This window comes from Undibacterium sp. Tian12W, from assembly GCF_049339405.1.
Classification (GTDB): Bacteria; Pseudomonadota; Gammaproteobacteria; order Burkholderiales; family Burkholderiaceae_D; genus Undibacterium.
Map to the genome: position 1 here is coordinate 230,687 of NZ_JBMPPK010000007.1, position 48,309 is coordinate 278,995.

The window sequence follows — 48,309 nt, forward strand, 5'->3', positions numbered from 1 at the left end:
GTCCAGCAGACGGTTGGCCATTGCCTGCCTGGTGTCTGCCCGTCCCACAGCTAGTAACGGCGCTTCCTGCACCAGATTGATCAGGGCAGGAAGAGGGAACTTGCTGGTCGCTGCTAAATGCAGCTCGCCACAGCTATCATGCCCTATCAGCCAGGGTGGTTCGGTGGGCAGGATATATGGCGGGGCAGGTGCATCCTCTTCGTTGCTATCCAGTTGCCAGCGCAGGCGCAGGTAGTCATTTTCTTCTTGCCAGACCAGGTGTGCCTGTTGCAAAGGGTGGTAAGCCAGCCTGGATAAATGATTTTGCTTATTTTCGGTATTGAGCCAATACAGTTTGCCAGCCTTGGCAACACGCTCCAGCAAGACCGCACCCATCCTGCCCTTGGGAGAATAATGCGAGTAATAAAACGAATTCATGGTGCACATATTGAAGAGCGCCAGCAATTCGTAATCTGTTTCCTGCAAGAAGTTGGCTGACTTCATCATGTCGCGCACCGCCAACGACAGCTTGGTATATTTCAAGTCGCCTTTGGCATTTTGCTTGGCCTTGCCCGGTATCAGGCGCACTTCTTTGCTGCCAGATACGGTGGACAGGCTAAAAATCAGCATGCCATCTTCCAGCTCGTCTTTGGCAAATTCTGTGTCGGTCGCTGGAGTTGGGGATTCATGCGTGGCAAATTCCAGCTCACGCAGCCATTTCTGTTCATTGAAACCCAGCGCAGCATCATTGCCGTCGGCATGGCCGGGCAGGGCATGGGCTTTGTTGTGATGATCGAGGATATTCAGCAAAACTGCCGCCACATGTTTGCAATTGTATTCAACCGGGCAACTGCAAGAACCATTCACTGCTTCCAGTTTGCCGTTTTCAAATACCAGCTCTATCTCTTGAGCATAAATATTGCGGCCACTGCCCTGGACTTCACTCTCGACAAAGTCATTGTCGAAACTCCAACCCCTGACCTTGTTTTCTGTTGCATAGTTGATACCGCGTATGAACACCTCATGAGGAAATTGCCGGGCAAGATCGTCGAGGGAGAAGTGACGTTTTTTTGATGACATGCGTAAGCTTTATATGTAAACCCAGTGATTTTACAGTTTAAAAGCGCCTGATTGCGCTTCTGAAGCGTCGCAATTGTAGTATGGACCCCATGCTCTGGTAAAATATCGGGTTTTCGCGGGGATAGTTTCATGTTCCCAGCTCGCAACACTGACCAGTTTTCTCAAGACTACTTTCTGACACCATGATTTCATCTCTTCAGCCAGCAACACTTACCAAGATGGCCAATGCAATTCGTGCCTTGTCCATGGATGCCGTACAAAAAGCCAATTCTGGCCACCCAGGCGCGCCTATGGGCATGGCAGATATCGCTGTTGCTTTGTGGAAAGGCTTTTATCGTCACAATCCTGCCAATCCTAAATGGATCAACCGCGACCGCTTTGTGTTGTCAAATGGCCACGGCTCAATGTTGCATTATTCGCTGTTGCACCTGACAGGCTATGACCTGCCTATCGAAGAGATCAAGAATTTCCGTCAACTGCATTCCAAAACTGCCGGTCACCCTGAAGTGCACGTGACACCAGGTGTGGAAACCACCACTGGCCCACTCGGTCAGGGTATTACCAATGCCGTTGGTATGGCACTTGCTGAAAAGCTGCTGGCAGCCGAATTCAATCAGGGCGACTTGAAAGTCGTTGATCATTACACCTATGCTTTCATGGGCGATGGCTGCCTGATGGAAGGCATTTCGCATGAAGCCTGTTCACTGGCGGGTACGCTGCAACTGAATAAATTGATCGCTTTCTGGGATGACAATGGCATCTCCATTGACGGTCATGTCGAAGGCTGGTTCACTGACAACACGCCAAAACGCTTTGAAGCCTATGGCTGGAATGTGATCCCGGCAATTGATGGCCACAATGCTGAAGCCGTGGCCAATGCTATTGCTGCTGCCAAAACATCTGATAAGCCTACCCTGATCTGCTGCAAAACCGTCATCGGCAAAGGTTCACCGAATATGGAAGGCACACACAATGTGCACGGTGCCGCTTTGGGTGACAAGGAAATTGCAGCAGTACGTGCGCACATAGGCTGGGAATATCCACCATTTGAAGTACCGGCTGATGTCTATGAAGCCTGGGATGCCAAAGCAGGTGGTGCCAAAGCCGAAGCCGAATGGAATGCACAATTTGCAGCCTACACAGCCCAGTTCCCGCAAAAAGCGGCTGAACTGACACGCCGCATGAATGGCGACTTGCCAGCCAACTTCGATGAGGTGGTGGCGAATGCGATTGCATCCTGCGTAGAGAAAAAAGAAAACATCGCTACCCGCAAGGCCAGCCAGAATGCGATCCAGGCATTTGCCCCATCGCTGCCAGAGTTCCTCGGCGGTTCTGCCGATTTGACAGGTTCCAACCTGACCAACTGGAAAGAAAGCATCGCGGTACGTGGCAACCAGGCTGGTAACCATATCAATTATGGCGTGCGTGAATTTGGTATGAGCGCGATGATGAATGGTATCGCCCTGCATGGCGGTTATATCCCGTTTGGCGCAACCTTCCTGACTTTCTCTGATTACAGCCGCAATGCCATACGCATGGCTGCGCTGATGAAAATCCGTACTCTGTTTGTATTCACCCATGACTCTATCGGCCTGGGTGAAGATGGTCCTACCCATCAATCAGTAGAACACGTATCGAGCATGCGCCTGATTCCTAACCTGGATAACTGGCGTCCATGCGACACGGTGGAATCTGCTGCTGCCTGGGCGCATGCTGTCAAACGCAATGATGGTCCATCGACCCTGATTTTCTCGCGCCAGAACCTGCCGTATCAAGAGCGCACTTCTCAGCAAATCGCTGATATCCAGCGCGGTGGCTATGTCTTGCAAGACGTGGCTGATGCCAAGGCGGTATTGATCGCTACTGGTTCTGAAATTGAACTGGCTGTCAAATCTGCTGCAGAACTGGCACAGCAAGGTATTGCCGTGCGCGTAGTATCCATGCCTTGTACTGACGTATTTGATCGTCAGGATGCCGCCTATAAAGCAGCAGTATTGGGCAAGGGCTTGCCACGTATTGCCATCGAAGCCGGTGTTACCGACTTCTGGTATAAGTACGTAGGTTTGGAAGGTGCAGTGGTTGGTATCGATACGTTTGGTGAATCAGCACCGGCTGGCGTCCTGTTCAAATACTTTGGCTTCACTGTTGACAATGTCGTTGCCAAAGTAAAAGCGACACTGGCGTAAATAAGCAGGAAGACGGAATTGACAGACATTACTGTGAGCAGCATCAAAGAGGTCAGCTTGCGTCGTGCTACTGTAGACGACGCAGAGGCGATTGCTGCTGTGCGTGTGGAAAGCTGGCAAGCTACTTACCGTGGCATGATCCCGGATAATTATCTGGATGAAATGCGCGTAGAAGATAGCATGCTGCAATGGCGCCAAATCCTGCAAGCCATGTCGCAGGCAGAAGACCGCATTTGCGTGTATGTGGCTGAGAGTGAAGGTCATATCATCGGCTTCGCATCCGGTATGATGCTGCCTGAACCCAAGTTGGGCATGCAGGCCGAGCTGACCGCTGTATATCTGCGACCAGCCTGGCAGCGTTCTGGCATAGGTCGCCGCATGCTGCACAAAGTAGCTCGTACCTTGCAGGCGCAAGGTGCAGAGAGTTTGCTGGTATGGGTCATCTCCGGCAATGATATTGCCCGCAATTTTTATGAAGAGCTGGGTGGTGCGCTGTTGATAGAAAAGGCATTTAGCTGGGATGGCATGGATTTGATGGAAGTGGGTTACGGCTGGCGCGATTTGTCGGTGCTGATGGCATTGGTGAATGCCATGCGTACTCCTTCGTCCTTGCATTAGACGTATTTTTAAAGACCAAAAAACTCACCACAGAGACACTGAGACACAGAGAAGGGCAGGAGAGAGCAAGATATTAATGGTCGAGGGCTTGGATTTCCATTTGCTTTTCTCATGTTTTTCTCTGTGTCTCTGTGCCTCTGTGTTGAGAGGTCTTAGGTTTTTTAATTTGTATTTTTAGTCCCTTGGAGATAAAACCATGACGATTCGCGTCGCAATCAACGGCTATGGCCGTATCGGCCGCAACATCCTTCGCGCTCATTACGAAGGTGGCAAGTTCAAGAACGAGATCCAGATCGTTGCGATCAATGACCTCGGCAATGCAGAATCCAATGCCCACCTGACCCGTTATGACACAGCCCACGGCAAGTTCCCAGGCACAGTCACGGTTGAAGGCGACACCATGATCGTCAATGGTGACAAGATCAAGGTATTTGCAGAACGCAATCCAGCCAATATCCCTTGGGGTGAATTGAATGTCGATGTCGTGCTGGAATGCACAGGCTTCTTCACGACAAAAGAAAAAGCTTCAGCTCATTTGGCTGGCGGCGCGAAAAAAGTCATCATCTCTGCCCCAGGTGGTAAAGACGTTGATGCAACCATCGTCTACGGCGTCAATCACAATGTATTGAAATCCACTGACACAGTGATTTCCAATGCATCCTGCACAACCAATTGCCTGGCGCCTCTGGCTAAACCACTGAATGATGCCATCGGTATCGTCAACGGTTTGATGACGACTATCCATGCCTACACCAATGACCAGGTATTGACCGACGTCATGCATGAAGACCTGCGTCGCGCCCGTTCTGCCACCATGAGCATGATCCCGACCAAAACTGGTGCAGCTGCTGCCGTTGGCCTGGTATTGCCAGAATTGAATGGCAAACTGGACGGCTACGCCATGCGCGTGCCAACCATCAATGTATCCGTGGTCGATCTGACTTTCGTTGCTGCTCGTGATACGACAGTGGCAGAAATCAACCAGGTATTGAAAGACGCATCCGAAGGTGCCCTGAAAGGTATCCTGGATTACAACACTGCTCCTCTGGTTTCTGTGGATTTCAACCACAATCCAGCTTCCAGTACTTATGATGAAACACTGACAAAAGTTTCTGGCCGTCTGGTTAAAGTATCGAGCTGGTATGACAATGAGTGGGGCTTCTCCAACCGTATGCTGGACACCACTGTTGCACTGATGCACGCAAAATAATCTGCTTAATCTGTTGTTCAGATAGTTTTTGCAACATGCTTAAAAATACCCCGAACTTTCGGGGTATTTTTTTGTCTATTGAAGGTAAGCTTGGTTCATTGAAAGATATTTTTGTTTTGGGAGATTGCTGTGAAGCTCAAGAAACTGTTAGCTGACAATAAAGGTTTTATCGTACTCATGCTGGGCATGGTTTTTGTGCGCAGTGCACTGGCAGATTATTATCTCGTGCCGACCAGTTCCATGTATCCGACACTGCTGGAAGGCGATCGCGTCATCTGTGACCGTCTGGCCTACGACGTCAAATTGCCGTTTACTGATGTCGTTCTGAAGCATGTATCTGATCCTCAGCGTGGCGACGTGGTGACCTTTACCTCGCCAGCAGATGGTGTGCGCCTGATCAAGCGCCTGGTTGCCGTGCCTGGTGACGTGGTCGAAATGCGCGAAGAAAAGCTGTTCATTAATGGTGTTGCCGCCAGCTATGAAGCGCTGGAACCACGCAGTGACGACCATCTGACACCAAAACGTGAATACAAGGGCCAGCAACTGGTTTACAAAGAACGCCTGGGCAGCCTGCAACATGACATGATCGTCATGCCAGAACGCGAAGCGCTGCGTTCTTTTGGTCCAGTCAAAGTGCCGGAAGGCGAATACATGATGCTGGGTGATAACCGCGACAATAGCCAGGATTCCCGCTACATAGGCCTGGTCAAGCGTGAGCTGATCACCGGACAAGTCAAGCGCCTGATGTACTCACTGAATGGGGATCAGTATTATTCGCCACGTTTCGATCGCTTTGGGGCGAAAATCTAGTAAAGCATTGTTTGAATCAAAAAGCGAGAAAGCCAGTACCAGCAGGTGCTGGCTTTTTTTATGAGTCAAGCATGTTGTTTGAAATATGGTTAATATGTAAATTTTTGTTTGCGCAATTCTGCAGCGCTTTAGCTTATAGGGATTTACATGTCGCTAAAAGAATTTACCTGCTATCTGTTTTTTGCGTCAGTGCTTGTTGCTGGTGCTGGCACCGCAAATGCACAAGAGCCGCGCAGCAATTACTTCAACGACCCCTTCCTCAAGGTGACTCATGCCATCAGCGATTGTGCAGTGCCTGAAGGCCCTTTGCTGACTGCGGTACAGGCCAGGTCCGAGGCGCATTCCAGAATAGAGCGTGGCACCAGTTGTTATCACTCAGGGCAGTGTCGCCTGCCAAATTCCTATCTGTATGACCAGGAAATCATTCCCCGTGTAAAACGCGCCATAGAAGCAGATGGGCGTTTTGCCGAAACCAGTATCTGGATAGAGGGACAGCGGCGCTTTGTCACTTTGAAGGGTTGCGTACAAACATCTGGTCAGGCAAAAGAGCTGGAAAAGCTGGTGCGGCGTCTGGATGATGTGGAAGGTGTTGTTAATTTGCTTAACTACAAATAAGTTAAAGCACTATGCTGTAGATGAACTAATTGCAAAGAAAGGCAAATTTATTGCACTGCACAGTGACTATTACTGGACTGTAAAGCGCAAGTCATGAATGATTGGTTCTGCAAAGCAATAATCACCAGGCCCCGGCTATATGGCCGACCACACCAAGGAGGAAGTCATGAAATTAATGAGCAAACTATTTTTGTTGGCAGTAATGGGTTTCTTTATGTCATCGTCAGCGATGGCAAGGGAAGAGCGCGGCACGACTGCCCAAGCTCAGGCCATGGTTAAAAAAGGAATCGCCCACATCAAGAAAAATGGCAAGGAAAAAGCCTTTGCCGATTTTAACGATGCATCCAACAAGGATTTTCATGACCGTGATCTGTACTTGTTTGTGTATGACATGAATGGCATGAGTTTGTCGCATGGCGCAAATCCAAAAATGATAGGCAAGAATTTGATCGACTTGAAAGTCGAAGGTAAGCCCATCATCAAGGACATGATTACCGTGCTTAAAACCAAGAACGATGGCTGGATAGATTATCAATGGCCAAACCCTGTGACCAAGGCTTTGGAAACCAAATCTAGTTATTTTGAAAAAATTGATGACTACTTTGTTGGTGCAGGTGCTTATAAATAAGCCTTGCCAACATTAGTACCCAAGAAGAAATGCCCTTGTTTCAAGGGCATTTTTTTTGCGGCAAGCGCATGCATTGCGCATGTTTAAGTTTTTATATTCCAAATCTGCTTGCCCGAAATCATTCTTGCATCGATCTCGCATCCATCTCGCACTCGTCTCGCACCCATCCATCAAGAGCGCGCCAGGGCAGTACAAATCCCGTAACACACTTTAACTATTGACCCTGGGTTTGTATCGGATTCACGACAAGTGTGCTTATTTTGTGGCGTAGAATAATTTATCCCCCTTGTTATCCGCTTCGCTGTTTGTGCTGTTGTGTCAAGTCAATTTTCCTGATATTTCACTTGAAATCTTACTTATTGAAGAGGTGAAGTCATGCCAGACAAGACCGTTATTGCCAAGCCGTTTTCGGGCGACTACAGGATAGATGTACTGATTGATGATATCAATTACCGCTGGAACGCGGGCAAGGCTTTGGGTACGCCGGTAGAAATCAGTTACAGCTTCATCAAGGCACCAGCTTCTTATGCTTCTGACTCAGATAAAAACGGGTTCAAAGCGTTTACGGCAGAGCAAATGGCTGCAGCCAGGGCGATCTTTGCAGAAATTTCCCAGGTATTGAATGTGACATTCAAGGAAGTGGCTGACACCGATATTCAGTCCGGCATCCGGTTGGCAAACAATATCCAGGAAAAAAGCGCAGGTTACGCCAAACTACCTGTACCAACGGCAGACGGTACTGCATTTTCTGCGGGTAGTGGCGATTTGTTCATGGCAACCACGTATATGAGTGTGAGCTATGAAAAGGGGAGCGAGGCCTACAAGATACTGATACATGAGATAGGACACGCGCTGGGGCTTAATCATCCCGGCAACTACAATGCAGGCGAACCCCCAAGTGCAGAGGCAGGCAATTATCTGGCGACTTCAGAGGACAGCAGCTGGATTTCTGTCATGTCTTATAACGCCATTGCGCAAAACCAGCAGGGCGAATTTTTTGCCACTTACGACATGCTGGCTTTGAAGTATTTGTATGGCAGCAAGGCCTATCACACGGGTGACGACATCTATGCCTATAGCGATGTCGATGGCCGTACACTCAAAATCATCAACGATACCGGCGGTGTTGATACCATAGACGTATCCAAGGTCAGCGCTGGTGTCACTATCAACCTGACGCCGGGTTCTTTGAATTCTGTAGGCCGCATTGCCAATGGCGACGCAGCCATCAATAATTTGTCCATCGCCTTTGATGCAACGATAGAAAACATCATAGGCACAGCCTTTAATGACAAGCTGACAGGCAATGCTGCAAGTAATCTGTTCCGGGGTGGTGGCGGTGATGACGTGATTGATGGCGGCGCGGGTATGGACACTGCTCAATATTCAGGCCTGAGGTCGGCTTTTACAGTCACGGGTAGCGGTAGCGGTTTCAGTGTAGCCAAGCCCAATTCACAGGGCATGGACACACTCAGCAATGTGGAGCGACTCAAATTTGCAGACCTGTCTGTCTCGCTGGACATCGACGGCATCGCGGGACAGGCATACCGCATCTACCAGGCCGCATTTGGCCGCACACCTGATCTGGCGGGCCTTGGTTACTGGATCAAGGATATGGACAAGGGCTCCAGCCTGACAACGGTGGCAGCAGGATTCATGCAGTCAAAAGAATTCCAGACCCTGTACGGTGCCAATCCTTCGGTTGATACTTTCCTGACGACCTTGTACAAGAATATTTTAGGGCGCATCCCTGATCAGGCTGGCTATGACTATTGGAAAAATGAATTAACGACCAATAAGATCAGTTTTGCCGGGACCCTGGCCAGCTTTACCGAAGGGCAGGAAAACAAGGTCAAGGTCATCGGCGTCATTCAGAATGGGATCGACTATATCGAATATCTTGGCTAAGGCAAAACGCATGCAGAGCCAGCTGGCTGTATAGACTTGATATGCCAGGCTGGCTCACCTGCCTGCTACATAGCCCAGTGTCAGTGAAATCTGTCTCGCTGTTTCGGTAAGATTGCTTAGCCACTCTTCCTGCAGGCGGTCTGCAGGTGCAGAGATAGACAGCCCAGCAATCATTTTGCCGCTGTCGTCATGGATGCCTGCCGCCATGCAGCGCACGCCGAGTTCCAGTTCTTCATTGTCCCTGGCATAGCCGTTTTCACGCACAGCCGACAATTCTTTTTCCAGTTTGGCCAGATCAGTAATCGAATTTTTATTATGACCAGCGAGGCCGGTGCGGGTCGCATAAGCGCGTATGGCCTTCGGTTCATCCAGGGACAGGAAGAGTTTGCCTGTTGAAGTCAGATGCAGCGGGGCACGGCCACCGATAGCCCGCACCACCTGCATGCCTGAGCGCTCGGAGAAAGCCCGGTCTATATAGACAATTTCATCACCCTGGCGCACAGACAGGTTGATGGTCTGGTTGGTCTGGCGGTGCAGGGCACGCATGAATTCCAGTGCAGCCTCACGTACATTCAGACGGCTCTTGACGATATTGCCCAATTCCAGCAGGCGCATCCCCAGGCGATAAGAACCAGTATCCGCTCTGTCTACAAAACGGGTAAGCACCATATCATTGAGAATGCGGTGGGCAGTGGATGGGTGCAAGCCTGTGACGATAGCCAGTTCCTTGAGGCTGACCGGGTCCTGGTAACGCGACAGGGCGTCCAGCAAGGACACCATGCGTTCTATGACCTGTATGGACGTTTTATCAGAGGCGGGCGTGTCGTTTTTCATATTATGGTTGGTGCGCTGCAATATATAAGTTATACCACAATGTGAAATGCACGTCACGGCTTCGTCGTCAAAATACAAAATATGCAGCAAGATGGTGTGTAAGGCACGCTTCGGGTAGACAAAAAATTGATTTGCAATAAGTAAATCTGCTTGTTACAGACTTAGAGTCCTGTAAAATTCGCCACCTAAGTGGAGGCTAGCTGCCTGGTCTTCATCTGCAATACCATTCAAGTGTGGGTTTAAGGAATAAAAATGTCTGAAAAAGAACAAGCTGTCAGTGAATTCAAAAGCAAAAGTGGCCTGCGCCGTATATTTTCGGCCATCCTGTACTCCATCGATGGCTTGCGCTCTGCCTGGAAAAACGAACATGCCTTCCGTCAGGAGCTGGTGATGGTCGTTAGCGGCGCTGTCATCGCCCTGTTTTTGCCAGTGTCTGCTTTTGAAAAGTTGATGATGATAGCCGTGCTGGTGTTGATACTGGTGGTCGAGCTCATCAATTCAGCGATTGAAGCCGTGGTAGATCGCGTCTCGCTGGAACGCCATACCTTGTCCAAGAACGCCAAGGACTTTGGCAGTGCCGCTGTCTTGCTGACAGTGTTGATAGCGCTGGCAACTTGGGTAGTCATTTTGCTTGACCGTTTTTATTATTGATTATGTCGCAACTGTCAATGCTATTACTGCTATTGATTGCGATCAGGGTAGTGCTGGATTTGTTTTATTTTTTGAATAAAAAAGCTGTTGCATACTTGCATCTCGCGTACTTTTTCCTATATCTGATCGCCGCCGCATTCATGTTGTTGATTGATGGCTTGAACATGTGGGTGATTTTGTCTCTGGCAATTTCTGCTTTTAGCTTGATGCAGTTTGTATGGATGCGAAATAAGAAAATCGATGGAATAGCTAGCCATTAATAAATGATCGTTTAGCACGGTTATTGGAAAAGTGCGTCATTACTTCGAATGCTGTATATGAATAAAAAAATATCTGCGACAAACCATCCTGCACTGGAAGCACAGCTCGCTGCTGCCATCAACAACAAGACCAAGCCTCTGGGCAGTCTTGGCCGTCTTGAGCATCTGGCGGCGCAAATAGGTTTGATACAGCAAAGCACACAGCCGGAATTGCGTGAGCCTGCCATCATCGTGTTTGCTGGTGACCATGGCGTTGTGGCTGAGGGTATTTCTGCTTTTCCTCAGGACGTGACCTGGCAGATGGTTGAGAATTTCCTGGCGAATGGTGCAGCGATCAATGTCTTTGCAAGGCAGAATGGCATCGCTCTGCATGTGGTGGATGCCGGCGTCAATCATGAATTTGGCCCGCGTGAAAAACTCTTAAGCATGAAAGTGGCCGATGGCACACGCAATTTTGCCAAAGAACCGGCAATGACTGCTATTCAATGCCAGGCTGCCATGCAAAATGGTGCTGAGCTAGTCGCTGGCTTGTCCGGCAATGTACTGGGGTTTGGCGAGATGGGTATAGGCAACACCACGGCTGCGGCTGCACTCATGCACAAGCTGACGGGTGTTCCTGTTGCGGATTGCGTAGGTGCAGGCACAGGTTTGTCTGCAGAAGGCATACGCCATAAACAGGCTGTCATTGAAGCTGCGGTGGCCTTGCATGTAAATGTAGAAGAACCTGCAGATGTGCTGGCTACCTTTGGCGGTTTTGAAATTGCGACCATGGTCGGTGCCATGTTGGCGGCGGCAGAGCGCCGCATGGTCTTGCTGATAGATGGCTTCATCGTGACCAGCGCCTTGCTGGTGGCAGCCAGGATGCAGCCAGCAATACTCGATTACTGTGTGTTTTCACATCAGTCTGACGAGAGTGGTCATGCCCGCATGTTGCAGGCCTTGCAGGTCAAACCTGTGCTGCAGCTTGACCTGCGTCTGGGGGAGGGCACTGGGGCCGCGCTGGTTTATCCTATGCTACTGGCTGCGGTCAATTTTCTGAACCAGATGGCGACTTTTGCGTCTGCGCAGGTGAGTGAAAAAAGCAGCGATTGAAATAATTTTTCTCATAGCAGGAGCTGGTTTGCATCAACTACGTTTATTCTTCATCGCCCTGCAGTTCTTTACCCGCATCCCTATACCAGCGTGGGTAGGGTTTGAGCCCGACTGGTTGCGCCAGTCTTCACGCTATTTCCCGGCAACAGGCTGGATCGTGGGGGCAGTGTGTGCAAGTGTCTATGCAACCGCTGCGCAATTGTGGTCACATGCGGTGGCAGCGGTGTTATCTACTATTGCCGGCATCTTGCTGACTGGCGCTTTTCATGAAGATGGTTTTGCTGATGTTTGCGATGGCTTTGGCGGTGGCATGACGCCAGAGCGCGTCTTGGAAATCATGAAGGATTCGCGCGTCGGTGCCTATGGTGCCATAGGTATTTTACTGATGCTGGCCCTGAAGCTGACTTTGCTCATCAGTTTGCCTGCCTCGACAGTAGTACCTGCCTTGCTGCTCGCACACCCCCTCTCGCGGCTGGCTTCATGCAGCCTGATCTGGCTCATGCAATATGCGCGGCATGAAGGCAAGGCCAAACCGCTGGCACAGGAGATGAGTAATGGCGAATTTTTCGTCGCCTGCCTGACGGTGCTTTTGCCGGGCGCAGCGCTGCTGTACTTCTTTCCCTTCCCATTGTATTCGTTGCTGTTGGCCCTTTGCCTGGTGTTATTGCTGACCTGGCGTATGGCGCGTATGTTCCAGCGCAGGATAGGCGGCTTTACCGGTGATTGTCTGGGTGCTACCCAGCAAGTGGCCGAAGTGGCTATCTACCTGGGTTTGCTGGCTTTTCAGGCGGCCTGATATGCGCCTGCATATTCTCCGGCACACCAAACCGCGAATAGCGGAAGGTTTGTGCTATGGACAGACAGATGTTGATGTCTTTGATGCCGACTGTGTTTCACTAGTGCAGAAATTGTCCAGCCAGTTGCAAACAGTTTTGCCAGTATTTTCCAGCCCCTTGCAGCGTTGTGCCAGGCTGGCCAGTTTGTTGAACACAGAACCTGTATTTGATGAACGCTTGCAAGAACTCAATTTCGGTGCATGGGAAATGCAAGCCTGGGATGCGATTCCAAGAACCGACATAGATGCCTGGGCTGCAGCTCCAGCCAGCTACAAGCCCGGTGGCGTTGAATCCGCCATAGACCTGGCACAACGCGTAATAAACTGGCTGAATGATATGCGTGCACTGAATATACCTGAAGCCATTGTTGTTACCCACGCCGGTGTCATACGCATGTTGCTGGTCTGGCGGGCAGGTATGGGGGCAGGGGAACTGGCAGGGCTGGTCTGTGCACAAAACCGCAGTCTTGCCTTTGGTGAATATCAGGAAATACTGGTATTTCATACTTAATGCAGATAGTATTTACGCAAGACTGACAAGTATCCATGTTCCCCATGGTCATCGCATGATAGAACTCAGGAGATCCCCACGCATTACCGTGACCTGGCGTGCAGGTGTTAAATTGCCTGACGGCAAACTGGTTCTTGCCAAGCTGGTCAATATCTCGGCCGAGGGTGTGCTCCTGCATACGACTGAAAACCTGATACCGCAACGCAGTTACCCCATGTTGATAGAAATCCCCGGCATTTTTCAGGAGTCCCAGATTTACAAGGTCAGTTGCAAAGGCACAATCAGGCATGCCATCCTCAGTGGCGAGGTCTATCACGTGGGCATACAACTCTCAGAAATGTCTGAATTGCATACTGAACTGGTGACTGCGTGGATATCCAAGACAGCCCATCTGAGTTGAATTCTGGCCCGACTTGGAGCAAATCTGCTTTGTTTTCAATAAGTTAATAAACTGAGCTGCGTCAGTTTTTAAACCTTCCAAACTTGCGGCTACCCCCATCTGTCTATAGAATGGCGGGGTTTTGGTGCTCGCGGATATATTCATGTCTGCGGTTAAACGGGAAACACTAAGCTCTTGCAAAAGTGTGCTGCCCCCGCAACGGTGTACAAGTTGCTGCGAATTCAGAAGACTTATGTCGTTCACACGCAGCCAGCCATTTTCCAATACCACTGTGCTATGTGCATGGGAAGGTCAGATGGTGATACTTGTCAGCCCGGATACCGGCCAGAATAAGTGAAGCAATACGGACGGGGAACTTTCGTTAAACAGAAACGCATCAATTGCCTTGTTGAGGCATGGTGAAATCCTGACAGTGCAGGCTGCCTGCGTGGCCCTGTTGCTGACGTTAAATTGTCCTTATTGCTTTGTTCAAAGTAGCCTGCGGGGACGTCGGCCACTTGCTCCATTTTTTTCTGAATTATCATGACATCTGCATTCAAACCGCTCGCCCTCGGCCTGGCTATTGCCGCTGCATTCCCATCCACTATCGCTTTTGCGCAAACTGATGTTGCTGGCGCAACTGCTAATGTGGTCATTACCGCTGGCCGTCAGACACAAGCCGCCAAAGATGTACTGGCTGATAACGTCGTCATCACTGCAGAAGACATCGCCAAATCCGGCGCTGCTTCCGTTGTCGATCTTTTGCAACAGCAACGTGGCATAGAAATCGCCCGCAATGGTGGCCCTGGCACGACAGCTTCCGTCTTCATGCGCGGTGGTAACAATGCGCAAAACGTAGTATTGATTGATGGCGTACGCATCGGTTCCTCCACTACTGGTGGCGCTACTTGGTCTTCGATTCCATTGTCACAGATCGACCGTATTGAAGTCGTGTATGGCCCGTTGTCGAGCCTGTATGGTGCTGATGCCATGGGTGGTGTTATTCAGATATTCACTAAAAAGGGTACTGGTGTTATCAGTCCTACCGTATCGGCTGGCTTGGGTAGCTACGGCACGCGTAAATTGCAGGCTGGCATTACTGGTTCTGTTGCCAGTAACCTTAGCCTCAGCCTGAATGCTGCGCATGAAGAGAGTGATGGTTTTTCTGCCAGCAAACCGGGCGCAGGTACATTTACCTATAATCCTGATAAAGACGGTTACAAGATGGACAGCTTCAATGGCCGTCTGGTATGGGAAATCAGCAAGGGTTATGAATTAGGCGCGAGTGTTTTGCACAGCCGTAGTAACGCGCAGTTTGACGCTGGCATTGGCTATGATGATCGCAGTATCTCCACGCTTGAAACAATTGCTGTCTTTGGCCGTGGTAAGTTTACCGATTACTGGTCTGCATCCCTGCAATATGCCAAATCTGCCGATAAGGGATATACCGACGCGTCTTACGGCAAGAGCCAGATCGATACACGTCAGGATAGCCTGAGCTTCCAGAATGACATCCGCATTGGTAAAGATGTATTGCAACTGATCGCTGAAACACGTGAAGAAAATGTTGATTCTGTTTCTGGAGGCATTCCCGTGGCAGGCATCAATGGCACGAAACGTACAACGAATTCTTTTGCTGCCTCTTATGTGTTCAAACAAGATGCACACCTTGCCAGTGCCAGCATACGCAATGACCGTAGCTCACAATACGGTTCCAATACTACAGGTAGCGTAGCGTATGGCTATCGCTTAAGCGATGCCTTGCGTGTCAATGCCAGTTACGGTACAAGCTTCCGCGCACCAACTTACAATGAGTTGTATTACAAGGGTTATGGCGTAGCCACTAACAAGCCAGAAAAAGCAAAGAATGCAGAAATTGGCGTGTATTTTGAACAAGGTAGTACACAGTTTAGCGCTGTCTATTATCAAAACAAGGCTACAGACCTGCTGGTGTATGTTGGTGGTAACGATGCTCAAAATAAACCGTATTGCCCAAGTGGGCCTGAATATGCTTATGGCTGCGCAAGAAATGTTAATAAAGCAACTTTGTCTGGCTTGACAATCGGCGGCACGACCCGTTTTGCTGACCTGACACTGCGCGCTTCTATCGACATCCAGGACCCGAAAGACGACACGGCAAACAAACGCCTGGCACGTCGTGCCAAACAGCACGGTACCTTGGCAGCTGAATATTCTTTTGCAAACGCAAAAGTTGGTGTGGAAACCATTTACTCTGGTGATCGTTATGACGATGCAGCTAATACTAAAGTGCTGGGCTCTTATAACCTGCTGAACCTGTACGCAACCTATGAAGTCGCAAAAAATACGACTGTACTGGCACGCTGGAATAATGCCCTGAACAAGGACTATGAACTGGCAAGAAATTATGCAACAGCCGGTTCCAATGTATTTGTTGGCGTGAACTACGGCTTTAAATAAGTCTGGCATTGATGTGATGCGATGTGATGCGGTGTGGCGGATATGGCTGCATCGCCCATCACATCAGCAAGCTGATAAGCTGATGTGCAGGTCTGTTTTTTTAAAGACGCTGCACATCAAAACCTGTTTTACCTTTGGACCAGACCAATGATGGCGTCTTTTTTTTCTGCACGACAGCGCAAGCAATCCTCCAGGATGGCGGTCGCTCAACGTGCTGGTCTGGTTCTCCCTATTTTATTCACTGCCGCTGTAGGCAGCATATTGATTGCCTGCGTCTGCGGTTCGGTATCCCTGAGTTTTGCTGAGTTATGGCAAGCCTTGCTGGAATTGCTGCGCGGCCCGCCAACGACTTTGCCCGGCAGTCTGCTGGATTTACGCCTGGGCCGTGCGCTGACCGGTTTTGTGACCGGTGCCACGCTGGCACTGGCTGGCGTCATGATGCAGGCGCTATTGCGCAATCCGCTGGCTGACCCGTATGTCCTCGGCATATCCGGTGGCGCATCTGTTGGTGCGCTGGCGACTATCTTGTTTTTCGGTGCATTCTGGCTCGTGGATGTGGCTGCCTTTGCCGGTGCGATTACCGTTGCGCTGTTGCTGTTTGGCCTGGCTTACCGCGACTTGCGCGGTGCGGGTAGTACCGATGGCAGCGCACCTATCCTGTTGCTGACTGGTGTCATCGTCGCCACTGGTTGTGGTGCCATCATCACTCTCATGCTGTCGATCGCGCCAGACAGCCGCTTGCGCGGCATGGTGTTCTGGATGATAGGTGATCTGTCGAATACCCAGTCACGTTATCTGCCCTGGTTGATACTTGGTGCCATATTAATGTTTGTCATGCGCAATGCGCGTTCGATTAATGTCGCAGCCATGTATGCCGACAATGCCAGCACCTTGGGTGTCAATATTGGTCGTTTGCGGCAACTGCTGTTTTTAAGTTCCGCCTTGTTGACCGCGAGTGCAGTCAGCAATGCAGGCAGCATAGGTTTTGTTGGCCTCATCATGCCGCATATCTGCCGCTTCGCCTGGGGCCCTGATCATCGTTTGCTGATACCCGCTGCGACGCTGGCTGGCGGCTGTTTCCTGGTGTTGGCAGATACAGTGGCCCGTACCGTGGTCGCGCCACAGCAGTTGCCAGTAGGCGTCATTACTGCCCTGGTAGGTGTGCCGATGTTCCTGCTGCAATTGCATCAGTTGCGGAGGCGTTGATGGATATCCGCAACCTGAATTTATCGGTAGGCAAGCGCGTGCTGGTACGTGAACTCAACTGGCAAATACAGCCAGGTGAGTGCTGGTGCATCATAGGTCGCAATGGTGCCGGCAAAAGCACCTTGCTGCGCACTTTGGCTGGCTTGCGTCCCATAGAAAGTGGCCAGGTCTATTTGCGTGATAAACCTCTGCAAGACTGGGCATTGACGGCGCTGGCCCGTGAGCGTTCATTTTTACCGCAGGGCAGGGTAGATGCCTTCGGCTATTCTGCGCTGGATACAGTACTCAGTGCCCGTCATCCTTACCAGAATTCGCATTACTGGGAAAATAATGACGACATGGATCTTGCTATGGCTTCCCTGCGTGAAATGGATGTCGCTGACATGGCAGAGCGCGACGTGCGCAGCCTGTCTGGCGGCGAAAGACAGCGCGTAGCGATTGCCGCCTTGCTGGCCCAGGATGCGAAGTGGATGTTGCTGGATGAGCCAGCCAATGCACTTGATCTCGGGCACCAGGTCAGCGTCATGCAACTGTTTGCCAGCTTGTGCAGCAAAGCAGATGCGCTGCAAAACAAGGCTGTCGTCATGGTCAGTCATGATCTCAATATGGCCTATCGCATTGCCACTCATGCGCTGTTGCTGATGGGTGATGGTAGCTGGCAAGCCGGGCCAGCAGATGACATATTCAGTGCCTCCCAGCTCAGTATCTGTCTGGGGCACCCAATAGAGCGCTTCACCCATGGCGGGCAAACCATATTCCTGCCGCAAAACTAAAAATAACGCGAAACCACACCATGACAAGTGCATTGCCTCCCAAGCCAGATACCGAGACCGATAACATCAACACCCGTCATGAACGTCGCATGCAGCGCAAGAAGGCGATGATGGATGAAAAGATAGAAAAGGCCCAGCGCAAGACCGGTGTCTTGCTGGTACATACCGGCAATGGCAAGGGTAAAAGTTCCAGCGCCTTTGGCATGGTCATGCGTGCCATGGGGCACGGCATGAAGGTAGGCGTGGTGCAGTTCATCAAGGGTGCGATGTCAACTGGGGAAGAAATTTTCTTGCGCCGCTTTCCAGATGAAGTCGAATTCCATGCCATGGGCGAAGGCTATACCTGGGTCACCCAAAACCGTGAACGCGATATGGAAAAAGCCGCTGCAGCATGGGAGCAGGCAAAGCGCTTTTTGGCTGACCCGACGATAGGCCTGGTGGTGCTGGATGAACTCAATATCGCCCTCAAATACCATTACCTGGATTTGCAGATGGTCATCGATGATCTCGATGGCAGGCCAGAAATGCAGCACGTCGCCGTCACCGGTCGCGGTGCCTTGCCAGAGATTATCGAGATTGCTGATACAGTCACAGAAATGAATGTCATCAAGCACGCTTTCAAAGAAGGCATCGTGGCACAGGCGGGCGTGGAATGGTAATGCCCAGCGCCAAGGTTGTATTGATCTCGGCTATCGCATCTGGCCAGGGCAAGACCACTACTACCGCAGCACTGGCACGCAAGCTGGTGAAGCTGGGCAAGAAAGTGCGTGTATTTAAAACCGGGCCAGATTTTATCGACCCCATGATGCTGGAACGCGCTTGCGGTTCAGCCGTGCATTCACTGGATTTGTGGATGGTAGGGCGGGCTGATTCTGAAGGCATGCTGGCACGCGCTGCGCTGGATGCGGACGTTATCCTCATCGAAGGCGTCATGGGTCTGTATGACGGCAATCCCTCATCGGCTGATCTGGCGCGTGCCTTTGGCGTGCCTGTTGTGGCGGTACTCGATGCCTCTGCCATGGCACAGACTGTCGGTGCGCTGGCCATGGGTTTGCGTGATTTTGGGCCTGTGCATCTGGCAGGTGTCATTGCCAACCGCATCGCCTCAGAAGGCCATGCCAAGATGGTAGCGGCTGCCATGCGCGATATATCCTTGCTGGGGAGCCTGCGCAGGCAGGATGAAGCCTTGCCAGAACGCCATCTGGGCCTGGTCTTGCCACAAGAAGTGGATCGCATTGAAGCCATACTTGATGCCATGGCCGACAGCCTGGAACTGGACACGCAAGCCTGGGATGCCTTACCGGATACCAGTTTTGAATTGCAGGACCACCGATCATTGCATATCTCTCAGCATGTGTCTGAATCAGCCGCCAACCTGGCAGGCAAAACTATCGCCATTGCACGTGACGCTGCATTTGCCTTTATCTATCCAGCCAATATTGAATGCCTGATCGGACTGGGTGCCGAGCTGGTTTTCTTTTCACCTCTGGCTGATGAAGCGATACCTGCGCTAGCGGATGCCTTGTACCTGCCCGGTGGCTATCCTGAATTGCATGCAGAGACACTGACACAGACCAGCAATTGGCTGACATCCTTGCACGCTGCTCATGCGCAAGGCATGCCTATATTGGCAGAATGCGGCGGCATGATGGCGATTACTGAAGGCCTGGTGGATCAACAAGAACAAAGCTGGCCCATGGCGGGCATCTTGCCAGGCAAAGTCATCATGCAAAAACGGCTGGCAGCGCTGGGTGCACAAGCCCTGGCTACAGCGCAGGGCGAATTGCGCGGGCATACCTTTCATTACTCGCGTTTTGAAACTACATTGCCTGCCAATATCCATACCATCAAGCATTCCACACAGCAGCAGGGCGAAGCTATTTACAAGCTTGGCAATGTGCGTGCTTCTTATTTTCATGCCTACTTTGCTTCCAATCCAGCGGCAACGGCAGCATTGTTCTTAAGAGAAGTCATATGAAATCCGCACACAGTACCAGCCTGATTTTTGGTGGTGCGCGTTCGGGCAAGAGTGCCTTTGCTGAACAACTGACAAGCAAGCTCAGTGACGGCAAACAAGAAGTACTATACCTTGCTACTGCCAGGGCAGGCGATGCTGAAATGCAGGAGCGTATTGCCCATCACCGTGCACGCCGCCCTGCAGATTGGGGCACGCTTGAACAGAGTCTGGAACTGGGTGCAACCATCATTGCGCATAGTCGCACAGATAACATCATCCTCGTCGATTGCCTGACAGTCTGGCTGTCGAATCTGCTGTTTTCAGAATCAACAAATTTTCCCGAGATAGGTCACATCACGCCACCGTCACAATTTGCCGTGCAACGTCAGGCTTTGCTGGATGCACTGGTGCAAGCACCGGGGCAGATTATCCTGGTATCGAATGAAGTCGGTATGGGTATCGTCCCCATGGGGGCAGTGTCACGCTGGTTTGTCGATGAAGCTGGGCGCTTGAATCAGGCAGTGGCAGCCATAGCAGACAATGTGGTTTGGGTTGCCGCTGGCTTACCACTGTATTTGAAAGGCCAGCCATGCTGATGCTGGATGGCGTGGTCATGGTGCTATGCCTGCTGCTGGGTATTTTGCTTGACCTGGCGTTGGGTGAAGTGCGCAAATTTCATCCGCTGGTGGGCTTTGGTAATCTGGCAAATGCGATAGAGCGACTATTGAATAGACCAATAGCAAGTCGATGGACTGGTGCTATGGCATGGTTCCTGGCAGTTTTGCCACTAGTAGCGTTAAGCGTACTGGTACTGCTGTTGGCCCAATATTTCAACTATTGGCTGGCGGCTATATTGCACATCGTATTACTTTATTTTTGTCTGGGTTTGCGCAGCCTGCATGAACATAATGCCGCCATCGCTACTGCTTTACAGGACGGTGATTTGCCAGAAGCGAGAAAACGCACTTCGTATATCGTCAGCCGCGATACAGAGGATGCAGATGAAGCTTACCTGGCCAAGGCCAGTGTCGAATCCGTACTCGAAAATGGCTGCGATGCTGTGTTTGCCACCTTGTTCTGGTTCATCTTGTTGGGTGGCCCCGGTGCTGTCTTGTACCGCCTCGTAAATACTCTAGATGCCATGTGGGGTTATCGCTCCACGCGCTTTTTGCGCTTTGGCTGTGTAGCGGCACGTATTGACGATGTCATGAACTGGATACCCGCGCGCCTGACTGCATGCACCTATGCCACATTGGGCAAAACCAGTCTGGCCTGGCAATGCTGGCAGCGTCAGGCACCTGGCTGGCCTAGCCCTAATGCAGGGCCGGTAATGGCCGCTGGTGCTGGCGCGCTTGGTTTGGCGCTGGGTGGCGCGGCTAGCTACGATGGCGTGGCTGAAGTGCGCCCACCGCTGGGTGAAGGCGAGACAGCAAAGGCGGTAGATATTCTGCGTGCCCTGCGTCTGGTAGAAACTGGTGCAGCCTTGTGGTGTGGCATAGCCTTGCTGGCCGCCTTATTTTTGAGTGGAGTCATCCATGCTTGAACATGGTGGCAACCTGCGCGATGCCGTGCGCCATTTTGGCCGTTCACTGGAAGACTGGCTGGACTTATCGACAGGCATCAATCCGCATTTTTATCCGGCACCACAACTGGCAGCAAATGCCTGGCATCGTTTGCCTGAGTATTCTGATGCACTGGTGCAAGCGGCACAGGCTTATTACCGCGCGCCACAGATGCTCGCCGTGGCGGGATCACAGGCGGTGATACAGGCGGTGCCACGCTTGCGTCCGGCGGCGCGGGTCGTTGTGTCTGCCCCCAGCTACGCTGAACATGCTTACCAATGGCGGCAAGCCGCTCATGCGGTGACAGAGTGCAGATATGCAGAACTGGATGCAGCCGTCGAGCAGGCGGATGTTGTGGTGCTGTGTAATCCCAATAATCCTACAGGTGAATTTATCCCGGCGGACCAGCTTTTGCGCTGGGCTGCACAACTGGCAGAGCGTGGTGGCTGGCTGGTGGTTGATGAAGCTTTTGCTGATACTGTGCCCGATATCAGTGTTGCTCCTCACGCAGACCAGCCCGGCCTGATCGTCTTGCGCTCGGTAGGCAAATTCTTTGGCCTGGCAGGAATACGTCTGGGTTTTGTCGCTGCTGAAAAAAATCTGTTACAACAATTAGCGAATTATCTTGGACCCTGGAGTGTCAGCGGGCCAGCCCAGCAAATCGCCATCGCTGCTTTGAATGACCGGCAGTGGCAGACGCAGACCGCGCAACGCTTGCAGCAAGAAGGTGAGCGACTGCGTCAACTTTTGAAAGCGCATGATATACGCTCATCAGGCACTGATTTGTTCCAGTGGTGCTGTCATCAAAACCTGAATAATAAATCGGAACAGTTGTGGCAGTTCATGGCAGAACGCGGCATCTGGCTGCGCTGGTTTGCGCAGGGGCCACACAGACCGCACGGTTTGCGTTTTGGCTTGCCGGGAAGTGAGGCGGGGTGGTTGCGTTTGGAGCTTGGCCTGGATGAATGGTGTGAGTTAAATCTTTCAAACCACTCACCACAGAGACGCCGAGACACAGAGTAAGCACAGAGAAAATTCAGAGATGTATTTCGGTTTTATATTTTGAATATAGGAAGTTTATGTCCAGGTTATTAAACGTAATGATGGCTGTTGGGTTTGCTGTATTGACTGCACATGCGCACGCAGCTATTACTGTGACGGATGACCTGGGTAATCAGGTCACGTTGGCGAAGCCTGCGCAGCGGATTATCAGTTTGTCGCCGCATGTGACGGAGATGATTTATGTCGCAGGTGCGGGGGACAGGATCATAGGCACGGTCAAGTACAGTGATTACCCGGCTGCGGCAAAAAATATTCCGCGTGTTGGTGACAATCGCCAACTGGATATTGAACGCATACTGGCGATGAAGCCGGATTTACTCATTGTATGGATGCATGGCGCTTATGAGCGACAATTGGAAATGTTGCACAATTCCGGCATTCCCTATTTTTTCAGTGAACCGCATAAGCTTGATAATGTGGCAGAAACTTTGCTCAAATTTGGCAGTCTGTTTGGTACGGAAAAGCAGGCGCAGGTCGCTGCGGCAGAGTTCAGGCAGCAGGTGCAACAGCTAAACAGTCAGTACCAGAATAAAAGCAAGGTCAAGGTTTTCTATCAGGTCTGGGGCAAGCCACTCTATACACTGAATGACAGCCACATCGTCAGCGACGCTATTCGTACCTGCGGCGGTGAAAATATCTTTGGCAAATTAGCCACCACTGCACCCGTGGTCGGCACAGAAGCAGTCTTGCAGGAAAATCCTGAAGTCATCATCACTGGTGACAGCAAAACCCAGGCAGTGAGTGGTGTCGAGCAATGGAAAACTTTCCCTACCTTGCTGGCGACAAAAAACAATAATCTGATCTCCATAGAAGGAGACCTTGTCAACCGTTCTGGTCCGCGCATTATTGAAGGTGCCAAGCTGATTTGCCAGGCACTGGAGCAAGCCAGACAGAAACGCGATAAAACCGTGGCACAACCACAAGGGAAGAAATGAATTCAGTCAGCATGTATCAACGCATTGCCTGCCTGTCCACCGAAGCTGTGGAAGTCTTGTACGCCCTGGGGGCTGAAGACTATGTGGTTGGCATCTCTGGCTACACCACCAGACCAGCTCGCGCCCGTGATGAGAAACCCAAGGTCAGTGGTTTCTCGTCTGCACAGATAGATCGCATCCTGGCTGTGAAGCCTGACCTGGTGATTGCCTATTCAAATATGCAGTCCGAGATTTCACGTGAACTCATCAGTGCAGGCATAGAAGTACACGCCTTCAATCAGCGCGATGTTGCCGGTATTTTGCATATGATCATGGTGTTGGCAAACTTGGTCGGCAAGCAGGAGCAGGGCGCAACATTGATTGCAGAATTGCAGTCACAGATCGATACTGTCAAACAGCAAAGCGCAGGCTGGACACGCAGGCCAAAAATCTATTTTGAAGAATGGAATGACCCACTGATGTCCTGCATAGGCTGGGTGTCAGAACTCATCCACATCGCTGGTGGCGAAGATGCTTTTGCTGACCTGGCGCAACACCATAGTGCCAAAGAACGGATTATTGCCGACCCGGCAGAAATCATACGGCGCGCACCAGATATCATCATCGGTTCCTGGTGTGGCAAAAAGTTCCGGCCTGACAGCGTGATTGGTCGCGACGGCTGGGATCACATTCCTGCAGTAAGAAATGGCAGGGTGCTGGAGATAAAATCGGCAGATATACTTTCACCCGGCCCATCTGCGATACAGCACGGGCTGCTGCAATTGCATATATTGATTGCTGAATGGCAGTCCGCACAAAACTATTGAACAAGAATTGTATTCCATGAAAATATCCACGCTGATGGTGCAAGGCACGACTTCTGACGCTGGCAAAAGCACGGTGGTTGCGGCCCTGTGCCGTTTGTTGCATCGCCAGGGCGTGCGTGTCGTTCCCATGAAGCCACAAAACATGGCGCTCAACAGCGCCGTGACCATTGACGGTGGTGAGATAGGCCGCGCCCAGGCCTTGCAGGCGCTGGCTGCAGGTTTGCCTGCGCATACTGACATGAACCCGGTCTTGCTGAAGCCATCTTCCGATACTGGTGCGCAAGTCATTATCCATGGCAAGGTCAGGGCAGACATGGATGCGCGTGATTACCACCAATACAAAACCATCGCCATGGGCGCGGTGCTGGAATCCTATGCCCGCCTGCAACAGCAATATGAGACTATTATTGTTGAAGGTGCAGGTAGCCCGGCAGAAGTGAATCTGCGTGACCGCGATATTGCGAACATGGGTTTTGCCGAGGCCGTAGATTGCCCCGTCATCCTGGTGGCAGATATAGACCGTGGCGGCGTGTTTGCCCATTTTGTCGGCACTCTGGATTGCCTGTCTGAGTCAGAGCAAAAGCGCATCATCGGCTTTGTCATCAACCGTTTTCGCGGTGATATCCGTCTGCTGGAACCTGGTCTTGAATGGCTGGAAAAAAAGACCGGCAAACCTGTACTGGCTGTCCTGCCTTACCTGCATGGCTTGCAACTGGATGCTGAAGATGCGATACAGTCCAGCCAGGGCAATGCGGGCAAGTTCCGCATCATAGTCCCCGCCATACCGCGCATATCCAATCATACAGATTTTGATGCACTGCGTGCTCATCCCGATGTTGACCTGCAATTCATAGGTCCGGACAGGGCGATACCACCTGCCGACCTGATCATCCTGCCGGGTAGTAAAAACACCCGCGCTGACCTCGCTTTCTTGCAGGCACAGGGCTGGCAGACTGTGCTGGAAAAGCATTTGCGCTATGGCGGTAAAGTCATCGGCATTTGCGGTGGCTATCAAATGTTGGGTCAAATTATCAGCGACCCACATGGTGTCGAAGGGCAGGCCGGTGATTCTGATGGACTGGGCCTGCTGGACATCACCACCGAACTGACGCAGGAAAAACGTCTGCAACAAGTGACAGGAGTTTGCGCATTCAACACCAGCACTGCACAAGTCAGCGGCTACGAAATTCATATGGGCATCACCTATGCCAGCAATGACACGCAGCCTGTTTTTACCATCAATGGCGAAGACGAAGGCGCGCGCTCACCAGACGACCTGATACTCGGCACCTACCTGCACGGCCTGTTCGACCACCCAGAAGCTTGTGCTGCCTTGTTGGCCTGGGCGGGACTGGAAAGCGAGCACACAGTCGATCTGGCGGTCTTGCGCGAGCACAGCCTCAATAGGGTGGCAGATGTGTGCCAACCTTTATTGGAAAAATTGCAGCTTTTAGATTGAGAATGCTTTTGGAAAATTAATATGAAATGTACGTCAAAATTACAGATCATTTGTATACTCGCCGCTTGCTCAACAGCCAATGCAATCAGCCTCGAAGAAACTCAAAGTTTTGTAGTGAAAAGGAACGTCTCATATTCAGTTCCCATGAACTTTGATATGGCCGTCAAAGAGTCCTTGGTTTCAATTCAAGTGACAGCGCTGAAACAATTTCGTCTCGGCGGGAAAAATTGGAAATGGGAAAACCCCAAATTTAAAGACTCGTATAAGCAGGCAACGAAAGATGTTGCTGAAATATTACGAGATAACTGGAATCGTTGCACTTTGCCAGTGCTTGTTGAAAATTCAAATTCAGGTGAATCACTGGCGAATGCTTATAAATACGCTATGCCCAAAAATCTTACTGAAGAAGAGTTTGAAGAACTGAAGGCATTTTATAAATCTCCAGTTGGAAAAAAATACCTTGCATATATTTCTTTTGCAAAAAGAGTTTATATGGATGCTGACGTTGCCAGGCAAAAGAGGGAGCTCGAATTTCCTGGATATTTCGATTCCCAAGTAAGCGTAAAATCTAAATCTGAAGAAATACAATTTTTGGTGGCGGTGTATAAAGCCTTACGCATAACAGTTGATTCAGAAAGATTCGCACAAGAAATGGCGTTCAATTTGTCTTTTTTACCGAAAGTTTACGCCGAATTAGTCAAATTTTTGAGTCAAGAAGAAAGAGAAAAAATTAACCATTTTTTAAAGACTAGCGCCGGACTCAAAGAGGCAGATTTGATTGATGATTGGGCCGGAAAATTTGGGATGAATCTGTATATGGCGGAAAAAAAATGTAACGACGAAAAGAAATTGTCTGAGTTGATGAAAAAATGGGAACCATAATGAAATACGGCTCCTTATTTTTTCATTAAGCTAAGCGCCCTAACACTATCTTTTATTATCTTTATGCGAAATAGGCAATAGTTGCAAAATCCCAAAAGCGATTTCAAACACGGTAAAGGCCAGTATGATCTGGCTCGCTCCATGAGCAACCGCATATAACTGCCATATGCTGAACAGGACGCGTCCGGCAGCATCATAGCGGCCATATTCCATGCGCGTGTCACGCAGGCGCAAAATGGCCCAGATGGTGACGATAGACCCCAGCAAGTTTGCCATCAATACATGGGCTGCAGCAAAAGCGGGGAATTCTCCTGCAATACCCAGGCCGCTATTGAGTTGTGACAGGCTCTGGTGAACAAGTGCAAAACTCCACGGCGTAGCAAAGCCTATGGTGACGATCAGGTCATACCAGGCACTGGCGCGCACGATGCGCAGATAGGTTTTCAAGTGCATATAGTTTCTCCAAAATTAAGATAAGCGATGTTGAACCCTGGTGTTTACTCCATGGTCAAGCTTTTATTTGCAATTGATGAAGTTTGATGTAGGTCAATAAAATAGCAAAAATCCTTGATTTTAGTTTCCTTGGAAACTAAAATGCTGAAATTAAACATATTCAGGATTTGGTAATGGGTGAAAAAAAGGTCAGCACGTCACGTGATTCACCTGTTCAGGGTGCCGTCAGTGCGCTGGAGTCACATGCTGGTTTTTGGCTGCGCTTTGTCTCCAATCATGTATCAGCCAGATTTGAGGCCAGTTTAGCGGCGGAAGATATTTCGCTCTCTGAATGGGTTGCATTACGCAGCCTGTTTGATACGGGGGCATCTGATCCCGCTGCATTGATGCGTGAATTGGGAATGACCAAGGGTGCTGTATCCAAGATCATTACCCGCCTGGAGTACAAGGGACTGCTGTTACGCGAAATATCTGCAATCGACAAAAGAGCGACACAAATTTTATTGACCATGGCGGGGAAAAATCTCGTACCAGGACTGGCTGCGTTGGCAGACGACAACGACGCACTGTTCTTTGGGCATTTGTCAGACAAGCAGCGTTCTGAATTGATCGCGTTGATGAAGCACATCGTTGACATGCATGATTTGAGGGCTGTACCTGTCAAATAAAGCAGTTGAATTAGTGAAAATCAAGGATAGTAAACCAAGGATTGAAAATGGAAAATTCAGTACTACAGACGATAGAAGCAGTTGCCCATGACTCTTATGCAGGCAAGCTGACTTTTGGGCATGTAGTTGGCAGCTTGATGGCGGTGGGAGCAGAGTCATATTTTGCAGATTACCGCACTGGCAATACCAGCTACTACATGGCAGATGGCAGCGTGCACGTGGTAGGCCTAGGCAAGAAAGATCACATTATTCCCATGGCGTTTGATGCAAGTGCCCTGGTTGAGGCTATCCGTGGTGCACAACGTGATGAGGTGCGCTATCCCGAATTCATACGGCTATCGATGACGGCTGGTTGTGTGGGGTATATAGTCTGGATGGCGGGGCGGCATGTCAGCTATTTTGGCCATGCGGGTGAGGTGCATGTCGAGCATTTTCCCAAGGCAAATTAAACTTGAATTTGCTGCACCACATGAAACTTGAAACTTGAAACTTGAGTTTGATTTCAAAAACCCGGGCTTCAGGTTCCTCTTCAGGATTACATTTAATAGGAGAAAACTTATTCCGCCGCTTTTTCTGGCTTCCAGTCTTTGGCCAAGGTTTGCGCTTCAGCGACTTCTTCCTTACTCATTTTTGCTGCTACAAATTTCCTGAAGACTTCGCTGTCATCATAGTCGCCTGCCAGGATCAACCACTTATAGGCTTCAACCAGATTAACTTCTGTGCCGCGGCCTTTCAGGTAAATCAAACCTAGCTGATACTTTGCGCTGGCATTGTTTTGATTGGCGGCCAAGCGGAATAATTCTTTGGCTTTAGCATAGTCGCGTGCCACACCTGTACCTGTCACATACAATATGCCCAGACTATATTGGGCATCTGCATAACCTTGGTCAGCAGCTTTTCTGAACCATGATGCAGCAACACCGTGATTCGACAGCATGCCTTTGCCTTTGGCGTACATCCTGCCTATATTCACTTGTGCCCTGACATTGCCCTTGCTGGCCGATTGCTCGAACCAGTTGAGTGCCTGTTTATAGTCTTGATCTACGCCTTCGCCATTCAAGAACATCAGCCCGAGGTTGAATTGCGCATCTGCATTACCCTTTGCTGCGGCAGCCTTGAATGAGTCAAGTGCAGAAGCAAAGTCGCCTTGTTCGTAATAGCTGACGCCATCCGTGAAATCATCAGCCCGTGCATTGCCAGTTGCCAGCATGCAGGCCAATATAAAGATGACGGGATTAAATTTGCGCATGATGCGTCCTTGATGGAGGGCAGGTGGTTAGCTGCAGTATTAGCACCTTCATTTTAGCAAGCAAATGCTGGATTTGCATCCAGCAGTCTCTGACAGCTCTTGCACAATGAAAGAACTTATTTCTTTCCAGACAAGCCAGCCTCCAGTGCTTCAACAAACTGATGCACATGATAAGCATCGACCAATCCATGATGCACAAAAATTGCGATCGGCAACATCAGGCGTTGATGTTGCTTGAAAAATTTGCCAACGGATATCTTGGGCACGCTGTCCTTGCGGTCATATTGCCGTGCATGTGTCAGGCCAGTGAAGCTGATCCAGGGTATGGCAGAGAAGTGGATCACATCTTCACGTGCGCACTCATCGTTGAAGCAAAGGCCGCTACTGTTCTTGATTTTATCCATGGCGATGTTGGCGCCGGCAGCGAAAGCGGCAAAATCCTTTTCATAATAAATGGGGCAAAAGCCGAAAGTATGGTCGGAACGTTGCACGGTCGCATTTGCGTGTATCACCTCGTAATCGAACACTTTGCCGTCTTCTATGCGGTAGCGCATGGCATCGGTGCGCATCATGGCACTTAATATCTGATGCAGATAAAACAGGAAGAAGGATTTTTGTTCTTCCTTGCAATACTGGTAAGCCCAGGTGCAATCCACATTCAGGTTCAGGCCATGGAAGGGTTCATCCATTTGGGAAAAGAAGGCGTAATGTTCGCGTCGGTTCCAGTTTGCTATGTCTAACTGCTTTTTCATATCCAGGTCATTCAAAATAAAAAAGGGCAGAAAATTCTGCCCCCTCATCATAACCTGTCAGATGGTGTTGATTCAACGCATTGCGGCAATCATCTTTTCGAGTTTGACAGTATCGGCACAGAAGGCACGTATGCCTTCTGACAATTTTTCTGTCGCCATTGCATCTTCATTGAGATCAAGACGGAAAGTCTTTTCATCCATGCTGACTTTTTCCAGGTCAGACGAAGCTGCCAGCTCCTTGCTCAGTTTTTGCGTGACATTGCTAGTGCTGTCGCTGAGTTTTTGCAAAAGATCAGGGCTGATGGTCAGCAGGTCGCAACCTGCCAGCTCCAGGATTTGTGAAGTATTGCGGAAGCTGGCACCCATGACTTCTGTGTTGTAGCCAAATTTGCGATAGTAGGTATAGATTTTCTTGACGGACAAGACACCTGGATCATCTGCACCAAAAATTTCCTGACCTGTCTTGTTTTTATACCAGTCATAGATGCGGCCTACGAAAGGCGAGATCAATTGCGCGCCTGCTTCAGCACAGGCAATCGCTTGTGCCAGGCAGAATAGCAGGGTCATATTGCAGCGTATGCCTTCTTTTTCCAATACTTCGGCAGCGCGTATGCCTTCCCAGGTAGAGGCAATTTTGATCAGGATGCGGTCACGCGGTATGCCTGCGGCTTCATACATGGCGATCAGTTGGCGGCCTTTGGCAATGGTGCCAGCCGTGTCAAAAGACAGGCGGGCGTCGGTTTCAGTAGACACGCGGCCAGGGATGACTTTTAAAATTTCCAGGCCAAAAGCGATCAGCAAGTGATCGATGGTTTCATCGATGGACTTGCCTGCTGTGTCCTTGACGGCTTTTTCCAGCAAAGGCAGGTATTCCGGTTTTTGCACGGCTTTCAGGATCAGGGATGGATTAGTCGTCGCGTCGCGCGGTGCATAAGCCTGGATAGCCTGGAAATCGCCAGTGTCAGCGACTACAGTGGTGAATTGCTTGAGTTGTTCTAATTGGTTCATGGTATTTGCAAAAGTAGGGGCAAAAGTAGGGGCAAAATCAAAAAATCAGGGCAGTACCGCTATTGAGGGCTCACCTGCAACAATATCACCAATCACAGCAGCTTCCAAGAAACCACCCTGACGGAAAATTCTTAAAACATCTTCAACAACTGCCGGATCGCAGGCAACCAGTAATCCTCCCGATGTTTGCGGATCAGTCAGCAAGGCTTGCCGGGCGGGACTGATATGTGCGTCGAACTGCACAGATGAGCCGTAGGCTGCCCAGTTACGGGCAGAGGCACCGGTGATATAGCCATTTGTGGCCAGTTCTTCCACATTCGCCAGCAAAGGTATTGCTGACATATCCAGCCGGGCTGCCAGTTTCGATCCACGGCAGACTTCCAGCAAATGGCCAAGCAGGCCAAAGCCGGTGACATCGGTCATGGCATGCACGCCGTCAAGCGCAGACAGGGCCTGACCGGGTTTGTTCAGTTTGGTTGTATTGGCGATCATGGTGGCATAACCCGCCTCGTCCAGTGCCTGCTTTTTCAGTGCGGCAGACAATATGCCTACGCCCAGCGGCTTGCTGAGTATGAGTTTGTCGCCTGCCCTGGCATCGGCATTGCGTTTGACCCTGGATGGGTGAATCAGGCCCATGACGACCAGGCCATAGATGGGCTCTACAGAGTCGATGGTGTGACCACCGGCAATAGGTATGCCAGCCTCGGCGCAGATGGTTTCACCGCCCTGGATAATCTTGCTTATGACGTCCAGTGGTAGCTGATTGATGGGCATGCCGACCAGTGCCAGCGCCATGATGGGGGTGCCGCCCATGGCATAGATATCCGAAATGGCATTGGTAGCAGCGATGCGGCCAAAATCAAAAGGGTCATCGACGATGGGCATGAAAAAATCGGTGGTCGCGATCAGTGCCTGCTCATCATTGAGTTTATAGACGGCGGCATCGTCTGCAGTTTCTATCCCCACCATAAGGGCAGGCGGTACCGGAAAGCCTGAGGATTTTTTTAGTATTTCAGCAAGTACGCCGGGCGCAATCTTGCAGCCGCAGCCGCCACCATGCGAGAAAGAGGTCAGTCGGACGGGGGCGTCAGTTTCTTTACTCATGAGGCATTTTTACTTTTTATACAGGTCAGATTTGCTGATTATACGCCGAGCCAGTTAGTGGACTGTAACAATGAAAATCGGAGCGCTTGCCATGTGTGCGACGATCATGGCTGCGTTGCAAATGCTCGCGATAGCCCCACTATCGCTGTGCTTTGCGTCTTGCCCTGATGCGCCGGGCACATGTCCTTCGCTCTCGATTTCACTGTTACAGTCCACTAGTATAAAAAAAGCGACCACCAAAGTGATCGCTTTTTCATGATATTGCTTATGCAGCAATGTCTATGTTGTTTCTGTTTGCATGGAAACAAACTTCTCTGGAGTCGCTGTGTAAGTGTAGCGAGCGGTGTCAGTTTGAGTCGAGAAGCGCAACCGTACTAAAGTACGGTGAGCATCACAGGCTCAAAATGGCGCCGCGCAGTAGCTTACACAGTGATTCCAATTAATAGTCGCCAAATGTACGACGTGCGCCGCTATCGTTAGAGCGATTGCCTTTGTAGCCGCCGCCTTCTTTACGTGGGCCAGCGCTGGTGCCAGTCGATGCGCCAGCTGGTTTGCTGAAGCTGCGTTGACCTGGCTTGTTGTTGCCATAACCACCGCCACCACCTGCGCCAGCACCTGTTTTACGAGCATCGCCTGGTTTCCAGCCGTTAGGCTTGCGGGCTGCAGAGCGTGCTGGTGCAGCAGATTTCTTAGGTTCAAAACCTTCGATGACATCGACAGGTATCAGTTGCTTGGTGAAACGCTCGATACGTTTGACGTGCATGCCTTCAGCATGGTTCACCAGGGAAATCGCCAGACCTTTACGACCAGCGCGGCCAGTACGGCCAATGCGGTGGACATAATCTTCAGGGAATTTAGGCAGATCGTAGTTGAATACGTGCGTAATGGCAGGAACGTCAATACCGCGGGCAGCAACGTCAGTTGCGACCAGTACACGTACCTGGCCACGGCGCAATGCGTCCAGTGTGCGGTTACGTGCACCCTGGTGCATGTCGCCATGCAGGGCAGCTGCAGCGAAACCAGCGATGTTCAGGCGGTCAGCGATGGTGTCTGCATCACGTTTGGTGGCTGTAAATACAACAGCCTGATCGACAGTAGTGTCGCGCAGCAGGTGATCCAGCATGCGGTTTTTGTGGGATAGGTCGTCCACAAAGTGAACGCGTTGCTGGATGTTTTCATGCTTGCTGGCAGAGCCGGCGATCTGGATGACCAAAGGCTCAGTCGTGATGCGTTTTGCCATGTTACCGACTACGCCATCCAGTGTTGCAGAGAACAACATGGTTTGACGTGTAGGAGGTGTGGCAGCAACGATTTTTTCGATATCGTCGATGAAGCCCATGTCCAGCATGCGGTCAGCTTCGTCCAGAACCAGCATTTGCAGTTCAGAGAAATCGATCTTGCCAGATTCCATATGGTCGATCAGACGGCCAGGTGTTGCCACCAGAATTTCTGGATTGCGGGACAACAATTGCATCTGTTTAGGATAAGGCATGCCACCCAGAATGGACACAGCCTTGATACGGCGTGAATAAGCGCTGTATTTGTCAGTTGCTGTGGTGACTTGCAAAGCCAGTTCGCGGGTTGGTGTCAACACCAGCATTTTTGGTTTTGCAGCAACAAAACGTGGTTTGTCGCCACGTGAACGGGCAGCCTGACGTTCTTGATTAGGGGTTTTGCTGCTGGCAGCGTCGTAGCTGACAACTTCAGCAGTAACCAGTTTATGCAAAGCAGGCAGCATGAAAGCGGCAGTTTTGCCGGAGCCGGTCTGGGATGAGACCATCAGGTCACGACCTTCAATCGCGGCAGGGATTGCCTGTTCTTGTACCGAAGTTGGCTTGGTATAGCCAGAGTCAGTCAGAGCGCGGATGATATTGACGTGGAGACCTAGTGCTTCAAAACTCATGAATTTCTTTCGTGATTGGGACGTTTGCAAAATGCGGCAGCAATGCCAAGCTCACCGGTGATAAGGCCGGTTTGCAGCATGTTTTGCCGGAACGATTGCTTCTGTCCCAGTATAAATTAGCGCGTTGCTAACGAACGCGCGCAACAATGCAGCGCCAACCAAACGAAATGAACACAGAAAATCCAACAAGGGACGACAATGAAATTTCGGCACAAAAGCTTTGCGCCGGGATGATGTCTATGGATTACTACCAGACATGCGAGGCGGGAGGGCTTTTACATGCACCATCCTGAGGATGTGCACAGGCTTGCGATGCTACTTGGTTCTACGCTGAAATTTATATTGCAGCGCAAAAAACGAAACTATACAGGATTTTTCAGGAAAAAGCAGCCAGTTTCAAAGAATATCTTGCACTGACCTCAAAATAAACGCCAACAAAAGTGCTGCCAGTAAAAATCAGCTTCCCCTCGAACATCAAAACGGAAGCGCTTTTCTTGCCAACCCAGGGCAAACAGGGATAACACCTGATCGTAGTAGGCATCAGTCTTGATCGGCTGGGCCTGCAGGCGTAATTGCTGCTGCACGATGGTCTTTTGTACGCCTTGCGCTTGCAGGAAGGGCAACAGTGCAGCACTAAAACCGCTGGAGCCGGGGCCATTGATGTCGCCAGTCAGGATGTCGATATATTCTGGCGGATAGCCTTTGCTATCCACGATCTGCGCCATGGGGCGCAGCAACTTCAGCAAATTTGCGCGTTCTGCATCCTGGCTTGCCATCATGCCAGTCCACAGATAAATACGGATGGCGTTGTAAGCACCCTGGCCTTTTTCTACGCCCTGGGTATCTGGTAGAAAGCCTTTTTGCGCGTCATAGATAATCCAGTCGGCGGCGTAGCCTTTGGGGGCGCTGCCAGCAATCAGGCGCACTGCCGGGGCGACCATGCGCTTCCAGCGTTCATCGCTTTCTTTTTGCTCAAACCAGCGTAGCAAAGGCAGCGGCAGGTAACTGGCGTTGAGCTTCCATTGATTGTTTGGCAGGTTAAAGCCGTTTGGTGCCGGCAACAGGCTCAATCCCAATCCGGGCAGTTCTGCGGTTTCTTCATTCAATATTCTTTGTGCCAGCAAACTGGACAGGGCGGCATAGCGTTTTTCTTTCCAGACTTCTCCGGCAACGCCGAGGCTGTAGGCTATCCACAAGTCGGCATCGGAGGCTGGATTTTTATCGATGATGCCCCAGCTATTGTCTTCACGCTGACCCCATTGCCAGGCGGGCAGGCGGGCAGTCAGGTCACCTGCTGCCAGGTTATTCTCTGTCCACGTCAGGATGCGTTGAAATGCGGCCTTGTCGTTGGCACTCAGGGCAAAGAACAGGGCATAAGCCTGGCCTTCTGATGTTGTTGGTTTGCGCGCGCCACTATGGTCTATCACGCGACCATCGTCGGCAACGAAAGTCTTCTTGAATTGTTCCCAGGCTGGCCATGGGTCATTGCAGGATGCTGCGAAGGTGTTGTTGGAAGTTGCAAGGAACACACTGAAGAACAGCAGTAATAAATTGCGTGCAATAGAAAAGACAGCGTTTGGGATATTGGACATGGTGGGGATTGCTTCATTCATGCCAATAGTATAAGGCTAGTACGGGATACATGTGCAAGCATCCCGTACCATCTAAATACTGGACTGCTTACTTGTCGTAAGAGTCTGCATTCAAGCCCATGACATGCGAGAAGCCGCCATCGACATAAGTGATTTCACCAGTAATGCCATTCGCCAGCGGTGACAGCAGGAAGGCAGCAGTATTGCCCACGTCTTCGATCGTCACATTACGGCGCAGCGGTGCGTGTTCGGCAACAAAGCCCAGCAATTTGCCAAAGTCCTTGATACCGCTGGCAGCCAGGGTCTTGATAGGGCCGGCAGAAATACCATTGACGCGTATGCCTTTTTTGCCCAGATGTTCTGCCAGGTAGCGTACCGATGCTTCCAGAGAAGCTTTTGCCATACCCATGGTGTTGTAATGCGGGATGGCACGGATAGCACCCAGGTAAGACAGGGTCAGCAGGGCAGAGTCTTCACGCAGCAGTGGCAGCGCAGCTTTTGCCATTGCTGGGAAGCTGTAAGCAGAAATATCATGCGCAATGCGGAAAGCTTCGCGGGAGAAGCCGTCAAGGAATTCACCGGCAATTGCTTCACGTGGTGCAAAGCCGATAGCATGTACCAGGCCATCAAGTTTGTCCCAGGATTTGCCCAGGTCAGCAAACACTGCTTCAATTTGTTCGTCGCTGGCAACGTCACAATCAAAGATTAGTTTGCTATCAAATTCAGCCGCAAAATCAGTAATCCTGTCTTTGAAACGTTCGCCTACGTAGGTAAATGCCAGTTCAGCGCCTTCGCGTTTGCATGCCTGGGCGATGCCGTAAGCGATAGAACGGTTGGACAGCAAACCGGTGATCAGAATTTTTTTGCCTTGCAGAAATGCCATGTTGACTCCAGATATGACCGCAATATGCTTAAGGCTCTCGGGGCAGCAAGATTGAAAGCCTTATTCTATTGCGCTGTGGGTTTTATTACTTGTTGTTTCTGCATCAGGTTTTTGCCTGGATGCGTAACGCTTACATTGCCGCCTTTTCCGCAACAGGTCGGAATTGTAGTTGCTCTCACCGAAAGGGGCAAATGCTAAGTTTGCCTGTGCTTATCTGCATCGATACAAAGTACCTTTGATCAGCATAGGCGCTCATTTGAAAAATGCGGTATTTTTGCTTGAAATTGTCACAAGATCGCCTTTCGTGTTCACAAAATACGGTTTCTTGTCTTGCTATAGCACAAAGCGCATCTCCTTGAGCAGTGCTCCGGGCAGGATTGCGCCACCCGTATGTCGTTGCCCGTAAGAACGGTCATCCATGATGACTTCGGTTTCCTGGCTTAGCGCCAGCAGGTTTTCTCCCAGCATCTTGAACAGGGAATCATCAAAGCGCATGACATTTAATGGCGCGATGATTTCACCGTTTTCTACCCAGAAGGTGGCAAAGCGTGTCATGCCGGTGATGCGGCAAGTGGCACGGTCAGAAAAATTCAGGTACCAGAGATTGGCGATATAGATACCCGTACCCAGCTCTTTGAGTATGTCTGCATTTTCTAACATGCCTGCCTGCATGACCAGCGATTTTGCTGATTCATCTTCTGGCGCCCCGTTTGTTTGCAAGGAATATTCCTTTGCGCTACGCGGAGAAATCATGCTGCCAACCAGTTTGCCCGTCTGTATCAGGGGAATTACTTCGGGCTTGATAAAGCCTTGCGCCTGAAAGCCTGGTTCCAGACCTGCACGACTGTCTTCACAGATATCCACCATGGCATGCATGCTGGCTTCGCCCGATTGCAAGCGGCGCAGGCAGCTATGGCGGGTGCGCAAAGACTTTTCGGACAGACCACCCCAGTTCAGCATCATGATCAATTCATTCAATGCAGCCGGACTGAGGTAAGCGCGGTAATTGCCAGCAGCTACTGTGATGGGGGGGCGTGCCAGCAGGGCCAGCTCTTTGCGGGCGGCGGCGAATTTACTGAGAAATGCTGACTCATTCCAGGTGAACCCGGCATAGTTGGATTTGACGGCCTTGTCAGTCGCATAAAACAGACTCCAGTCAAAATTGACATTGCTGGTTTCATACCAGTTGCGCTGACCATGGGAATTGGCAAAGCCGCGATATTGTGTACCTGTAGTCAGCAAGCCCACCATGTCTACATCTTTTGCGGCGGCCAGTATCTGTTCCAGCATGCTGGCTACTGGTGGCAGGGATGATGGCAGAACCTGTGTGCTGTCACTGATTTCAGTGGCTATCATCAGGTGCGGGTCAGCTGGCAAGTCTGGTAATTGCGCGCGCAAATCCTGGATCGCGGTATTGATGGTAGGTAAATCTGCGTCTATTTCGCCACTGAGATTGAAGCTCATCGCAGCATGGGTTTTCCCCTGTATCAATTGCAGGTTCAGTATCAGTTGGAAAACGTGGCCAGGCTGGCGTATGGCGCTGCGGTTGAAACGCACAAAATCACTGGACTCTGCGGCCAGCCAGGTGGTACTGACTTCATTCGCCGCGAGTTGCGTTTCTATATGTGTGGCCAGGGACAGGAAATAACTTTGCATCAGGCTTCACCTCCAAATACTTCTACCTGATCAAACAGGCAGGCCGGCGAAGCGTGGCCTACGCGTATGACTTGGGATGGCTCACCTTTGCCACAGAAGGGCGTGCCCATGACTGCCAGCGTAGAGGCATCACCGACCATCTTTAGCGAACGCCAAAAGCTTTCTGAGATGCCGCGATAATTCGGGTTCTTGACCAGTTCCTGCAATTTGCCATTGCGTATCACTTGCCCGTATTCACAACCGAACTGGAATTTATTGCGGGAATCATCAATAGACCAGGACACATTGGTATTCATCAATACGCCGTAGTCAACACTGGCTATCATTTCATCGAGGCTGCTGCTGCCTGCTTCTATATTCAGGTTGGCCATGCGGTCTATAGTTGGGCGGTTCCAGTCACAGGCGCGTGAATTGGCGACGCCTGCCATGCCAGCACGTTCCTGGGAAAGGGCGCTGCCCAATGGTTTTTCCAGTATGCCGTTTTTGATGATCCAGGTTTTTTCTGCAGTACTGCCATCATCATCCCAGCCAAAGCTGGCAAATTGTTCGGCACGGCTGGGGTCATAGGTAACGTTCAGCAATTCAGAACCATACTGAAAATGACCAAACATGTCGGGCGTGACAAAGCTGGTGCCAGCGAAATTGCGCTCATCACCCAATATACGGTCCAGTTCCAGCGGGTGGCCTATGGATTCATGAATTTGCAGCATCATCTGCTCAGGCATCAGCAGCAAATCCATGCGGCCACTCGGGCAGTTCGCTGCATGCAGTAGCGCCAGTGCTTCTTCTGCAATGCGTTTGCCTGCGCCATAAAAGCTAGACTGCTGCAGAACTTCCATGCCACCCTGGCGGCAGAAACCATTGTATTGCCCTCCCAGACTGCGCGTCTGGGTTTCTGATCCTTCATTGGCGGTGACGCTGAGATTGGGGATCAGGTAATTGAATTGCTGATGGATGTCAGCACCTGCGCTACTGATAAATAGCTGCTCAGTTTGTGTCACGCCTATGGATGCACTCCAATCTACAATCTTGTCACTGAGATGCGATGTGGCGGATTCCTGCATCAGCAAGGCAATCAAATCTTTCCTGGTCCAGATGGATGCGGCTGGACCTTGATATTGACCAAGCACAGCGGCCTGCGGGATTTGGCTGAAGTTCGTAACCGTTTTACCCGCACTGAGCCTGGCCCAATGCAAGGCATGCTGCATTGCAGTATTCAATCCATTGCGGGATAAGTCGCTGGTTGCGGCATAGCCGTAGCCACCATTATGAATAATGGTCAGCATGGCACCATGGCTGCGGGCATTGCGCAGCGGTTGCAATACATTTTGTCTGACCAATAACTCTTCACTGCGCTCATCCACTACGCGCATGGAGCAAAAATCAACAGCGGGCATTAATTCCCGGAATAAACTTCTTAACGCTTCCAATCCTGACTCCAGTGAATATGCGGCATACGGGATATGCGGGAGGTTGTGCCTGTTTCGTCATGGTTTCGTCACGGTTTCGTTATGTCGCAGGCGAATGCCATCTTGCCAGTGTTTGCAGGATTGGTCAAAAATATAAGTGTAAGGGGATTTTTCAAGCAGGGAGAATGCGAACCGGCAGTCAGCCGGTTCGCGGTTACAACTTAGTGTTGCAAGCCTTTTGGTATCGCGTTCAGCAAAGTCCTGGTATATGCCTGAGTCGGGTTCAGATACAGATCATCAGAATTGGCCAGCTCGACAACCTTACCCTTGTTCATCACCATGACCTGGTCGGCAATGTATTTGACCACCGCCAGATCATGCGAGATGAAGATGTAGGACAGGCCAAATTCTTCCTGCAAATCCTGCAGCAGGTTCAACACCTGAGCCTGCACAGATACGTCCAGTGCGGATACTGACTCATCACAAACCAGCACTTCTGGTTTCATTGTCAGGCAGCGGGCAATCGCGATACGCTGACGTTGGCCGCCCGAGAATTCATGCGGGTAGCGGTGAAAAGCAGCAGCAGGCAGACCGACTTTTTCGAGCAACTGATAAGCCATGGCAGAGCGTTCACTGTCGTTGGCACCGATATTATGGATGTGCATGGGTTCCATCAAAATCTGGCCCACCGTGAAGCGTGGGTTCAGCGAGGCATACGGGTTCTGGAAAATGATTTGTATGCGGCGCTTGTAGTGATGGAATTCCTTGTTTGACATGGACAGGATATCCTTACCTTCAAACAAGGCCTGGCCAGAGGTGGCCTGGTGCAGGCGCATCAGTGTCAGGCCCACCGTGGTTTTGCCTGAACCTGATTCTCCCACTACACCCAGGGTCTTGCCACGCGCGAGTTTGAAAGACACGCCTTCGACGGCCTTGAATTCTTTTTTGCCAAAGAAGCCTTCGCGGGAGTAGAAACTCTTGCCCAGGTCTTTGACTTCGAGCACGATTTCTTCATCACCCTTGAGACCACGCGGGCGCTGTTTTTGATCAACCAGCGCGCCGTTGTTATTCATGAAATCAGCAATGACCGGCAAGCGCCATGGGCGGGTGTCCAGGGTAGGGCGGCAGTGCAACAGCGCCTGGGTATAGGTATCTTTCGGGCTTTCAAAGATTTGTTCTACCGTACCCGCTTCGCGAATTTCACCATTGCGCATGACAATGACATGGTCAGCAATTTCACCAACCAGTGCCAGGTCATGAGTGATGAACAGCACTGACATCTTGTGTTTGATACGCAAGGCATCAATCAGGTCGATGATCTGTTTTTGTATAGTAACGTCGAGAGCCGTGGTTGGTTCATCGGCAATCAGCAATTTGGGTTCGCAGGCAATCGCCATCGCAATCATCACCCTTTGCTGTTGCCCGCCAGACATCTGGCTGGGATAGGCATCAATCTTGTTCTTTGGATCGGGAATGCCAACCTCTTCCAGCAATTCGATCGCTCGTTTTCTGGCTTGTTTTGCATCCATGCCCATGTGCAGGCGCAAGACTTCTGCAATCTGGAAACCAACGGTAAACACCGGGTTCAGCGATGTCATCGGCTCCTGGAAAATCATGGAGATTTCCTTGCCGCACAGGTCGCGTCTTTCAGCGATGCTGAGTTCCAGCAGGCTGCGGCCTTCAAAAATGATCTTGCTGTCAGCTGCGATACTGGAGGTATCTGGCGGCAGCAAGCCCATGACTGCAAGTGAGCTGACTGACTTGCCACTGCCTGATTCACCGACCAGGGCAACGGTGGAGTTGCGTGGTATTTCAAAGGAGATACCCTTGACGGTTTCCACGCTGTCTTTTTTATTGACGCGGAAAGACACGCGCAGGTTTTCTACTTTCAGCAAAGCTTGATTTGTGTTGTCTTGAATCATGATCTGTCCTTATTTCAATTTTGGGTCAAGCGCATCGCGCAAGGCGTCGGTGAATAATGAGAAGGCTGTTACCAGCACGGCCATTGCTGCGGTTGCGGCAACCAGTTGCCACCATTTACCCAAAATCAATTCATTCTGCGCTTCGTTCAGCATACTGCCCCAGGAGACCACACCAACCGGCACACCAAAGCCCAGGAAACTCAGGATAACTTCAGACTTGATAAAGCCAACAACAAGGATGGATACCTGTACCAGTGCCACATGGCTGACATTCGGGAATATGTGTACGAACATCTTGCGCCAGTGTGACGCGCCAATGGCGTCTGCCGCCCATACATATTCACGTGCCTTGTGCTTCATGTATTCAGCGCGGATCAGGCGGAAAGGCCCGGTCCAGCCAGTAAAAGCCAGGATCAGGATGATAGTGGTCACGCCTTTTTGCTGCAATACAGCTGCGACTGAAAGTATCAATAACAGGTAAGGGATGGAAGTGAAGATGCTGTAAAACCAGTTAAAGAAGTCATCAACTTTCCCGCCAAAATAACCAGCCAGCGCACCAAACATGGTACCCAGCAGGGTCGCCAGGAAGGCGGCGACCAGGCCAACGACGATGGAAGTCTCCGCGCCCTTGATGGTTTTCTTGATGATGTCGTGTCCCCATTTGTCAGCACCAAAGGGCAGGGTGGTCAGGCGTTCACCAACTACGGCCTTGCCAGACTTGGCCAGCTCAGCACGGATTTCTGCCATTTCCTTTGCCAGCGGATCAGGGATGCCGTAGTCATTCACGATGACGGCCTGATCCGCATCTGGTTGCTTGCGCAATTCACGGATAATGTCGGCCAAAGGATCGAGTGGATTCTCTGGAGGCGGCGCTTCTACCTCTGCCTTGGCGACCGTGCCAGTATCTGCACCAACAAAGCTGGGTGGCGCATAACTGACGCCGCTTTCCTGTTCCCAGTCAGAGGCGATGATGCCAGTCGCAGACAGTATCAGCGTCAATAAGAACGCAGCTACGATTGCCAAGGCAATCATGGCGACCTTGTCAGCGCGCAAACGTCGCCATGCCAGTGCCCATAGTCCGGGTGAAACTGCGTGTACAGTTGGATTTGTGATAGTCGTGCTCATGAATGATCCTTATTTCAACTGTACGCGTGGATCAACCGCCTGGTACAGCAGATCGGTCAACAAATTAAAAAACATGGTGGCTGCTGCGACATACACGGTGATCGCTTTGATCACGGGGAAGTCACTGCGTTCCACTGCCAATATCACTTCACGACCTATACCGGGTATGGAAAAGAATCGCTCAATCAGGAAGGCGCCAATCAGCAAGGCTGGCAGGTTGGACATGACGTGGGTGATGATAGGTATCGATGCATTACGCAAGACGTGCACCCATTTCACGCGGCTTTCGCTAACGCCTTTGGCGCGGGCGGTACGTACATAATCCTGGTTCACTTCATCCAGCACAAAGGTGCGGAACAGGCGCAGGTTAGGTGCTACGCCCACTGCCAGGGCAATCAGGATAGGCAGGGCAGAGTACTTGAACAGGTTCTCGGCAAAATGATTACCCCAGCCCTGTACCGGGAACAGTCCCAGTTTATAGGCAAAGAAATACTGACCGACGATGATATACACCAAGATACTGACTGACATACCGACGGTACAGGCGATCATCACGCCACGGTCTGTCAGCGAGCCGCGTTTGAAGGCAATGGCCAGCGCCAGCGCAATCGCGATGATGGTTTCGATAATCGTCAGCGGTATCAGCACTGTCAGTGAAGGGCCAAGGCGTGTGCCTATGATGGAGGAAACGGCTTCACCGGTACTCCAGCTATTACCAAAGTTGAAGGTGGCGATCTGCTTGACGAAGATCCACAACTGTACATAGTAAGGCTGGTCTATGCCCAACTGGGTGCGGATATTGGCAATCTGTTCGGCATTCGACATTTTGCCTGCTAGGATGTAAGCCGGGTCGCCACCCACCCAGTTGAACAGAAAAAACACCAGCAGGATCACGCCCAGCATCGTGGGTGCCATCTGCCATAAGCGGCGCAGTATATAAGCGGTCATGTTTGTCTCTCGGTTTTCAAATTTCAGTTAGTCTGCTGCTCATTTTTTTGTCTATTTGTTCTTGTCGATGTCTATCTGCATCCATTCTATATGCATGATGGGGTGTTTCTTGTGTCCTATCACGCGTGGCTGTGACAGCATCATGCGATGGCGCGCATAACCCAGGCGTTGTGCTGCATACAGCTCCATTATGCGTGTCATCTTGTGATACAACAGGTCGCGCTCTGGCCCCGGAGCCAGTTTTTGTGATTGTTCATACAGCTTGTCATATTCAGGAATAGTGACGCAGCCATTATTATTCATGTGAATGTTTTTACCGTAAAACAGTTGCATGAAATTATCGCCATCCGGATAGTCCGCTATCCATGGTGAAATGCGCTGCATCAACTGGCACTGCTTTTCTGCTTTGAGGATTTCAGCAAAGGGCCGGAATTCGGCACGCATCCTGATGCCTATGCCGTCATAGGATTTTTTCCAGACTTCAGCCTGTAAATGGCCGCGTGATTCGGTCTGGGCAGTATGCACAATTTCCAGCGGGCTACCGTCTGGCATGGTGCGATAACCATCCTTGCCTTTTTTGTAGCCGAACTTGTCGAGTAGTGCATTGGCAGCGGCGGGATTATATTGGATGCTGCTTTTGTAGTTGGGGTCATGACCCACTACGCCAGGGGGGATAGGATATTGCAGGGGAATAGCATGACCATTATCGACGATGCGAATTTCTTCTTCGACATTGTGTGCCATGGCCATCGCCCTGCGCAAGGCGACTTTCTCTTTGCTCAGGCCACCAAATACAGGGTCTTGCATATTCCAGTAATAGATAGTCAGCTCGGGGTCGACAATGCGTGACATCTGTATGCCGCGTTTGACAAATTCAGGTTTCAGGTCAGGACCATTCAATACCTGAGGTGCCAGGCCGCCATATAACTGGAACAGATCAATTTCATCTTTCTGGAATGCCAGCAGGCGTGACTGATCTTCCAAAATCACATTGACGACAACGCGACCGATTTGCGGCATGCGTTTGCCTTTCATCGCGGCGATGATTTTCTGGTCATTGGGGTCAGAGCTGGCCTGGAAGTCCCATATGGTTGTATGGAAATCAGGGTTCGCATCCAATATCATTTTCGAGCCGCGTACCCATTCAGTCAGTTTGAAAGGGCCGGTGCCTACCGGGTTTGCCATGGCAGCACCCTGTACATCCTGATATTTTTCTATGACTTCGCGGGCAACGGCAGACATGGCGGTGTAAGCCAATATCATGGGCAAGTTAAAGTCAGGGCGCGTCAGGTGTATGCGCAGGGTATATTTGTCGATGACTTCCAGGCCGGGTACTTTGGCAGAATAATCAAATTTGCCGGATTTCTTTGCCTCTGCTGCCAGTTGATCCAGGCCCGCGATCTTGTCCTCTAACAGCCAGACATGGGTAGAGGCGATTTTCGGGTCCATGATGCGTTTAAATGAATACACATAATCATCCACCGTCAGTTCACGTTTTTTGCCATTAAAGGCTGCATCAGGGGTAAAGTAAATGCCTTTCTTCAGCTTGATGGTATAGGTTTTGCCATCGGCAGAAATTTCTGGCATGCCATCAGCGGTTTCAGGAATGATTTTTGCCGGGCTGGCCAGGTAGTCGTAAGTGAACAGGCGTTCAAAGATCGCTTCATTAATCGCGTTGGAGTACAGGTCACGTGTTGCAGCAGGATCAAAGCCAGTCTCGGCAACAGGGAAAATGGTGCGTAACACTTTTTCCGGATCAGCAAATTCAGGTTTGGCGGCCTGCGCCTGCAGGGGCAGGGTAGATGACATCAGACCGGCTAGTGCCAGGCAGATAGCCATACCTGTTCTGGTCAGCTTGTGCTGAAACGGATGAGTGGACTTCATTAACGAGTTCTCCTGCTATTTTGTACGATGGTAAAAGTGAATATTGAATCAAACTAAAGCGCTGAGCCGGGCTTAATGTTTTTCTACATCAATGAAGGCCCAGTCAGAATGCAAGATGGGGTGTTTTTTATATCCTGTGATCCAGGGGCGGTATAACCAGCTACGGATGCGGGAAGTGTGCACAATCCATGGTGTATCAGCTTCAACCTGACGGTTCATTTGTGCATATACTTTATTACGCTCCTCACCCAGCGGCAGCGATACTGCCTTGCGGAACAATGCATCATAAGCAGGCGACTCATAGCAGGCATGGTTGCCGGCACCGGCTTTGGGACCGTAGAGCAATTGCAGGAAGTTCTCACCATCAGGAAAGTCAGCATTCCAGGCACCGCCCCACATATTCAACTTGCAGGCGGAAGCCGCTTTCAGATTGTCAGCGAAATTACTGACCGGGAATTCTATGCGCAAGCCGATTTTATCCAGGCCACGTTTATAAATTTCAGACTGAACTTTATAGATGGCTGCGGGTTCCACGGTTTTTTTGAGGGTGAGCGGGCTGCCGTCAGGATTATTTCTGTATCCATCTGCTCCACGTTTATAGCCAAAATGGTCGAGTAGTTTATTGGCCAGCTTGATGTCGTAAGCCAGGCTGCTGCGATAGGCAGGGTCATAGCCAACCACATCTTTAGGAATAATCATTTCCGAGCGTATGGCCTGTCCCAGGCGCATCTGGGCGATTTCATCCTCATAGCTGTAAGCCATGCCTATGGCGCGACGCAGGGCGATTTTTTCCTTGCTGTAGCCGCCAACAACGGGGTCACGCATATTGAAAATTGTGAAGACAATGCCAGCATCTGTGACCCTGTCCATCTTGATGCCCTGATTTACCAGTTCAGGTTTTAATGCAATTCCATCCAGTGCTGCCGTTGCTGCGCTTTGCGGCAGCTTGTCGATATCCAGTTGCGAATCCTGAAAAGCCAGCCAGCGTGATTGCTCTTCTTCTATGATGCTGATATCGACTTTGCCAACCTGAGGCATTTTCTTGCCCTTCATTTGTTTGACGATTTCTTCATCGCGGGCGCTGCCTGTCGATTTAAAATCCCAGGTGTAGCCACGGTATTCCGGGTTGGCGGTCAGCACGATCTTGCTGCGTGGCAGGTACTTCTCCACCATATAAGGCCCGGTACCGACTGGGTGCAGGCCAGTCTGGTCACCATAAGCTTCGATGACTTCTCTCGCCACCGCACCAAAGCCACCATAGGCGACGACATACAGGAAATTGTAATCGGTCGCTTTTAATTCTATTCTTAATGTGTATTTATCAACGGCTTTAAGGCCGGCAACTGGTGCATCATAGTCAAACTTGCCTGTTTTCTTTGCTTTTGTGGCGATGTCATCCAGGCCGACAATCTTGCCTTCGATGAAGCTGGCATTAGGCGAACGGTTAACCGGGTCGAGCAGGCGCTTGAAGGTGTAAACATAGTCTTGCGCTGTCAGCTCATGTTTTTTATCCTTGAATGCAGGGTCCGGAGCAAAGTAAATGCCGGGCTTGATCTTGAAGGTAAATACTTTTCCCTGTTCGGTCACTTCTGGCATGCTTTCTGCTGATAGTGGCAGGAGGCGGGCGGGGCGGGAGAGGTAGTCATAACTTAGCAAGGGTTCGAAGATGGCCTCGCTGACCCAACCAGAATAGAAATTCTGGGTTTTGGCCATATCAAAACCATCATCTGCGGCTTCAAAGGCTTGCCTGACTACTTTATTGAGGTCTGCAGGATTGGCTGCCTGAGCAATCTGCAAGGGAAATGTCGATAGCAGCATAGTGAAAATGCAAGCAACTGTCTGGTGACGCATGAACATTCTTTAACCTCATTGTTTGGTAAAACAAATTCGTCTGGCGAGTTTGACCTGTATAAGCATGGATCAGGCCCGGTGAGCAAAACGCAGTTTTGCACGTTAAATCCAGGACGGAACATAAACCGTATAGATTAATTTACATATTGCAGGTGCAAATTAATTTTCCTCACGATTTGCCTGGCAGCTTTTTCCGCTTCAGTTTTAAAAAGCCGTAACCATAACGCAAGAGTCTTATCGATGGGAGAAGGAAAGAAATTTTTATTTCATTGTCGAATTACATGGTGTGACAATTCTTTTCAATTTTGGGTTTTTGAGTGCATTTTGGCAATGGGTGCGCATTGTTAGGGGGATTATGATGGTGCCGCGCACCATTGTGGTGCGACATTTGCACGCAACTTTAGATAGTTTGGTGCCCGAAAAAAGGCTCAAAAAAAATTAAATTCTGGTGAGTGAGGGTCTGGGCGAATTTCTCAATGTAATGAAGTGTAAAAAAAGCTGCATTGAAATAATTTATGCTGCATAGCACAAGAAATTAGGTTTCCTTTGCGGGTGTTTTTTTGGCAAAATGCGCCATGTTGTTTTTTGGCAGGGCTTAAAGTAAAGCACTTGACAGTTTCTGGGCATAAGTGGTTTTATGCGCCTTCGGAAAAATTTCTGACGACTAAATTTACATTTTCCATGCGGTAAGTTCGTGCTTTTTTACATGGGAACGTAAATAGTTGTTCTGATAAAGATGAAATGACTGTAGCGTTTGACTTTGCTGCAGGTAATAAAAAATTTTCTGCTTTGCATCGCTGGTTTAGCCACTTATGGCACGGAGAATCTGGTAGCGGAAATATGATTAATATTTTTTATTACTTGGTCAGGTATAAATGGCGTCAGTAGAAGCTGGTGCTTTGGTTGCAGGCAGAATTAAATAAGTCAGTTTTATCAAAAACCTCGATTTATATTTTGACGAGCCCGCAGCTTATGAATTTATAAGTGGTTTTGTATCGGTATGGCTTTTTATTGATACACAGCATTTATAATCACTTTTTTGTTTGAGATGTTTTGACTTGCGTCAGACAGTTGACCTTGTGGTAGTGGAGGAGCAGTAATGGATTTTTCAAATCGCCAGCAAGAGCCGGGGAAGAAGTTTATAGGCTTGGGGCTGGTTATCGCATTTCACGTACTGGTGGTATATGCCCTGGTATCTGGATTGGCGCGCAAAGCGATGGAAGTG

The 48,309-nt window shown here is 50.4% G+C and carries 43 protein-coding genes and 1 riboswitch (1 of these 44 running past the window's edge); of the genes, 26 read left to right on the forward strand and 17 right to left on the reverse strand.

The features are described 5' to 3' along the window. Positions 1–1,059 carry the start of an SNF2-related protein gene (locus ACO0LI_RS11060; protein ID WP_423032603.1) on the reverse strand. The gene continues 2,322 nt to the left of window position 1, outside the view, so the window shows 1,059 of its 3,381 coding nt (coding positions 1–1,059); its start codon is at positions 1,057–1,059; the stop codon falls past the left edge of the window. A 182-nt stretch (positions 1,060–1,241) separates the two neighbouring features. Here ACO0LI_RS11060 and tkt point away from each other — a divergent pair, with 182 nt between their 5' ends. The 7 genes from tkt (at position 1,242) to ACO0LI_RS11095 (ending at position 9,034) form a co-directional block, all read left to right on the forward strand. Then, complete coding sequence (gene tkt / locus ACO0LI_RS11065) at positions 1,242–3,245, forward strand: transketolase (RefSeq protein WP_422951145.1); 2,004 nt, start codon at positions 1,242–1,244, stop codon at positions 3,243–3,245. Between the two features lie 18 nt (positions 3,246–3,263). Next, complete coding sequence (locus tag ACO0LI_RS11070; RefSeq protein WP_422951144.1) at positions 3,264–3,863, forward strand: GNAT family N-acetyltransferase; 600 nt, start codon at positions 3,264–3,266, stop codon at positions 3,861–3,863. 196 nt (positions 3,864–4,059) lie between these two features. Continuing rightward, the gene (gap, locus tag ACO0LI_RS11075) at positions 4,060–5,073 is read left to right on the forward strand and encodes a type I glyceraldehyde-3-phosphate dehydrogenase (protein WP_422974291.1); all 1,014 of its coding nucleotides are present in this window, start codon (positions 4,060–4,062) and stop codon (positions 5,071–5,073) included. Positions 5,074–5,202: 129 nt separating this feature from the next. Then, a complete protein-coding gene (gene lepB, locus ACO0LI_RS11080) occupies positions 5,203–5,883 on the forward strand; it encodes a signal peptidase I (RefSeq protein WP_370529454.1) in 681 nt (226 codons plus the stop codon). Between the two features lie 147 nt (positions 5,884–6,030). Next, positions 6,031–6,498: a BON domain-containing protein gene (locus ACO0LI_RS11085; RefSeq protein ID WP_423032604.1), complete on the forward strand. Its 468-nt coding sequence runs from the start codon at positions 6,031–6,033 to the stop codon at positions 6,496–6,498. A gap of 166 nt (positions 6,499–6,664) precedes the next feature. Then, positions 6,665–7,126, forward strand: a complete 462-nt coding sequence (locus ACO0LI_RS11090) for a cache domain-containing protein (protein WP_422951142.1) — start codon at positions 6,665–6,667, stop codon at positions 7,124–7,126. A gap of 375 nt (positions 7,127–7,501) precedes the next feature. Continuing rightward, positions 7,502–9,034: a M57 family metalloprotease gene (locus ACO0LI_RS11095; protein ID WP_423032605.1), complete on the forward strand. Its 1,533-nt coding sequence runs from the start codon at positions 7,502–7,504 to the stop codon at positions 9,032–9,034. 54 nt (positions 9,035–9,088) lie between these two features. Here the strand turns inward: ACO0LI_RS11095 and ACO0LI_RS11100 are convergent, their stop codons facing one another. Beyond that, positions 9,089–9,868 carry an IclR family transcriptional regulator gene (locus tag ACO0LI_RS11100; protein WP_422951140.1) on the reverse strand — a complete coding sequence of 260 codons (780 nt, stop codon included), beginning with the start codon at positions 9,866–9,868 and terminating at the stop codon, positions 9,089–9,091. Between the two features lie 252 nt (positions 9,869–10,120). On the opposite strand from ACO0LI_RS11100, the gene ACO0LI_RS11105 reads away from it, so the two are divergent. The 17 genes from ACO0LI_RS11105 (at position 10,121) to ACO0LI_RS11185 (ending at position 26,677) form a co-directional block, all read left to right on the forward strand. Beyond that, the gene (locus ACO0LI_RS11105) at positions 10,121–10,519 is read left to right on the forward strand and encodes a diacylglycerol kinase (RefSeq protein ID WP_422951139.1); all 399 of its coding nucleotides are present in this window, start codon (positions 10,121–10,123) and stop codon (positions 10,517–10,519) included. Between the two features lie 317 nt (positions 10,520–10,836). Continuing rightward, positions 10,837–11,871 carry a nicotinate-nucleotide--dimethylbenzimidazole phosphoribosyltransferase gene (gene cobT / locus ACO0LI_RS11110; protein WP_423032606.1) on the forward strand — a complete coding sequence of 345 codons (1,035 nt, stop codon included), beginning with the start codon at positions 10,837–10,839 and terminating at the stop codon, positions 11,869–11,871. 28 nt (positions 11,872–11,899) lie between these two features. Next, on the forward strand, positions 11,900–12,667 hold the full coding sequence (locus ACO0LI_RS11115) for an adenosylcobinamide-GDP ribazoletransferase (RefSeq protein WP_423032607.1): 768 nt from the start codon (positions 11,900–11,902) through the stop codon (positions 12,665–12,667). A 1-nt stretch (position 12,668) separates the two neighbouring features. Then, the gene (locus tag ACO0LI_RS11120; protein WP_423032608.1) at positions 12,669–13,217 is read left to right on the forward strand and encodes a histidine phosphatase family protein; all 549 of its coding nucleotides are present in this window, start codon (positions 12,669–12,671) and stop codon (positions 13,215–13,217) included. 55 nt (positions 13,218–13,272) lie between these two features. Next, positions 13,273–13,617 carry a PilZ domain-containing protein gene (locus ACO0LI_RS11125; RefSeq protein WP_423032609.1) on the forward strand — a complete coding sequence of 115 codons (345 nt, stop codon included), beginning with the start codon at positions 13,273–13,275 and terminating at the stop codon, positions 13,615–13,617. A 105-nt stretch (positions 13,618–13,722) separates the two neighbouring features. After that, positions 13,723–13,960, forward strand: a riboswitch (cobalamin riboswitch). A gap of 179 nt (positions 13,961–14,139) precedes the next feature. Further along, positions 14,140–16,035: a TonB-dependent receptor domain-containing protein gene (locus tag ACO0LI_RS11130; RefSeq protein WP_423032610.1), complete on the forward strand. Its 1,896-nt coding sequence runs from the start codon at positions 14,140–14,142 to the stop codon at positions 16,033–16,035. Positions 16,036–16,185: 150 nt separating this feature from the next. Next, positions 16,186–17,241 carry a FecCD family ABC transporter permease gene (locus ACO0LI_RS11135; protein ID WP_422951277.1) on the forward strand — a complete coding sequence of 352 codons (1,056 nt, stop codon included), beginning with the start codon at positions 16,186–16,188 and terminating at the stop codon, positions 17,239–17,241. Continuing rightward, entirely contained in the window at positions 17,241–18,014 is a 774-nt protein-coding gene (locus ACO0LI_RS11140) for an ABC transporter ATP-binding protein (protein ID WP_422951132.1), read from the forward strand. The genes ACO0LI_RS11135 and ACO0LI_RS11140 overlap by 1 nt, the downstream gene beginning before the upstream one ends. Before the next feature lie 20 nt (positions 18,015–18,034). Next, entirely contained in the window at positions 18,035–18,673 is a 639-nt protein-coding gene (gene cobO, locus ACO0LI_RS11145) for a cob(I)yrinic acid a,c-diamide adenosyltransferase (protein WP_422951131.1), read from the forward strand. After that, positions 18,673–19,992, forward strand: a complete 1,320-nt coding sequence (locus ACO0LI_RS11150) for a cobyrinate a,c-diamide synthase (RefSeq protein ID WP_423032611.1) — start codon at positions 18,673–18,675, stop codon at positions 19,990–19,992. Before cobO ends, ACO0LI_RS11150 begins: the two co-directional genes overlap by 1 nt. After that, positions 19,989–20,567: a bifunctional adenosylcobinamide kinase/adenosylcobinamide-phosphate guanylyltransferase gene (cobU, locus tag ACO0LI_RS11155; protein ID WP_423032612.1), complete on the forward strand. Its 579-nt coding sequence runs from the start codon at positions 19,989–19,991 to the stop codon at positions 20,565–20,567. The genes ACO0LI_RS11150 and cobU overlap by 4 nt, the downstream gene beginning before the upstream one ends. Beyond that, a complete protein-coding gene (gene cbiB / locus ACO0LI_RS11160) occupies positions 20,567–21,514 on the forward strand; it encodes an adenosylcobinamide-phosphate synthase CbiB (RefSeq protein ID WP_423032627.1) in 948 nt (315 codons plus the stop codon). Before cobU ends, cbiB begins: the two co-directional genes overlap by 1 nt. Beyond that, complete coding sequence (gene cobD, locus ACO0LI_RS11165; RefSeq protein ID WP_423032613.1) at positions 21,507–22,556, forward strand: threonine-phosphate decarboxylase CobD; 1,050 nt, start codon at positions 21,507–21,509, stop codon at positions 22,554–22,556. Before cbiB ends, cobD begins: the two co-directional genes overlap by 8 nt. A 56-nt stretch (positions 22,557–22,612) precedes the next feature. Beyond that, complete coding sequence (locus ACO0LI_RS11170; protein WP_423032614.1) at positions 22,613–23,530, forward strand: cobalamin-binding protein; 918 nt, start codon at positions 22,613–22,615, stop codon at positions 23,528–23,530. Beyond that, a complete protein-coding gene (locus ACO0LI_RS11175; protein ID WP_423032615.1) occupies positions 23,527–24,336 on the forward strand; it encodes a cobalamin-binding protein in 810 nt (269 codons plus the stop codon). Before ACO0LI_RS11170 ends, ACO0LI_RS11175 begins: the two co-directional genes overlap by 4 nt. 16 nt (positions 24,337–24,352) lie before the next feature. Continuing rightward, a complete protein-coding gene (locus ACO0LI_RS11180; protein WP_423032616.1) occupies positions 24,353–25,795 on the forward strand; it encodes a cobyric acid synthase in 1,443 nt (480 codons plus the stop codon). 144 nt (positions 25,796–25,939) lie between these two features. Beyond that, positions 25,940–26,677, forward strand: a complete 738-nt coding sequence (locus ACO0LI_RS11185; protein ID WP_423032617.1) for a DUF2059 domain-containing protein — start codon at positions 25,940–25,942, stop codon at positions 26,675–26,677. Between the two features lie 45 nt (positions 26,678–26,722). Here ACO0LI_RS11185 and ACO0LI_RS11190 read toward each other — a convergent pair whose 3' ends face one another. Beyond that, positions 26,723–27,130: a hypothetical protein gene (locus tag ACO0LI_RS11190; protein WP_423032618.1), complete on the reverse strand. Its 408-nt coding sequence runs from the start codon at positions 27,128–27,130 to the stop codon at positions 26,723–26,725. Between the two features lie 173 nt (positions 27,131–27,303). Between ACO0LI_RS11190 and ACO0LI_RS11195 the strand changes: the two genes are divergently transcribed. Both ACO0LI_RS11195 and ACO0LI_RS11200 read left to right on the forward strand, forming a co-directional pair. Continuing rightward, positions 27,304–27,798 carry a MarR family winged helix-turn-helix transcriptional regulator gene (locus tag ACO0LI_RS11195; RefSeq protein ID WP_423032619.1) on the forward strand — a complete coding sequence of 165 codons (495 nt, stop codon included), beginning with the start codon at positions 27,304–27,306 and terminating at the stop codon, positions 27,796–27,798. Between the two features lie 47 nt (positions 27,799–27,845). Then, a complete protein-coding gene (locus ACO0LI_RS11200; RefSeq protein WP_423032620.1) occupies positions 27,846–28,247 on the forward strand; it encodes a DUF1398 family protein in 402 nt (133 codons plus the stop codon). 107 nt (positions 28,248–28,354) lie between these two features. Here ACO0LI_RS11200 and ACO0LI_RS11205 read toward each other — a convergent pair whose 3' ends face one another. The 14 genes from ACO0LI_RS11205 to ACO0LI_RS11270 all read right to left on the reverse strand — a co-directional run bounded on the left by ACO0LI_RS11205 (position 28,355) and on the right by ACO0LI_RS11270 (position 47,084). Continuing rightward, positions 28,355–29,047, reverse strand: a complete 693-nt coding sequence (locus ACO0LI_RS11205; RefSeq protein ID WP_422951121.1) for a tetratricopeptide repeat protein — start codon at positions 29,045–29,047, stop codon at positions 28,355–28,357. Between the two features lie 116 nt (positions 29,048–29,163). Then, positions 29,164–29,799 (reverse strand): CatA-like O-acetyltransferase, encoded by a 636-nt coding sequence (locus ACO0LI_RS11210; protein WP_422951120.1) that lies wholly within the window; start codon positions 29,797–29,799, stop codon positions 29,164–29,166. A 72-nt stretch (positions 29,800–29,871) separates the two neighbouring features. After that, positions 29,872–30,807 (reverse strand): transaldolase, encoded by a 936-nt coding sequence (gene tal / locus ACO0LI_RS11215; RefSeq protein WP_423032621.1) that lies wholly within the window; start codon positions 30,805–30,807, stop codon positions 29,872–29,874. Between the two features lie 45 nt (positions 30,808–30,852). Then, positions 30,853–31,911 (reverse strand): selenide, water dikinase SelD, encoded by a 1,059-nt coding sequence (gene selD, locus ACO0LI_RS11220; RefSeq protein WP_423032622.1) that lies wholly within the window; start codon positions 31,909–31,911, stop codon positions 30,853–30,855. A gap of 439 nt (positions 31,912–32,350) precedes the next feature. Continuing rightward, positions 32,351–33,814, reverse strand: a complete 1,464-nt coding sequence (locus ACO0LI_RS11225; RefSeq protein ID WP_422951117.1) for a DEAD/DEAH box helicase — start codon at positions 33,812–33,814, stop codon at positions 32,351–32,353. A gap of 419 nt (positions 33,815–34,233) precedes the next feature. Then, the gene (gene bcsZ, locus ACO0LI_RS11230) at positions 34,234–35,427 is read right to left on the reverse strand and encodes a cellulose synthase complex periplasmic endoglucanase BcsZ (RefSeq protein ID WP_423032623.1); all 1,194 of its coding nucleotides are present in this window, start codon (positions 35,425–35,427) and stop codon (positions 34,234–34,236) included. Positions 35,428–35,494: 67 nt separating this feature from the next. Beyond that, positions 35,495–36,289: an enoyl-ACP reductase FabI gene (fabI, locus tag ACO0LI_RS11235; protein WP_110257315.1), complete on the reverse strand. Its 795-nt coding sequence runs from the start codon at positions 36,287–36,289 to the stop codon at positions 35,495–35,497. Between the two features lie 333 nt (positions 36,290–36,622). Beyond that, complete coding sequence (locus tag ACO0LI_RS11240) at positions 36,623–37,945, reverse strand: TldD/PmbA family protein (RefSeq protein ID WP_422951115.1); 1,323 nt, start codon at positions 37,943–37,945, stop codon at positions 36,623–36,625. After that, complete coding sequence (locus tag ACO0LI_RS11245; RefSeq protein ID WP_423032628.1) at positions 37,945–39,342, reverse strand: TldD/PmbA family protein; 1,398 nt, start codon at positions 39,340–39,342, stop codon at positions 37,945–37,947. Before ACO0LI_RS11245 ends, ACO0LI_RS11240 begins: the two co-directional genes overlap by 1 nt. A gap of 233 nt (positions 39,343–39,575) precedes the next feature. Continuing rightward, positions 39,576–41,276 (reverse strand): ABC transporter ATP-binding protein, encoded by a 1,701-nt coding sequence (locus tag ACO0LI_RS11250; protein WP_422951113.1) that lies wholly within the window; start codon positions 41,274–41,276, stop codon positions 39,576–39,578. Positions 41,277–41,285: 9 nt separating this feature from the next. Beyond that, a complete protein-coding gene (locus ACO0LI_RS11255; protein ID WP_422951112.1) occupies positions 41,286–42,401 on the reverse strand; it encodes an ABC transporter permease in 1,116 nt (371 codons plus the stop codon). A 9-nt stretch (positions 42,402–42,410) separates the two neighbouring features. Further along, the gene (locus tag ACO0LI_RS11260; RefSeq protein WP_422951111.1) at positions 42,411–43,349 is read right to left on the reverse strand and encodes an ABC transporter permease; all 939 of its coding nucleotides are present in this window, start codon (positions 43,347–43,349) and stop codon (positions 42,411–42,413) included. 51 nt (positions 43,350–43,400) lie between these two features. Next, positions 43,401–45,233, reverse strand: coding sequence for an ABC transporter substrate-binding protein (locus tag ACO0LI_RS11265; RefSeq protein ID WP_423032624.1), 1,833 nt, complete (start codon positions 45,231–45,233; stop codon positions 43,401–43,403). A gap of 72 nt (positions 45,234–45,305) precedes the next feature. Then, positions 45,306–47,084 (reverse strand): ABC transporter substrate-binding protein, encoded by a 1,779-nt coding sequence (locus ACO0LI_RS11270; protein ID WP_422951109.1) that lies wholly within the window; start codon positions 47,082–47,084, stop codon positions 45,306–45,308. Positions 47,085–48,309: the final 1,225 nt, after the last annotated feature.

Excerpts from the sequence above, each read along its gene's own strand:
- ACO0LI_RS11250 (WP_422951113.1), bottom strand. The coding sequence starts at position 41,276 with ATGATTCAAGACAACACAAATCAAGCTTTGCTGAAAGTAGAAAACCTG.
- ACO0LI_RS11105 (WP_422951139.1), top strand. The coding sequence starts at position 10,121 with ATGTCTGAAAAAGAACAAGCTGTCAGTGAATTCAAAAGCAAAAGTGGC.
- cobT (WP_423032606.1), top strand. The coding sequence starts at position 10,837 with ATGAATAAAAAAATATCTGCGACAAACCATCCTGCACTGGAAGCACAG.
- ACO0LI_RS11135 (WP_422951277.1), top strand. The coding sequence starts at position 16,186 with ATGGCGTCTTTTTTTTCTGCACGACAGCGCAAGCAATCCTCCAGGATG.
- ACO0LI_RS11140 (WP_422951132.1), top strand. The coding sequence starts at position 17,241 with ATGGATATCCGCAACCTGAATTTATCGGTAGGCAAGCGCGTGCTGGTA.
- ACO0LI_RS11120 (WP_423032608.1), top strand. The coding sequence starts at position 12,669 with ATGCGCCTGCATATTCTCCGGCACACCAAACCGCGAATAGCGGAAGGT.
- ACO0LI_RS11200 (WP_423032620.1), top strand. The coding sequence starts at position 27,846 with ATGGAAAATTCAGTACTACAGACGATAGAAGCAGTTGCCCATGACTCT.
- ACO0LI_RS11195 (WP_423032619.1), top strand. The coding sequence starts at position 27,304 with ATGGGTGAAAAAAAGGTCAGCACGTCACGTGATTCACCTGTTCAGGGT.
- tal (WP_423032621.1), bottom strand. The coding sequence starts at position 30,807 with ATGAACCAATTAGAACAACTCAAGCAATTCACCACTGTAGTCGCTGAC.
- ACO0LI_RS11260 (WP_422951111.1), bottom strand. The coding sequence starts at position 43,349 with ATGACCGCTTATATACTGCGCCGCTTATGGCAGATGGCACCCACGATG.
- cobO (WP_422951131.1), top strand. The coding sequence starts at position 18,035 with ATGACAAGTGCATTGCCTCCCAAGCCAGATACCGAGACCGATAACATC.
- ACO0LI_RS11175 (WP_423032615.1), top strand. The coding sequence starts at position 23,527 with ATGAATTCAGTCAGCATGTATCAACGCATTGCCTGCCTGTCCACCGAA.
- ACO0LI_RS11265 (WP_423032624.1), bottom strand. The coding sequence starts at position 45,233 with ATGAAGTCCACTCATCCGTTTCAGCACAAGCTGACCAGAACAGGTATG.
- ACO0LI_RS11210 (WP_422951120.1), bottom strand. The coding sequence starts at position 29,799 with ATGAAAAAGCAGTTAGACATAGCAAACTGGAACCGACGCGAACATTAC.
- ACO0LI_RS11180 (WP_423032616.1), top strand. The coding sequence starts at position 24,353 with ATGAAAATATCCACGCTGATGGTGCAAGGCACGACTTCTGACGCTGGC.
- cobU (WP_423032612.1), top strand. The coding sequence starts at position 19,989 with ATGAAATCCGCACACAGTACCAGCCTGATTTTTGGTGGTGCGCGTTCG.
- ACO0LI_RS11270 (WP_422951109.1), bottom strand. The coding sequence starts at position 47,084 with ATGCGTCACCAGACAGTTGCTTGCATTTTCACTATGCTGCTATCGACA.
- ACO0LI_RS11090 (WP_422951142.1), top strand. The coding sequence starts at position 6,665 with ATGAAATTAATGAGCAAACTATTTTTGTTGGCAGTAATGGGTTTCTTT.
- ACO0LI_RS11245 (WP_423032628.1), bottom strand. The coding sequence starts at position 39,342 with ATGCCCGCTGTTGATTTTTGCTCCATGCGCGTAGTGGATGAGCGCAGT.
- fabI (WP_110257315.1), bottom strand. The coding sequence starts at position 36,289 with ATGGCATTTCTGCAAGGCAAAAAAATTCTGATCACCGGTTTGCTGTCC.
- ACO0LI_RS11095 (WP_423032605.1), top strand. The coding sequence starts at position 7,502 with ATGCCAGACAAGACCGTTATTGCCAAGCCGTTTTCGGGCGACTACAGG.
- ACO0LI_RS11130 (WP_423032610.1), top strand. The coding sequence starts at position 14,140 with ATGACATCTGCATTCAAACCGCTCGCCCTCGGCCTGGCTATTGCCGCT.
- cbiB (WP_423032627.1), top strand. The coding sequence starts at position 20,567 with ATGCTGGATGGCGTGGTCATGGTGCTATGCCTGCTGCTGGGTATTTTG.
- ACO0LI_RS11225 (WP_422951117.1), bottom strand. The coding sequence starts at position 33,814 with ATGAGTTTTGAAGCACTAGGTCTCCACGTCAATATCATCCGCGCTCTG.
- ACO0LI_RS11150 (WP_423032611.1), top strand. The coding sequence starts at position 18,673 with ATGCCCAGCGCCAAGGTTGTATTGATCTCGGCTATCGCATCTGGCCAG.
- bcsZ (WP_423032623.1), bottom strand. The coding sequence starts at position 35,427 with ATGAATGAAGCAATCCCCACCATGTCCAATATCCCAAACGCTGTCTTT.
- ACO0LI_RS11100 (WP_422951140.1), bottom strand. The coding sequence starts at position 9,868 with ATGAAAAACGACACGCCCGCCTCTGATAAAACGTCCATACAGGTCATA.
- ACO0LI_RS11190 (WP_423032618.1), bottom strand. The coding sequence starts at position 27,130 with ATGCACTTGAAAACCTATCTGCGCATCGTGCGCGCCAGTGCCTGGTAT.
- selD (WP_423032622.1), bottom strand. The coding sequence starts at position 31,911 with ATGAGTAAAGAAACTGACGCCCCCGTCCGACTGACCTCTTTCTCGCAT.
- ACO0LI_RS11205 (WP_422951121.1), bottom strand. The coding sequence starts at position 29,047 with ATGCGCAAATTTAATCCCGTCATCTTTATATTGGCCTGCATGCTGGCA.
- ACO0LI_RS11085 (WP_423032604.1), top strand. The coding sequence starts at position 6,031 with ATGTCGCTAAAAGAATTTACCTGCTATCTGTTTTTTGCGTCAGTGCTT.
- ACO0LI_RS11125 (WP_423032609.1), top strand. The coding sequence starts at position 13,273 with ATGATAGAACTCAGGAGATCCCCACGCATTACCGTGACCTGGCGTGCA.
- ACO0LI_RS11255 (WP_422951112.1), bottom strand. The coding sequence starts at position 42,401 with ATGAGCACGACTATCACAAATCCAACTGTACACGCAGTTTCACCCGGA.
- ACO0LI_RS11185 (WP_423032617.1), top strand. The coding sequence starts at position 25,940 with ATGAACTTTGATATGGCCGTCAAAGAGTCCTTGGTTTCAATTCAAGTG.
- gap (WP_422974291.1), top strand. The coding sequence starts at position 4,060 with ATGACGATTCGCGTCGCAATCAACGGCTATGGCCGTATCGGCCGCAAC.
- tkt (WP_422951145.1), top strand. The coding sequence starts at position 1,242 with ATGATTTCATCTCTTCAGCCAGCAACACTTACCAAGATGGCCAATGCA.
- ACO0LI_RS11170 (WP_423032614.1), top strand. The coding sequence starts at position 22,613 with ATGTCCAGGTTATTAAACGTAATGATGGCTGTTGGGTTTGCTGTATTG.
- cobD (WP_423032613.1), top strand. The coding sequence starts at position 21,507 with ATGCTTGAACATGGTGGCAACCTGCGCGATGCCGTGCGCCATTTTGGC.
- ACO0LI_RS11240 (WP_422951115.1), bottom strand. The coding sequence starts at position 37,945 with ATGCAAAGTTATTTCCTGTCCCTGGCCACACATATAGAAACGCAACTC.